Genomic DNA, 54609 nt, shown 5'->3' with positions numbered 1-54609 from the left:
GACACTTCCTTGCACTTTCCGGCTCGCTGTTTTCAGCTTCTCTGAGTTCGCCAGCATTCGCTAAGACCTGGCCGACAACAGCCGAAAAAGCAGCTTGGGATGCGCAGGTCACGCCCGCCAACTATGACCCGGCAACAACCAACCCATGGGGGCTGCATCCCAGGCTGCTGCCGCAACGCGTTTTGGCGAATGACGGTTTGCGCCCGGGTGACATTCACGTCGATGCGATCGCGCGCTATCTGTACCATATCGAGGAAGATGGCACCGCGATGCGCTACGGGGTCGCGATTGCCAAGGGCGATCTCTATGAACCCGGCACCTATACGATCCGCCGAAAGGTCGAATGGCCGCACTGGACGCCAACACAGTCAATGATCGAACGCGATCCGGAGGCTTACGAGCGGTTTGCCGACGGTATGGAGCCCGGCCCCAACAATGCCTTGGGCAGCAGGGCTTTGTATCTATTCGTCGGAGATCGGGATACGTACCTTCGAATTCACGGAACGCCGAGCCCTCGCAGCATTGGCGGCCGGGCCAGTTCGGGATGCGTGCGCATGGTGATGGCCCATATCAATGATCTCTATCCGAATGTCGCTGTCGGATCGACGGCGTTCCTTTACTCGGCCGAAGACAGCGTTACCGCTCGAAGCTGACCTATTCGTAGGACAGAGAATCTTTGGCTCACACGCCGAGTACCGCGTCGTGCAGGGACAACTTGCAACGAATTGTTGGACGAACACTCAAGGCCGCGTCGCAAGTGAATTTTCGAACTGTGCGATCGCTACGGATTTGTCGTCCTCATCGTTCTCGAACAGCTTTGTGGTTCGCACGCCCGGCAACTTGCCAAAATCCGCCATCAGGCGCTTTGGAAAAAATGTGCGTCCAATGGATTCAAATCCTGGTAATTGCCTTAGGATCGCAGAAGTACTGACGCTACAAAAGCCTGAAGCAGCCGGACCGTTTGCCAATGCAAGTTGCAAGGCGCGCTCCGCGACTTCGGGGGACACATCGATCTCTTGTATGACGACATGGTAGGTCTCCCGTGCATGAGCCCGTGCGTAAAAATCGGCCACTTGTGGAGTAATGCCATAAAGCACATCTCCCCGTTCCGGTACCGCGCTCAGCCGGACCGTTCCTGCCGGATCGAAGATAACGCGCTGCGACCCATTGATCATGACGCTGGTATGCGCACCCGCCCCGGACCTGTTATTGATCATAGTGTACAGCGTCAACGCGGCCGGTCCGTCGTGACTGTAGGATGCACTACTGATGACTTCGGCTGAAGCATCAGGGCGCATGTCGTTTCCTGCACCGCACCCCGCCAAAATCACCAAGGCAAGCACCAAGAAAATGCGGTTCAAAAAGAGCAACTTGCAGCCTCCTGCCATGGGTTGAATGACTGAATTTTCGGGAACATCAGGGCCTCTGCCACTCTCGACACCAACTCTTCCGAATTTCACTTCCACCGAAACATGGTTTCGGTGTCAGTTGGTACACGACTCCTCGACAGGTTTTTCTCTGGATATCGCATGTCTTAGATGAAGAGGAGCGTTCGCCCCGAATTGATTTGTCGCAGTTTGTAACAGACCCCGCCTTTGTGACCTCGCGATACAAAACACCGGCTCGCGTGTTATTCCGCATCTGCAGGTGCATCCCATATAGTGGGTATCGCAACACTGACACGAGGTGATCGAAATGAAACGCAACACTTTACTCGCTGCAATGACCCTGGCTGCAACCGCCTTTGGTGGCGCGGCCTTCGCGGATGCCAACCATGGGCACGGTGGGCAGCTTGGTGCCCAAGGTGGGGCAGGCATGATGCAGAACGGTGGTCCGGGCATGATGGCGAACATGGGCGGAATGATGGTGGATCGTTTCCAACACCTCGATGCCGATGGCGACGGCGCGGTGACGCCGGAAGAGATGGCCGCTCCTGCCGATAGGATGGAGCGGATGCAGATGATGCGGTCGAATATGGCAGATGCGCCTGCGCGGCCCGGCAACGGTCAGGGCATGGGCAACGGCTCCATGATGCAGGACAACTGAGCCAATGGGTGCCGGTTTATTTTCCGGCACCCGTCCTCACAACGCCAAAACCATTCGCGGTCGGGACATTGAACCGAACCGCGACCTGAACCGTTTAGCCTCGGTATGCCAACAAATAGAGACACTGAAAGGAAAATTCCCATGGCCTATACCTATGATCGCGTCCTGAAAGACACCAAAATCGATGACGCAGAGATGCGTGTTCGGGATGCTTTGGCAGACAAGGGCTTCGGCGTTTTGACTGAGATTGACGTCAAAGCGACGATGAAAAAGAAACTTGATGCGGACATGCCGCCTTACCGCATCTTGGGGGCCTGTAATCCGGGCATGGCGCACAAAGCCATCGAGATCGAGCCTCGCATCGGTGCGATGCTTCCCTGCAATGTTATCCTGCGGCAAGTGGACGGCGACACCGAGGTCAGCGCGGTCGATCCTGTCGCTTCGATGCAGGCGGTGCAGAACCAAGACCTGGACGCGGTCGCCGGCGAAGTCCGCGATCTCCTGCGGGACGCCCTCGACACCGCGTGATTGCGGGATGGGCGTTGGATGCCCTGTCGCAGAGCCAGCGCCATTGGCGGTGCTCGATTAATGCCATCTAATCCCCACGTAAATTCCTGATGAGGAACTGACCCAGTGCTGCCAGCGGGATTGCCATTTCCGGATATTGGAACCGACCTCTTCTCCTTCGACATCGGGGGGGTCACATTCGCACTCCGCTGGTACGCGCTAGCCTATATCTTCGGTATCCTGATTGGCTGGCGCATTTGTTTGAGTGCCATAAGCCGTCCCGCGCTCTGGACATCAGTTGGACCGCCGCTTGACCGGACGCAGATCGAAGATCTTCTGACGTGGATCATCATCGGCGTGATTGCTGGTGGTCGCCTGGGCTTTGTACTGTTCTACCAGCCCGCATATTATCTCGCCAATCCCTTGGAGATTCTGATGGTCTGGCAAGGCGGCATGTCTTTCCACGGGGGCTTCGCGGGCGTTGTCATCGCGGCCTTGTTGTTCTGCCTTCGACAAAACGCGTCATTGCTCAGCACTGGCGACTTGCTGGCTTTGACAACACCACCAGGCTTGTTTCTTGGGAGGCTGGCGAACTTCACCAACAACGAGCTGTGGGGGCGGCCGACGGACGTTCCCTGGGCGGTGATCTTTCCCGGCGAAGTCGCGCAGGCCTGCCCAGGGATTAGCGGCCTCTGCGCCCGACACCCGTCCCAGCTGTACGAGGCGCTATTGGAGGGGCTCATTCTTGGAATGCTGCTCATTTATCTCGCTTGGGGCCGGGGCTGGCTGAAAATGCCCGGTGCCTTGGCTGGCGTGTTTCTGACCGGCTATGGTCTTGCCCGAAGTTTCGTCGAGATGTTCCGGCAACCGGACCAACAGTTTGTGACGGCGGACAACCCGATTGGCCATGCGCTCCATTTTGGTGAGTGGGGTTTGACGATGGGCCAGTTGCTCTCCATGCCGATGGTGTTGGTCGGGCTGGCGTTGATCGTGCTCGCCCGACGGGAACGGGGCCGGACAGCGCCACCCCGCAGATCCGCAATGTAATCACCATACTGATCTCTCTTGACCCTCCTGTGGATGGAAGCCTTAGGCAAGAGAAGCATTCTCGGAAAGGACCGCAAAATGAGCACCCCCGACAGTTCTGAAACCACAGCAGCTTCTTCGGTATTCGTTTGCCCAATGCACCCTGAGGTGCGGCAGGTTGAGCCCGGCAATTGTCCGAAATGCGGGATGCATCTCGTGCCGGAATCGGAGCTCGAGGTCCATTCAGCACATGATCATCACGACCACCAAGCAGGTGCCGCGCCGGCGGATGGACGATATGATCTGGTTCCCCAAGGGCATGATGGTCCCATTTACACTTGCCCGATGCACCCTCAGGTGCGGCAGCCTGATCCGGGCGCGTGCCCGATCTGTGGCATGGGGTTGGAACTGGAATCCGGTGTGCCGGGCGATGAAGGTCCAAATCCCGAACTGGTGGATTTCACACGGCGGTTCTGGGTCGGCACAGTCCTGACGATCCCGCTCCTTGTCCTCACGATGGGGCCATTCGTCGGTTTCCCCGCAGTCCGGACTTTTTTTGGCGAAGGCACCACACAATGGATCGAATTGATCCTGGCAACGCCAGTGGTCTTGTGGTGCGGCTGGCCGTTTCTGGAACGCGGATGGATTTCGTTCCGCACATTGAACCTCAACATGTTCTCCCTGATCGGCATGGGCGTTCTTGCCGCCTGGCTCTTCAGCGTCGTTGCCGTTCTCGCACCGGACATATTCCCTGATGGGTTCCGAGACTCCGAAGGCCATGTCGGCGTCTACTTCGAGGCGGCGGCGGTGATCGTGACGCTCGTGCTGCTCGGTCAGGTGATGGAATTGCGCGCACGTGAAGGAACCGGCAAGGCGATCCGTGCGCTACTCGATATGGCCGCCAAGACCGCGCGGGTCATGCGGGACGATGGCTCCGAAGAGGAGATCCCGCTGGAGGACGTACAGGTCGGCGACCGGCTGCGCGTACGGCCCGGTGACAAGGTTCCTGTCGATGGCGTGGTTCTGGACGGCCGGTCCTCGATCGACGAAAGCATGATCTCCGGTGAACCTGTGCCGGTCGAGAAGACCGAAGGCGACCCGGTAACTGGTGCGACGATCAACGGCACTGGCAGTCTGGTGATGGAGGCGACGCGTGTCGGGTCCGACACGATGCTGGCTCAAATTGTCGAGATGGTGTCGAACGCGCAGCGCTCGCGCGCCCCGATCCAGAAATATGCCGACAAGGTGGCGGGATATTTCGTTCCGGCCGTCATCGGTATCGCGGTCCTGTCCTTCATCGCCTGGGCGATCTGGGGGCCCGCGCCTGCGCTTTCCTACGCATTGATTTCGGCAGTGGCGGTTCTGATCATCGCTTGTCCTTGTGCGCTTGGCCTGGCGACACCGATGTCGATCATGACGGCGACAGGACGGGGCGCTCAGGCAGGGGTCCTAATCAAGAACGCCGAGGCGCTGGAGCGGTTCGAGAAAGTCGATACCCTGATCGTCGACAAGACCGGCACGTTGACCGAAGGCAAGCCGCGGCTTGTCGACGTACTCCCGCAACCCGGCCACGACGAAGCCGAGGTCTTGCGTCTCGCCGCATCGCTTGAGCGCGGATCGGAGCACCCCTTGGCCGAAGCGATCGTCAGGGGTGCGGAGGAGCGAGATGTCAAAATGGACAATGCTCGGGACTTCGAGGCGATCACTGGCAAGGGCGTCAAGGGTGTTGTGGGCGGCAAAGCGGTGGCGCTCGGCAATCTGGCGATGATCCGCGAACTAGGGCTCGAGGCAGGCGCGTTGACCGCCAAGGCCAATGCCCGCCGCGACGAAGGTGAGACGGTAATGTTCGTGGTGCTGGATGGCGACATTGCAGGTCTTGTCGCTGTCGCCGATCCGGTGAAGAAGAGCACACCTGCGGCCATCAAGGACCTGCATGAACTGGGGTTCCGCGTCATCATGGCGACCGGAGACAACGAACGCACTGCCAACGCCATCGGCGCACGGCTCGGCATCGATGAGATCCGGGCCGACGTGCTGCCGGAGGACAAGGCGCGGATCATCCGTGAATTGCAAGAGGCGGGTCACAGGGTCGCGATGGCCGGGGATGGCGTCAACGACGCGCCGGCCTTGGCACAAGCCGATGTCGGCATCGCCATGGGCACTGGCGCCGATGTGGCCATCGAAAGCGCGGGCATCACGCTGGTCAAGGGCAACCTCGACGGTATCGTGCGTGCGCGGCGGCTCGCCCGGGCCACTATGCGCAACATCCGCCAGAACCTGTTCTTCGCGCTGATCTACAACGCCTCCGGCGTGCCGGTCGCGGCGGGAGTTCTGTTTCCCTTCTTTGGCATCCTCATCAGTCCGATGTTTGCTGCCTTCGCCATGAGCGCGTCGTCAATCTCGGTGGTGCTCAATTCGCTGCGCCTTCGCGGCGTTCGTATCTAGAAGCGCGCAACAGCATTCGGACGAACCAAAATTAAAAGGGGACCATTTATGCAGAGCGAAAAAGAAACGTACCGCGAAGATTCCATCAGTCTGGGCGGAGCCATTGCGATGGGAACAGGCGTGATGATCGGCGCCGGAATCTTTGCGTTGACGGGGCAAATCGCGCAGCTCGCCGGCCCGCTTTTCCCGCTTGCATTCATCGCCGGCGCGGTCGTCACAAGCTTCAGCGCCTACAGCTACATCAGGATGTCGAACAAATGGCCGTCCTCGGGTGGCATCGCCATGATCCTGCAGAAGTGCTATGGCCCCGGAGCCATCGCGGGCGGTGCCGCGCTGCTGATGGCGCTCAGCATGGTGATCGCGGAAAGCCTCGTCGCGCGAACCTTCGCCACCTATGTCTTGCGCCCTTTCGATATCGAAGGCGGCCCACTGGTCCCCGCCCTGGCCGTGGCCGTGATCGTTTTCGCCTTTCTGGTGAACATCGCCGGAAATCGCTCGGTCGGGCTGTTCTCGCTGATCATGGCAGCGATCAAGATTGGAGGCATAGCTCTGTTTGGCATCGCGGCCCTGTGGTCTAGTGGTTTTGCGTTCGCCGCTGCGTCCGAGACCTCTCAATCCTACGGGCTCACGGGGTTCATCGCCTCTACGGCGCTGGCCATCCTCGCGTTCAAGGGGTTCACCACGATCACCAACAGCGGGGCCGAGATCACTGAACCAAATCGCAATGTTGGCCGAGCGATCATGTTCTCGATCGGAATCTGCGTCGTCGTCTACCTGTTGGTCGCCTACGGGGTCGGTTCGAGTCTCACGATCGAGGAGATCATCTCAGCGCGTGACTATTCGCTGGCACAGGCGGCGCAGCCCGCCCTTGGACAAACCGGCTTCATACTCACGGTGATCCTGGCCGCTGTCGCAACGGCGTCCGGCGTTCTGGCCAGCGTCTTCGCGGTGTCGCGTATGCTGGCGATGCTGACCGACATGGAAATGATCCCGCACAGCCACTTCGGTATGCCAGGTCCCATCCAACGCCACACCCTGGTCTATACTGTCGTCATCGCAGCGACGTTGGCCGTGCTCTTTGATTTAGGCCGGATCGCATCCCTCGGTGCCTTCTTTTACCTCGTCATGGACATGATCATACATTGGGGCGTGTTCCGCTATCGTCGAGCAGACGTCGGCGCCTTCGGTATCGTGCTTTTGACTGCCCTGGCGCTCGATGCGATAGTACTTGCAGCTTTCACCGTGATGAAGCTTCAAAGCGACCCGATGATCGTTCTCTACGCCGCTGTCGGGATGATCGCTGTGTTCGCCTTCGAGCGCGTTTACTTGTCGCAATGGGTGGCACCGCAAGTCGCCCACGCCCACGCCCACGCCCACGGTGATTAGCCTGCCATCACCTGGCCTGAAGAGATGCGACCTTGTGCGCCGATCGTGATCAGCCCGACCGACAAGGCAAACGCAGCCAGGGCAAGCAGCATCACGCCCGTGTTCATGGGCAAGCGACGAACAATCGGTCCAAGAAATTCCGACCCCCCGAGAGCCGAAACGTAGAGCGGCAACGCGCTTATCATGGTCGCATAGAGGTAAACGCCGGAGATGTTCTCGAAAAACGCTGAGCGCGCAAGAGTCGGGGACACAACCGCCAAGGCGGTTGAACGATTGCCGCCGAATGACCCGAACCAGTTGGCAGATAGAACGTATATAAGCGCGTGGAGACCTGGAAAGAGAAGGGCTCTGAGCAACACATCGACCAGCACGAAAAACGCCGTGTCTCTTAAGCCCGCCTTTGGTTGCTTTGTCATAGCGAAAAGGAAAAAACTGACATAGTTGACGGCAAAAACCACGGGCAAACCGTTGGTCGCAACCTGCCTTAGAAAGCGCATGAGTGCCGGTCCGCCGGCAGCAAGAGCCGGAGCAAAGCCCGGAGCCAGCAAGACATAGAGCAGCAGGACCGGCAGTAATGCAGCGAAGCTGAACAGCAGGACATTTCTAACAAACTGAGCCGCGGGCATACTGATAGAGAAAAATCTATCCATTGAAATAGCCTGCCATGTGGGCACCACTAGGTCGATGATACGTTATCGATCCCTCCCAAGCGGACGGAAGCGACAAGCCGGTTGCGGGCATTCCCAGAGATCGCTTACTCGGCCCGTTTGACGCAAATCGGGTTTCCCTCGATCGTCCTGAGCGGCAATCGCGTTGTTTCAACCGGACTCGCGTGCATGTACCAGTAGCAGTTGTCCTCGGGCCGCAGATAGGCGGTCGCGAGGTCTTGGTTCGGTGCTGCCAGTTCCAGGATATTTTCCGGTAACGGCGGGCGTGACGACGCGTTTTGTGAATTCGAGAAAGACTCCGAGCAAGCCCCAAGGGCCAAGACGGTTGTGAGAAGAAGGGCGCTTCGTGTGTACATAAATTGATGATCCTTTTGGCTGGTTTGTTTTGGCCGCTCTGGTATCGGCTTCCCTCTTTCACAGGTTTGCGAACCATCTTGATTAGACAGTCCCTCCGTCAAATCGCTAACGCTCAGAAATGTGTGGCCCAGCGAGGATGGCTTTCGTCGATCACCAGAGCATGGCTGTGCCTGCGATGCCCCTTCAAGTGGGGATGATCAAGTGGCAGGTTGTCGTGCGTGTGTTCAAGCTCCACGGGATCGCTCGCTGGCCAGAGTTTCAGAGCGGCGAGCATGCCAGTGGCCGCGAGAAGCGCCAGACCGATCAGCGCAGGAACGACACCGTAGAACGTCAGCAGCCAGCCCGACAGCGGATAGGTCACCAGCCAGCAAGCGTGCGACAGCGCGAATTGCGCCGCAAACAGAGCGGGGCGATCCCCGGCATGGGCGGACCGGCGCAGTAACCGGCCAGACGGGGTGAGAACGGCGGAATATCCCAGACCTACCAGCAGCCAGGCCCCCAATAGGATGAACCAACCAAGGCCGGCGGTCAGGACTGTTGCCCCCAACCCCAACAATGTCGCCACCATCAGGGCAGCACCGCCGAACATTACGGGCCGGTCTGGCAGCGTATCCAGTACGCGCGGAAGGAGCAGTGCGGCCGTCATGGAGCCAGCGCCGAAGGCGAACATCGTCCAGGCCAGCGCGCTTTCCGACAGGCCGAGCGATCCGCGTACCAAAACGACGGTATTGACCAGAACCATTGCCCCGGCCGCCGCTGCCGCAAGGTTCAGCGCCAGCAACCCGCGCAGGCGGGGCGTGGCCAGATAGATGCGGATACCGCGTGTCGTCCGATCATAGATGCCGCGCGGCTCGGACGATTTTGGGTTTGGCAGGAGGACAGAGACTACGAGCAGCGCCGAGCCGGCGAAACCCGCAACCGTGCCAACGAAGAGCGAATTGTAGGACATCACCGAGAGCAGAAGGGCCGCTAGCGTTGGGCTGACGATGTTTTCCAGATCGTAGGCCAGCCGCGACAGCGACAGAGCGCGGGTATAGCGCGCCTCTTCAGGCAAAACGTCCGGGATCGTCGCCTGAAAGGTCGGCGTGAAGGCGGCAGAGGCCGATTGCAGCAGGAAGATCAGCACATAGACCTGCCAGACCTCGGTCACGAAGGGCAGTGCAAGTGCCACGCCGGCACGCACGAGATCGAGCGTTACCAGCAGCGCGCGCCGCGGCAACCGGTCCGCGAAGGCCCCCGCAATGGGCGCGATGCCCACGTAGGCCACCATCTTGATGGTGAAAACTGTGCCGAGCACCATTGCCGCCCCGTCACCCGCGAGGTCGAAGGCAAGCAGGCCGAGTGCGACCGTCGCCAGCCCGGTTCCCAGAAGTGCTACGACCTGCGCCAGAAACAGATGGCGGTAAGTGCGGTCGGAGAGGATGTCGAGCATGGCAGCCCTCAGAGGTAACGCGCGATCGTCCGCAGCTCGGCGTGATCTGTCTCCGAGCCTTCGGCGTCGAGGCAATGGTCCATGTGGTCGTGGATCAGCGCCCGCTTGGCATTCGTGATAGCCTTTTCGACCGCCTGCATCTGCTGGGCGATCTCAAGGCACGGCTTGCCCGCCTCGATCATCTCGATCACCGCGCGCAGGTGTCCGTCAGCGCGTTTCAGCCGGGCGACGAGGGCGGGATGGGTTGCATGGACAGGGTGAGTTGTCATATAAACAGTTTATCCTCCCCAGGGGGATAGTACAAGATGGTGCCGCGACGCACCACGCGAGCGACGAGCAGACAGGCAGAGCTGATGACAACCTTACGGACAATCGGAAAGGCCGCGTTCGCGACGCTTCTCTGCGCGGCCGTGCTTATCTGGTCGGTGATGCCCACAACCTCGCATGCGCCCGCGATTTTCGACGTGCTTCAGGAGCACGCGGAAATGATTGCCGAGCACGGGCATTCGCACGGTCTGGATGATGACCTGGCTTGGGCCATGCATGGACACAGCCACGACAGCGTCGATCACGATCATAGCCAGGCGGTCGTGCCTGGCCGCGATCCGTCGCCGCATCCCATGGAAATCTACAGGACCGCCTGGCGGCTGGGTTCAGCCACCTCGAACCGTCTGCGGATATACCAGATCGAACGACCTCCGCGCGTCTGATCGACCGCGCGCCATTGGCGCGTTCCATGCGATCATCAAATACCTACGCGGAGTTCAATCCATGAATACAGTCCATCGGGGCTGGACCGATTCCGGCATGCGCCGGATCGCGATCCTGTCCTTATTTACGCTGTCGGCTCTCGTTCTGAGTGCAGGCTATGCGTTTGCCCACGCTGTCACCGAAGGTGACGCGGGCTACATCCAGGAAATCTGGGGAGTGAACATCATCCCCTTCATGTATCTCGGTGCCAAACACATGGTGACGGGATATGACCACATCCTGTTCCTGCTCGGTGTCGTTTTCTTCCTCTACAAGATGAAGGACGTGGGCATCTATGTCAGCCTCTTCGCCATTGGGCACTCGACCACGATGCTCGCGGGCGTCTGGTTCGGCTGGGGCATCAACGCCTACATCATCGACGCGATCATCGGGCTGTCGGTCGTCTACAAGGCGCTCGACAACCTTGGGGCCTACCAGAGATGGTTCGGATATCAGCCCAACACCAAGGCCGCGACGCTGATCTTCGGCTTCTTCCACGGCACGGGCCTGGCCACCAAGATCCTCGACTACGAGATCGCCTCAGAGGGGCTGCTGGCCAATCTTCTGGCGTTCAACGTGGGCGTCGAACTCGGCCAGATCATGGCGCTTGCTGTGATCCTCATCGTCATGGGTTATTGGCGGAAATCCCCGAACTTCTTTCGACAGGCCTACACCGCCAACGTCGTCATGATGTCCATGGGATTCATCCTCATGGGCCTGCAAATCACCGGCTACTTCGTAGCCACCTGAGAATTTAGGAGACCCAGATGTTCAACGCAGAAAAACCGAGCCTCGATGAGCTGCCAAGTTCCGCGCAGCTCATCCGTTCCACCGTTATTGCTGCGGCCAGCGCCGTTGTGATTCTCGTGACTGTCGTGCTTCCCGCCGAATACAACATCGACCCAACCGGGATTGGCGGCGTACTCGGTCTGGCAGAGATGGGTGAGATCAAGACCCAGCTCGCCGAAGAGGCGGAGGCCGACCGGTTGCTGGAGCTGGAGGTCACTGGCGGCGACCAGTCCAGCTTCCTAGACGGCATCTTCGGCCTGTTCGTCGGGGCGGCCCACGCTCAAGAAGCGGAGGTCTGGCGCGATGAGACCACCTTCACCCTGGCACCCGGAGACTCCGCCGAGTGGAAGCTCGTTATGACCGAGGGCCAGACCGCAGAATACCGGATGCTGGTCGAGGGCGGGCGCGTCAACTTTGACCTGCACGGCCATGGCGGCGGTCAGTCGGTGACCTATGAAAGGGGCCGCGGTTCGACGGGAGAAGAAGGCGAGATCGTTGCCGCCTTCGATGGCGAACATGGCTGGTTCTGGCGCAATCGCGACAGCGAGACCGCCACCGTGACCGTTCAAGTACGCGGCGAATACGCCGAGTTCAAAGACGCCAGTTGACAACTTAGTAACGGAGCCCTGGATGGGCTCCGTTATCTTCCCTTCTTCACTTCAACCAGGGAAGGACCCTAAAATGATTAGAAAACTGGCACTTGCGGCGGCCACGTAGGCGGCTCCTAGCCGCCGCTGGAAACGCCACAGACCATCTTAACCGCACGCCGTAACCCTTGTGGAAAATTAATTAACATAAACTTCATTATGCGAATTTATACTTAGCGTTGCGATAGTATATTATTGTATGTATGCTGAACTCCTATCCCGGAGGCTCCACAGCATGCGCCATTTACTCAAGAAGCTCCTCCCCTCGGTCGCAGTCGCTTTGACCGTGACAAGTTCTTCGCTGCCAATACCCGCCCGCGCGCAAACATACCCGATCGATTGCGCGATCCTCTTGTGCCTGTCTGGCGGCTGGCCTGCTTCCGTCCCTTGCGCCCGAGCCCGCGCCGAATTTATCCGGCGGATTACACCTTGGCCGGTCGAACCACCGCTGCAAATCTGGCGCTGTCCCATGGGCGCCTCCTACGAGAACGATCGGTTACAAAACAACGCTGGCCGCATCTTTGAAGCCTTGTACCGAACCGACACCCGTCGACCGCTTCAATCCTTGCCAGTAGATAATCTCGCTCCCACCGACCTCGCCCTGCGGCTCGTTCAGGACCGCGCGGACATCGATATCAGCGGGCCAGAGTTCAATTTCGTGCGGTCCATCCGCGTCTTCGATGTACGGTATGCACGACAGCACGAGTCCGGGCGCGATGGGGATTGTAACCGAAGCGCGACCGTGGTCCTCGGCACTTACGGGACCCAAGGCGATTTCTCATGGCAGCGATCTTCGATAACTGCCCTGCCCGAGGCCCATGTGGGACTTGAACGTTGGGGCGAGCATTGCCCTGGCATTTATCACCGATCCGTCTTCGTCGATTGGCGTGACTATGACGGCAACTACGGGTTCGAGCAGGTGAACTACTGACCTGCCGCCACGTAGATTTGTCATGGAAGACGGCTTCTTTGGCTTGCACGACCTCACCGCATACGCTTCGCGGTCCACATGCTGTTTGGCGTTTCGGCAAACACCGCGGGTTCGCTCTGTTCACCCGTCGTCGCTTCTTCCGATCCTCGTCAGCGCATCGAAGTCGATTTCTTGCTTCTGTTCGTCACTTATTTCCGGCCGGGTTTCCGATACCGGCTGGGGCCCTTGGACGTCCCACATCACCGCATGTGAGCCTGTACTCCAGCGATAAACCCAACCAACAACACTGCACCCATCGGTCCCGATCAGATTGGCGATCGCGACGCCCTCACCCTTATCTTCGTTCACTGTTTACTGGCTTCCTGCACTGTGGCGCTGCGAATTGCGGCGTGGGGTTGCAGAGCGTTCACTACGACCGCGCGCCGGGCTTCTTTGATGTTGGCTAACTGGTCCTCAAGGAGGGAATGATCATCAGACCGGGAAAATGGGTTTCCGTGTTCTCAACAATTCATTGGCTTCAAATCCTGTGGTCGGGCTCCGTGGCGGCTTCAACGATCGCCAGAAGCTGGAACGGATCAAAGCCGATGGCACGCGCCAAAACGACCAGTTCGACAACGTCGACCCGGCGCTGACCGCTTTCAAGACGGGCAATAAGGGATTGGTGGCATCTGAGCCTATCCGCCAAGTCTTTCTGGCCGAGGCCCGCTTTGATGCGCGCGTCGACCAACGCCTGGCAGAGTGCCACTTGCCCTTTGCTTCTGATTGTCTTTGCCACGCGTCACATACCTTTTGTGACGTCGCTAGCGGATGAAATCTGTTATCTAAAAAGTAGATATATGAGGGTGTTATCGGCGTCTGGTTTCCATGGGCTGCAAGTCTGATGCTCCCAAGGTTGCCCATCAATCCCCTACCAATTGCAGGAACCGGCCATAGTCCTCGCTGACTTCGCGCGCTTCTTCGAAAGCGCGGGCGCGCTCGCTGTCGAGGCAACGGAAGTAGCTCTGGATATCCTGGATGTAATCTTCGAAGTCGCCACGGATGATAGCCGCATAGTCCCGCGCTGCCTGCGAATCGCTTGGCATGAAAGGACGGGCCGGGGCGAAGCAGGATTCCGCCAAAACTGGTCCGGGAACGCAGATCAGAAGGACCATAGCTTGCAATGGGAGCAGGCCTGTCAACCTTGGGTTTCTCAAACCTGTTATCTCCTTGATCGCAGACACTGGCCGTGACTAGTGTTTGCGTGACCAAACTACAGCTAAAGCACGATATTACATCTTGCGGTTGATAGTATACTATCGTAACTCTGGGCTTCAAGTGGGAATGCCTGGGGTCGCGCCATTGGAGAAAGCGTGAGCCGGGCCATGAACTGGGACATCGAAGCACCAAATGTGGTTACGGAAGCCAGGTTCCGCGAGCTCGTGGAAAGCGGCTATAGCGCAGAAATCCTGTGCCAGGAGTCGGCACATAAGAAAGGCCCCAGCTATTACGGGGTCTGGATCATGCGCGTTGTCTCTGATGATGGCGTGGAAAAGCTCCTCGTCACCGCCCGCACGCGGACGACCTACAACGATATCAAGATCCGCGAGTTCAAGACGATCTCCGGCGTGGTGTCTTTCTTCATTGGCCTTGGCTTTGCGCATGTCGACCTGCCGCTTGAGGCGGGTACAAGCCGTACGCACAAACTTGCGCCGTCAGACAAAGCCCCATCAGCCAAGGGCGCTGACAACTAACCTCGTCTGCCTCTGGCTGGTCGCCGCGCCAGCCTCCGCGCAAATGGTGCTGGTCATGGAGAGCGACGGCTCCCTGATCCCGTCCCGCTCCCAAAGCAGCTTTGCTCGAAACTACAATGACGGGATTGGTCAGGGTTCGGCCTCCGATGGGATCGCGATCTTCGGCGAGGTAGAGGCCGAGCAAGAGGGCGTCCAAGTCGCGGCCCTTGCCCGCCCGCCTCCCCTGCCCCGCGCCGATGTCCTCTCCGGGATTCAGACCACGGCCTTGCGCTATGCCGGCCATCCTGGCCTGCGTCGCGCGGGGCTTTCCGTGACGGATTGGCTGGCTCTCTATCGGGCCAACATCGAGGTTGAGAGCGCCTACCGGCAGGATGCGATTTCAAGTGCAGGTGCCATTGGCCTTGGTCAATTGATGCCAGCGACGGCGCGTGATCTGGGCGTCGACCCGCGTGATCCGCTGCAGAACCTCGACGGCTCCGCCCGCTACCTCGCGATGATGCTGGAGACGTTCGGCGATCCGCATCTGGCGCTGGCGGCCTACAACGCGGGGCCGGACGCCGTGCGCCAACACGGTGGCATTCCCCCTTACCGAGAAACCCAGAACCACGTGGCCCGCGTCATGGCCGTCGTGGCCCGATTGGAAGGATCAAATTCATGAAACAGATTTCAAACCTCTTTGTCGCCTCGCTGGCGCTATTCCTGCTGATTGCCGAACCCGCCCTCGCCCAGAGCATTGATCTCTCCCCGATCCAGAGCCTGTTGCAGGGCATCGTCGATGCGCTGACCGGCCCACTTGGCGTTGTCATCGCGACGCTTGCCGTTCTCGGGGTCTTTCTCAGCTGGTTCTTCAACATCATCGATCTGCGCCAGGCGCTTTGGGTGCTTGTCGGCATCGCCGGTGTTGCGGCAGCCCCCACGATTGTTGCTGCGGTCTTTGCCGGTGGCTGAACGCTCGCCCCTCTTTCTTGGGCTCGTGCGCCCGCCGAAGCTTCTGGGCCTGCCCATCATGTACGCGATGGTCTGGCTCTTTGGCTCGGTGCTCCTGTTCGTCTGGGTCCAGCATATCGCGGTGCTGGCTGTCGCGGCCCTGCTCTATCCGGTGCTTTGGAAGGCCGCCGATTGGGACCCGCGCTTCATCGACGTGATGATGACGGCGCTGCAGGAGACACCGCCCACGCGCAACCGGTCCATCCACGGCGGGGACAGCTATGCCCCGTGATGACGCCCGTGATGCTGCGCTCGATGCCCGCACAATGACGCCAGACTGGTATGCGCGCGAGACCCGCCTCGCGCATATGCTGCCCTATGTGAGCCTCGTTGACGACCAGACCGTGCGGACCCGGGTCAACGAACTCTTCCGCTGCATCCGGCTCGAGGGGATCAACAGCTACACGACCGACGATGCCTATCTCGACAAGGTGACGTCACTTTTTGCCCGCATTATCGCGCAGCTTGGGCCGGAATTCAGCTATTACGTCCACAAGGTCTCCAAGGCCATCAAACCTGATCTCGACCCCATCCGTGAGGACAGCTTCGCGGGCGAGGTGGACCGGAGCTGGCGCGCGAAACTCGAGACCAGCGGGCTGCGCGACAAAACACTGACGCTCACTGTCATTCACCGCCCACCCCCCAAAAGCCTCCTGCCGTTCCTGAGCCGCAGCGCACCGGACCGACTGAAGGAGGAGACCCGCAAACGCCTGCAGCGCCTCGGTGAGGCCGTGAACGTCTTCCTCTCGGGGCTTACCGAGCTCAAGCCGCGCTTGCTGTCGGCCGCATCGGGGGAATTGGTGGGGTTTCTGGGCGCGCTGAACACCGGAACCGAGCTGCCGCTCTACCCGGCGAACACCTTCGGCTTTCTGTCCTTCAACGTCGCCAATACCCGCGTGACGTTCCACGGAGACCATTTCGAGCTCTCGGAAGGCGTGGTGGGGCATCGCTACGGCAAGAGCTTCACCATCGGAGAGTATTCCGAAGGCACGTCCTGCACCATGTTCGACATGCTGAACCTGCCGGTCGACATGATCGTCACGCAGTCCTTCACGCCGATCAATTCGAACCTCATGGCGGGCCGCATCAAGCGGCAAAAGCGCCAGATGCAGGCCAGCCAGGACGCAGCCCTCTCGCTCCTAGAAGCCCTCGACATCGCCGCCGATGATCTCGAGGCCAAGCGCCAAAGCTTCGGCGAGCATCACATGGTCGTGACGCTCTTTTGCGACACGCTCGAAGAACTGCAAACCCTCAGCGCCGAGATCGTGAACGCCGCCGCAACCGAAGGCGTGAAGATGATTGGCGAGCGGGTCGCGGCCAAGGCGCATTACCTGAGCCAGCACCCCGGCAACCAGCCAAAGCGCGTCCGCGCCAGCGCGGTCACCAACCGCAACTTCGCGGATTTTGCGGCCTTCCACCGGACACAGCTCGGCAAACCTGCAGCACTTACCCCCTGGGGCCGGGTCGTCACATATTTGCCCACACCGGAGCAGAGCGCCTACCGGTTTTCCTATCACGAGCAGGGATCGCCCGACAAAGAACCGACCAGCGGGCATACCCTGATCATGGGGCGGCCCGGGTCGGGCAAATCGGTGCTGTCGGCCTTCCTGATGACCCAAGCCCGTCGAGCAGGGGCGCGGATCTTCGTCTTCGATTACCGTCTTGGTATGGAGATGGCGGTGCGCGCCAATGGCGGGCGCTACGCGTCCCTGAACGCCGGCGAGCCCACGGGTCTCAATCCGCTCTGGACCGAAACCGATGCGCGCGGCACCGCCTGGCTCTCGGACTGGCTCACAACGCTGCTCTACCGCGCCGACAAACCCCTGACCCCGGCGCAGACCAACCGCATCCAGGAAGTGGTGCGCCAGAATGCCCAGGCCACCAATCCGGCCCTGCGGAACTGGCGCGACTTCGCATCTCTTTTTGTGTCCACCGATGATGGCGGCGATCTGCACCAGCGCCTGCTCGAGTGGACCGAAGAGGGCCGCTACGGCTGGATCTTTGGCCAGACCCTGGAAGACACCTTCTCACTCGAGGGGGATGTGGTCGGCTTCGATCTCACTGGCATTCTCGACAGCGAGGCCGAGAAGGAGCGGATGGCGGTCCTCTCCTATCTCTTCCGCCGGGTCGAGCGCGAGATCGAGGACCGCCGCCCCACCATCATCGTCATCGACGAGGCCTGGAAGGCGCTCGACAACGCATATTTCGCCGAGCGGCTCTCGAACTGGCTCGTGACCGCACGCAAACAGAACACCGTCGCTGTGATGATGACGCAATACGCCAGCCAGCTCGAGCGCACCCGAACCGGCAAGACCATCGTCGAGGCGGTGCCGACGCAAATCCTGCTTCCGAACATCCGCGCCCATGCGGCCGACTACGCGATGCTGAACCTCTATGAGAAGGAACTCGACGTGCTTCTCAACACTGGCAGCGACAGCCGCTTGGCCCTCATCCGCGACGACCAGGGCTCGATCGTCATTGATGCCGATCTGAGCGCCCTCGGGCCCAATCTCACCATCCTCGGCGGCATGGAAAAAGGCGAGGCGCTCGTGGGCGCCGATTACCGCGACCGCCCAGACTTTTGGAGGCTTTCATGATTCGTACTCTGTTTCTTCTCACCGCGCTCGGCGCTTTGGCCTCCTGCGCCCAGTACCAGGAGCCGCAGGCCAATTGCTTCACCTTCCTGGCCTCGACGGCCCCCGTCGCGCCAGATTGCACCTTCAAGCCCCTCGGCGCGCCGGAGGGCGACATTGAAGTCTAGCCTGCCTCATATCGTGGCGCTTTGCCTGCTGCCCGGTCTGGCCTCGTCTCAAGGCGTGCCGACCAATGACAGTGGGCTGACCGCGCGTGATATCGTCGAAACAGGCGATCGCGAGGCTGACTTGGCCGTTCAGGCGGACAAGCTTGCCGTGCGCGAACTCATTGCCGAGATCGAACGCGACCAACTGGAAACCCTGCAACGCATCCTCGATGCCCAAACCAGCTTCGGCGGTCAGGGCCTACCCGCGATGGTTTCAGGGCTGGAAAACGGAAGCGGCGATCCAGCCCGTTCCGTCGAAGCGGTCTACGGCAATGCCGACATCGACCCCAATCCCGGCGGCGCACAGATGTTTGGCGATGCGGCGGAAAACATCGAGCAGCTCATCATCCGCGTCGCCCGGGAAACCAGCGGATTAGCGGGCGTGGGCCGCGCGGGCCTCTCCCCAGTCCAATGGCGAGCCCTGCTGCAGGCTCTCATCTGGCAGGAAAGCCGCTTCACCATCGGCGCCCGCTCGCCGGTCGGCGCTTTTGGCCTCACCCAGATCATGCCCGGCACCGCCAGCGATCTTGGTATCAACCCGGAATATTATGACAGCCCCTACCTGCAGGTGCATGGCGGCGCGCGGTATCTGGCGGCCCAGCTCAACACCTTTGACGGCAATATCATCAACGCCCTCGCGGCCTACAACGCCGGACCCGGTCGCGTGTTCGAATATGGGGGCGTGCCACCCTTCCGCGAGACCCAGCACTACGTTCAGGTCATCCCCGAACGCTACAATCTCTACCTGGGCCGCATCGGCGGGATCGAAGCGCTCGGTACGATCGACCCCGCGCTTCTGGCAAATGCAAACCTCTCCCTCACGGGTCATGGGGCGGCCTTTTATGGCAACAACTCACCCGCTGCGATCAGGCAGGCCGCCCTGCGCATTGCGGATATCGTCGAGCGGATTTCCGAGTCGGAAGACATGCAGGAAAGCGTCGCACTCAACACCTATGCCCGCGCCGAACTCGTGCGTCTCGTCGCCGCGCGTATTCGTCTTCAAGCGGCGCGGACCCGCGTGCTTTCGGCCGAGGAATTGGCACAGGCCAGCGCCCGCATGGCCGAGGGCGCCTTCATGGAATTCACGATCAGGGAGATAGACTGATGAGAGACTTACTCGTGAGGACGGCCTTGGCCACGACGCTTGGGATCGGTCTGCATCTCGGCACCCTGTCCCCGGCCCTTTCACAGGGCGTACCCGTCGTCGACACACAGAACATCGCGCAAAACATCCAGCAGCTCCGGCAGATGATCGAAGACGAGATCCTGCAAAACGAGCAGCTGACGCAGCTCCGCGAACAGCTTGCGACACTCACGGACCAACTCGCGGAGCTGCAAAGAACCTATGAAGCACTTACCCGCCTTGCCGAGCTTCCCGAGATTATCCGCACCGAGATGGAGGACGAGCTGAACGGCCTGCTCGATCAGGAATTCGGCGATATCCTCGCCACCATCGAGGCCATCAAGACGGGGGATTTCTCCGGTCTGTCCGGTTCCGATGCGGGCGAGATCGAAACCCAGATGGACCGGGTGTTAGCCGATCTGGGATTTGACGATGAGACCCTCTCGGAAATGGCCACCAGCGGAAATCCCGGGGCTAACCGCGTGGCGACGCAGGCCACAACCGGCGCGCTCGTCTCAGCCGCCGCCCAGAACAGCTATGAAGATGCCGGCCAATCGCTCGAGCGGGTCGACCGCCTTGTGGGGCTTATCGACGACATGGACGAACTCAAGGAAAGCATCGATCTCAACACGCGCGTGACCGCGGAGCTCGCCATTGCGCTGGTCGCCATGTGGCAACTCGAAGCCATCCAGACCGTGGGCGATGGCACCGGCGGCGTGATCGATGCCGCCACCATCGCCGAAGAACAGCGCTTCATGGATTTCACGTTACCGGACCTCCGGGCAGACTGATCGTGGGGGCATGACGAGTGGCGACTGAACAAGAAATCATCGAGGAAGAACTGGTCTACGGTGCCCTGCGCCGCGAACGGCTCTGGCAACGCCTTGGCCTGATGGGCCTTGTCTTCGGTGTCATCGGCTGTCTGAGCGCGGCGGCGGTCTCGATCCTCGATGTCGACCCGCCCCCCGTCGTTGTCCCCTATGATCCCGCCACCGGCTTTGCACTCCCCGAAGCCTCGGTCGGCGCCTCCTCGGTGACCGCCAACCAGGCGATCATCGAGGCGGAGGTGTTCCGCTATGTGACCGACCGGGAGGTCTATAACCAGCTCGACAACGATCTACGCATCCGCAGCGTCCTGCGCCGCTCCGACGGGGCTGCCGAGAGCGGGCTGCGCCAGATCTGGAACAGCGCCAACGAGAATTATCCGCCGACGGTCTATGGCCCCAATGCTCGGCTCGACGTGGAAATCCTCAGCATCAACCGGATCGGAACCAACCGCGCGACGGTCCGCCTGCGCAAGCGCCTGACGTCCATTAACGGCACCCAGACCGGCCTCTTCACCGCGACCCTTCTCTTCGAGTTCCGCCCGGAGACCCGTCGCTCCATCGATGAGGTCTGGACCAATCCATTCGGCTTCACCGTCCTCGAATATTCCATCCGCTCCGATAGATTGGAGAACTGACGTTGTTGTTTATAAGATCGCTTATTTTTGTCATTGCCCTGTTGCCCGGCCTCGCCTCTGCCGAAGCCATCCCGCGTGGCGGTCCCAACGACAGCCGGGTGCGCTTGGCCACCTACCAGGAGGGTCAGGTCTACCGTCTCAGCGTCTCGCTCACCCATGTGACCACCGTCGAGTTCGGCGAGGGCGAAAGCATCCGCTCGATTATCGCGGGCGACACGGAAGGGTTTGAGATCGATGGCGTGCCCGGTGGTCAGGCCTTCGCGATCAAGCCTGTGGCGCGCGGGGTGCATACCAATGTGACAGTCTATACGAACCGCCGGAGCTACTACTTCAACGTCCAGGAGGTCCGCAGCCCAACCTTCTACGTGGTGCAGTTCCGCTATCCGGAGGACGCTGCGCGCCCTACCCGGGCCATCGCCGCCCAAGCGCCGAACTACAATTACGGCGCCAGCGCACGCACCGAGTTCACCCCGGCCCGCGTCTGGGATGACGGGACCTTCACGTATTTCGCGTTTCCAAGAAACGCGCCTGTGCCCGCGATCTTCCGCTACGCGGGCGGCCGCGAGCGCACGGTCAACACGCAAACTCCTGAAGACGGCGTGATCCGCGTCAGCGGCGTGAACCGCCAATGGGTCCTGCGACTTGGCGAAGAGGTGGTCTGCATCGAGGCGATCCCGCCCGCGGAGGCCACCTCATGAGCGATACCGAGAACACCGAGCTGGAAAGGCGCCTCGCCGCCCTGGAGAAAGGCAGTGCCCGCGCCCCCACGGCGGCGCAGCGCCGGTCGCCCCTTCTCGCGCTGATCGTGGTCCTCGTCATCGGCGCAGGTGGTGCCCTGCTTTATCTCCTCTCACAGCCCGAAGAAGAGGAAGCCTTGCCGACGGCTACCCCGGACGTCTTCCAAAACGAGGGGGACGGCTTTGGCGCTATCGAGACCTTGCCCCCGCCCGAGCCCGAGGTTGTGTTCGTCGGACCAGACCCCGTCGAACCCAACGCGGAGCTTCTGGCGCAGATCACCGCCCTGCAGGCCCAGATCGAGGAGTTGCGCAACGCCCCTGAACCAGTTGTCGAGGAAGACACCGCCGCCGCAGAGGCAATTGACGCGCTGACTGCTCAGATTGCGGCGCTGCAAGCCGCCTCGGAAGCCGCACAGCAACGATTTCAGGACGAACTGACGGCGCGGGATCGCAGCCTTGAGCAACTCCGCATGGATCTGGAACTGGCCCAACTCGAGGCCAGCCGACCCCAACCCGCCCCAGCGGGCCCTACGGAGGATGAGCTGCGCGCACGCGAGCAAGAGCGACTGCGCCGCGAGGAAGAAGCCCGGCGCATGGCCGAGCTGGAGCGCCGCGCCGCGGAGGAACGCGCCTTCCAGGAGCGGCGCATCACCTCGCCCACCATCGCTTTTGGCGGTGCCTCCGGAGCGAATGAAACGGCTCTGACCGAACGCACTTTTGGGGAAGTGACGGATTTTGTGCTGAATGGTGCGCTGCCCACTTCGGTGACGCAAGCTGAGGTCATCGCCAACCCCTCCAACACGATCATCCAGGGCACGATGATCCAGGCCGTCATGGAAACCGCCCTCGACAGCTCTCTGCCCGGCCAGACCCGGGCCGTTGTTTCCGAGGATGTCTACAGCGTCGATGGCGTGCGCCTCTTGATCCCCCGCGGATCCCGTCTCGTCGGGCGCTACCGCGCTGGCGTCGATATCGCGCAGCGCCGCGTCACGATCGCCTGGGACCGGATCATCCTGCCCGACAACCAGACCGTCCAGATCAGCTCCTTCGGAGGTGATGAACTGGGCCGTTCTGGCGTCACCGGCCTCATAGACACGCGCTTTGCCGAGCGTTTCGGGTCGGCAGCCCTGATCTCGCTGATTTCCGCCGCACCAAGTGCCGCCGCATCCGAGGTCCAGGATGAGACTGCCGCCGACGTTCTCGAAGACGTGGGCGATGATCTGTCAGATGCGACGGACAGCGTCATCGGCGACTATCTCTCAATCGGCCCCGTCATCTATGTCGACCAGGGCGCCCGGGTCACGGTCATGGTCGACCGCGATCTGGAGATATTCTGAGCCCATGTCGCTGAGCTATCTCGAAACCTCGCTCGACCGGATCGACGCCGCCGCCCGCGACGATGTCATCGAGATCTGCATCAACCCAGACGGGACCTGCTGGGGCGAATTCCAGGGCGATCACTTCATGCGTGCGCTGGACCAGAGGCTGACGGGCGTTCAGGTCAGGGACCTCGGCAACCAGATCGCCTCCTCGGCCAACACGACGATGAGCAAGGACCGCCCCATCGTCTCGGTCTCGATCACCTATAAGGGGCGCCCGATCCGCGCACAGGTCATCACCCCGCCCGCCGTGCTCTCGGCCATGTCAATCAGCCTGCGGTTCTTCTCCAGCCTGCCACTCGAGGGCATCGCACTCGATTTTCTATACGGAAAAGAGCGCAAGCTCGAAGACCTGCGCATCGAAAAAAAGCGCGCCTTGCGCGCAGTGGTGGCCGCGGGTTTGATCGATGATGCGCTGGCCTTCTGCGTCGAGAACAAACTCAACATGATCGTCTCGGGTGGCACCTCCACCGGCAAGACCGTCGCCGCGCGCAAGATCCTCTCTCACGTACCGGCCGAGGAACGCATCGTGACCATCGAAGAAGCGGCCGAGCTTTTACCGACCCAGCCAAATGCCGTGACCCTCATCGCCAATCGCGACGCGGAATTCCAGACCGCCGATGTGCTTCTCACCGCCACGCTGCGCATGCGCCCCGACCGGATCATCCTGGGCGAGGTGCGCGGCAAGGAGGCCATGACCTTTCTGGAAGCCATCAACACCGGCCATGGCGGGTCCATGACCACACTGCATGCCGAAACCCCGCAATTGGCCGTGCAGCGGCTCGCGATCGCGGCACTCAAGACCGAAATCCCGATGACCTATGGCGACATGATCCAGTACATCGAGAACTCCATCGATGTGATCATTCAAGCCGGTCGCCATGACGGCAAACGCGGCATCACCGAATTCTACCTCCCCGGCGCAACCGAGATTGGAGCTTCCCCATGAAGACCTTTGAATATGACATCCTGTCTTTTCAGGTGAAGAAACAAAAGGACTACGACGCGATGCGAAGTGCCTTGAATGAGCGTGGCGCAGAAGGTTGGGAGGTGATCACCGCCGAGGTCGGTGACTACGGCTACACCACGTTCTTGAAGCGTGAAACTGTTGCGACGAAGGCGGCTTCAGAATGATGCGGGTCGTTGCAACGGCAGGCCTGCTCGTCGCTCTCTGCCCAACCGCTGGCGTGGCCGAGCGGAACCTGGTCCCAACGCTCGAACATCAGCCTGATGTCTGTCCTGACCAGCCTCCAGAGCCACAGTGGATGCAAGACATCGATATACGCGAGTCCCACAAACGGCTGCTGATCCAACAAATCTATCGGGCGCAGAGTATGCAACGCATCGTTGAAGCCCAAAGCTGTGAATGTCCCACGCGGTATCCATCTTGGGTGGCAGCCGAACGCGTATACGTCGAGCGTTTCGCCTCGTCCGAATACTGGGACATCGTGGAAGCGACTTCAGATTACCGACGGCAGGCAAATGAGCTTCGGCGCGAAGCCATGCCAATCTGCCAAGCCGCTGGAAACTGGTAGGGTTCCATGAGCGTCGTCACCTACTTCGTGGAAACGGCTGAAGGATATCTCAATACCGCTGCCGAGACTCAATTTGGCGCGGTTGCCGCAACAGTCGGAACGATGCTCGTACTCGGCACGACACTCGTTGTCATCCTCGTTTTCATCAACACGATCTACCAATATCGGGCGATGGACGGGCGCACGGCCTTTTGGCTCGCCGTGAAAGTGGGGTTGATAGGTGTCTTCGCGACAAACTGGGTCCAGTTCAACATCCTTGCTGCAGCGATCTTGAATGGAATCGACAGCATTGCAGGATCGCTTGTGGCGTCTGTCGGCGGCGGATCACCCGGTCCGTCCGGTACCTTTGCTGAGGAGTTCGACGACCTGATTGCAGCGCTCGGCGATTATCTGAATGCCGCGGGGTCTGAACTGAACTGGATGGCCGGTGCCCTGTTGGACACCCTTGGCGTTCTGCTGCTCTCGATCCTCGGTGGTTTGGCGGCATTCATTGTCGTTGCGTCTCGGCTCATGATCGCTCTTCTGATCGGGATTGCGCCGGTCATGATCTTCCTGACCCTCTTTGAAGTGACCAAGGATTATTTCGCGCGCTGGCTTTCGGCGCTGATTTCCTTTGCGATGTACCCGATTGTCGTTGCCGGTGTGTTCGCAACGATCACGGGTGTCTCGCGCGCCCTACTTGCCGAGCTGGGCGACCCGGAAGGCGCCTCCAACATCGGCGCGCTCATCCCGTTCTTCATGATGGTGCTGATGGCGAAGGGGTTCATCATAGCAACGCCCTTTCTGGTTCGAGCCATTTCTGGGAACATCATGATGCCAGCGCTCTCAGCTGGATTCGGCGGTAGCTATGCCTTTGCCCGAGGGCTTGCAGGAAGCCAGCAAGTCTACAACCGATACGCCATCGGAGGTGCGACTGGCGCGGAGTACGCAGCTCTGCGCGCGCGGCAATTCTTTGGCGTGCAAGCGTTGCCAAGCCGACCAAATACTGCTGGAGGGCCAACTGCGGCTCGTCCGGGTGACGCAACCGGAACAGGCGCTCGAATGCTGGCACAGCTTTCGAGACTTGGTAGGTTGGGCAGGCGGTGACAGCCAGGTGCCAAAAACTTGCCAAAACTGCAAAGGTTTCGCCGCGGGTTTTTGTCATTGCTAAACGGTTGATCCCTCGCGACACAAGGCACGTGGCCAAACACGACCGTTTCTGCCACAGGCGGAATCGACAATTTTAGCACCGTGCCACGGCCCTGCGCATCGCCCGATTGCCAACTGGCTCAGGCTCTTCGCCGGGGTGTTGCCCTTCACCTTTCCAGTCGTCTGACCAAAGCCAATCTTCGAAATAATAGAGCCAAAGGTAAGTCCACGGAATGATGGTTTGGTCGATCCGCTTCCGCGCGTCCCATTCCCTGGCACCTGGAAGATAAAGACAAAGGCGCAGCGGATCTCTGTAGACGTGAGGCAAAGGACGCCCTGCCGCCAGCAACTCCAGATCCGGGTCGTCTATCTGAACACCGGGCGTTTGACCCGGCTGAAGCGTGATAGTGGCAAGGTAGGAGCGCGCCAAGGCGGTCGGTTGTATAGGCTCTTGCCATGTCAATTTGTTTGCGCGGACCTGCCCCACACCACTGATAGCCGGGCTTGCCTTCAGGAACAGCAGCTGCTGCGACAGGGTCAGGTCGTATTGCCCGCCTCGTCCTATCATCAATCACCGAAGAACGTATTTGTGGGCACGGTCGTTGATGCTGCGACCTTCGATGTCGTCAGCCCGACCACAGGTGCGACAGAAAGCAGACCCGATTTGCGACCATCCGACACCGCATTGACGCGGTTGCCGAGAACCCGTCCGGTGACACCGGAACCGAACGAACGCTCCATGTTCAATGACACGCGGTCCTGACCAACAGCATCGCGAAGGACTTCAAAGTCGGACAGAGCTTGTGCGTGCCACGCATAGAATGCTGGTGCTCGGCGTTCATCCTTGTTCCAATTGTCGGCGAAGTTTTCCCCGTTGGTTGTCTCGTTCAGGATGGCATAGCCCCGCCGTCCGTCCAGAATGGGGCGGTCGATGAAGTGCGGCATCATCCGGATCGTTTCGACCAACAGATCCATTTCGTCATGGAAGACGTGGTTGCGCACGCAATAGGCATAGGACTGCATCGCAAGGGTGGTAATGATAACGGAAATCGGGGCCACATCTTGCGTGTTGTTCTGATAAAAAAAGTCGCGGTGCCGTTTGAGCAATTGCACGATGCGGCGCAGGATGCCTTTCACTGCTTCTCGGGCGGGGAACGGCTCCACCGTCGCCTCGTCCCGCTGCATGGCGATAAACTTGCCCACAAAGGTAGGCCGGAGTGCGGCGCGCTCACCGAACAGGGTCTTGTAGGCCCGCGGGTTTGTCGGATGCCATTCCTTCAGAGCCCGGTCGGGCACCAATTCGCCCCGGTTGCCGCAGACCGGGTTTGCTATCGTCGGGGATAGGTCGAGGTGGAAGTCCCCCGCATAGTTGAGACGCCAACAACGCTTTTTTTCTTCGAGAAGGCGCACATAGGTGGCGTGTTCCTTGAGCCGGTTTCCAACCGCCGCCTTCAGGGTCGCTGGTGAGATGCCGGACGCGATACCTGCACAAAAGCAGATCAGATCGACATCGAATTCCCGCCGCCCGATTGGCTTCACGGCCGTTCCAAGCGCACTGGACCCTTGGAGATAGACCAGAACACTGACGAGTAGGGGATCAGTTGAACCGGACAGCCAGTCTCCGACGGCACCATAGCTCTGGCGCGCACGATCAAACTGGGTTTCGGTGAGGTCCAGATCCTCGCCTATCTCGTCCAGGATGGTGAATATCTGCGTGCGCCGCCGAATATCACTGTCGGTCAGCGGCTGTCGCAACATCTGATTCATGCCGCTTTCTCCTTGAGTTGATAGACCGGCACGAAGGTATCGGCAGGCTGGGTGAAAAAGATCGGGGTCAGGTGGGGCTTTGCTTTTCGGGCTTCTGACATACCGAGGCCCTTGAGGCGGCCGATCTTCGTGGTGTCATCCAAGGTAAAAAACCCGCTCGGGACAGACGGCGAAATGCGGTAGATGCGATCCCCATCGTAAGGGTGTCCCGTCAGAAGTTTTGCCATGCCGAGGGCGCCATGTGATTGCCCATCCGCGTAAAGGTTGAGGACTTTGAGGCCGAGTCCGGCAAACCCTGGACTTTCGGGCAGCATGTAGACTTCGTCCAGACACCCCAGGCTCAGAATGCGCAGGTCTGACGGATGCCACCCCAGAAGAGTGATGGCTTCGACGACAGCAATGGCTGTGGGATTGTTGGCCCATGTCCCGCCATCGGTCAGGCCAATATCATCAGCAGTGCGATGTCGCTTGAAATACGTAGGTGCCGCTGCCGTAGCCAGGGCGGCATCAAGCGCAGTCTTGCGATAATCGGTTTGCAGGCGTGTGTGATGCGCGGTCTTGTAGATATAAGGGCTGCGGAGATCGGCATCCCACGCCGGGATCACCAACCGGGTCTGTGATTGCCCGATCAGATCGTTGTTGAGAACGGCCTTGAGTTCACGGGCAAGAATTGCCGCATCGTGCTTTGGACCGACGACGTGCCGACCTGTGGCGGTGAGGGTGCGCCATGCCTGCCGTATCCTCCCCAGCGGTTCATCATCCGCATTGTCCTGACCGAAGATGACAGGCCCGCGACGCTCGTAAAGCTCGAGCAGTTCCTTTGCCGTGCGGCCGAGGCCAAGGCCGAGTGCGATGATGCCACCCGTCGATGTGCCCGCGATGAGATCGAAATAGCGCCCAATGGGCTGGCCCAGATCTTCCTCGAGCCCCGCGAGGAATGCAGCGGGCATCGTGCCCTTAATCCCGCCCCCGTCGATGGAGAGGATGCGACGTATCTGCCTGTTGTTCCCACCGTTGCTCATCCTGACATCCATTCCGCTTATGCCCTTCAGCCTTTCGGCGGATACGGGTCCTTGCCATAGGTGTTGCGCTCGCGGATGCGACCGTTCTCGCCGTGGATCAGCATCTCGCTGCCCTGACGAATGGCGGATTCCCGCGCGGCCGTGATGGCCTCGCGCTGCGTGCCGTGGACGGAAGACGCGCGGGAGTTACCCGCCCCCTTCACTGCCCAACCGCTTTCATGCGGCACAACATGCTGATTTTTCTTAGACATTTCAAGCCTCACGTGTCGATTTCGGTTGACGATGCGACAACCTTGTGTTTAAATATATAGGAAGAAATGGCGTTTATCAACCACAACAATAACCGCCGGGAGAGGATCATGTTCGGACAAAGACTCAGGCTTGCCCGCAAGAGGGCGGGTCTATCCATGCAAGCGCTCGCGGAGCGCGTAACCCCAAGCGTGTCAGCGCAGGCCATCAGCAAATACGAGGCGGACAAGATGATGCCGTCCTCGTCAGTGCTGGTCGGCCTCGGCAAGGCGCTCGGCGTGTCACTGGACTTCCTGCTCGGCGGTCAGGTCGAAGCTCTGGAAAGCGTCGAGTGGCGAAAGAACTCGACCGCCTCGGCGCAGGATCGCGCGATGGCGGAATCCATCGTCATCGAGAAGCTCGAAGACTATCTCGCCATCGAGGACATCCTCGATATGCACCCCGCTGAAGACCCCTTCGCCGCGCTGCGCGTGGACATGGTGGCCGATGAAGAGGCCATCGACGCCAAGGCGCGGGACGTGCGGCGCGAGTGGCAGCTTGGGATCGACCCGATCCCGAGTATGACCGCCCTGCTCGAAGACAAGGGACTCAAGGTCATCGAGGCCGATCTCCCGGAACGCATCAACGGGCTGGCCTGTCATGTCGAACGGGCGGAGGGCGCACCGACTGAGGTGATCGTCGTCTCGCGGCACACCAATGTCGAACGCAAGCGCTTCAACCTCGCCCACGAACTCGCGCACCGGATCATCACCGAAACCGGCAATGCCGCACTGAAAAAGGAGCCCTCGATGCACCGCTTCGCGGGGGCGTTCCTCATTCCGCGTGAGCATCTGGAAGAGGAAGCTGGCCGAAACCGTCACGGCATGACCTGGATAGAGATCATGCGGCTCAAGCGCACCTATGGCGTCTCCGCCGCCGCGATGCTCGTGCGGCTCGGCCAGGTGGGCATCCTGTCGAAGAGCGCTGTGGAATATGCGTTCAAGACCTATGCGCGAAGCTGGCGGCGCGAGGAGCCGGAGCCTATCGGTCCAGGCGAGGGCTTTGCGGCCTTCGAGAAGCCGCAGCGCTTCGAGCGCCTCGTCTGGCGCGCGCTCGGCGAGGAGATGATTTCCCCCGTGCGGGCGGCGCAGATGCTCGGGCTCCCCTTGAGCGTTGTCGAACGCGACATCAGGGGGCCTCGTGACCAGTGACCTGTGTTGTCGTCAATGATGCGTCCTGTCTGATCGACTTGAAGAAGGGAGAGTTGCTGCACGTGCTGCTGCGGCTGCCCTATCGCTTCATCGTGCCCCTGCCCATCCGTGAGGAGGAGCTGCTCGATTTCACGGCGCAGGAATGGCGGATGCTCGAAGACGGTGGCCTCGCCACCTACGATCTGCCGGGGGAAGAAGTCGCGCGGGTTTTCGCTCTAAAGCGGGAACATAGCCGCCTGTCGGCCAATGATTGCTTCGCCCTCGTGACGACAACCTGCCAGGAAAACGGCATCCTCCTGACCGGCGACAACCTTCTACGCAAGGTCGCCACCGCTCGCGCGGTGCGCGTTCATGGCATCCTCTGGATCATCGACGAGCTGCACGCCGCCGAAGCCTGCGATGTCGGGCTTCTTGTCTCCGCCCTGCAAATCTGGCGGGCGGATGAGGCGGTCTTCCTACCCCCCGCCGAGATCGACAAGCGGCTGCGCCGTCTCGGGGCATAATCTGAACAAGGTGGAGATGGCTGGACCCTGCCCACGACGTTCCGAGCGAAAGATCGAACGGTCATGCAAACCAGCCCCTTTTTTCGGCGTCAAAAAGCATCGTTTGTGACATTCAGCGTTACGGAGGCTACGCGCAGGTCGCCATGCCCGCCACCCTATCGCGCAACCAGCCTTTCACCATCCTCCTCTCGCAGCATCGCTTCCATGTCGTCCAAGCCATCGACTGCAGAGCGCATTTGCGCCTCATCAACGACGCTCGCAGCTTCAGCATCCACGACCTGGCTTCCAAAATCCATCTCCATCTGACGCTGTTTCTCGGCGATGACGGCTTGAACGATAGGCGCGGTCTTCTTTGGAGCGGCGTCGGCTTGGCCTGACGGTTGACCATCGCCAGCCAGGCTTGCCCTCTCCACATCGGCTTCTGTTCCCCCTGGCCCATCCGGCGGCGGCGCCATCGGCATGGCGCGCATACTCAGCGGCAGCGTGCCCTGCGACCCACCTCCCCCAGGCTCCGGAAACGGCAACTCCCCCGTTTGCGCCGCGTGGATCGCCTTGAACAGCCGATCGTCAAAATATTGGATCCGCTTTGCACGGACCGGCATCTGGGCATCGATGACCATGACAATCTCATCGAGCGGTAGACGGCGCGCCTCATCTTCGGGCAACAACGAGCTTTCTTCAGTCCGCGTGGACTGGCTACGGCCCTCGAAGGGGTTCTTGCCGATGGACTGGGAGCGCGTGATGACGGTCTTCGTGGTCTTGCCGACCGCCTTGCTCAGCTCCTCGACGGTTTTTTCATCCGAGGGCGTGAGATAGAGTTTCACGCCCGCGTTGCCCTGCAGGGCGCGGCGGGTGTTCTCGCCATAGATTTCATCGAGGGCGGGGATGGTTTGGGTGACCACGGCCAAATGGCCGCGATAGGTCCGCAGGGTCTCGATGCTCTCGACCACGATGGGCATCTTGCCGAGACGGTTGAACTCGTCGAGCATGATCATCACTGGCCACGGCTCGTCTGGCCCGGGATCCTTTTCCTGCATTGCCGAGAGAAGATCAGAGAAGAAGAGCCGGATCAGCGGCGCGAGCGGCTTCACCATCAGCGGCTGGACCACGAGATAGACCGAAAAGGGCTTCTTGCGGATCGTGCGGAAATCAAAGTCCGACACCGCCGTCGCCTCATCGATCGCGGGGTTCTGCCATTGATCGAGCCCCGAGGTCATCAGGAGCGAGACATAGGAGGTCAGCGTGTCATTGTTGGTCGACGCCAGCCGCGTGAAGATCAGCTTGGCCGCCCTGTTGTCGACCTCGTGGCCCCGCGCGAAATACTCCTTCTGCTTGTTCCCGCCCGAGGCCGCGATGCGGTAGATCTCGCCCAAGGTCGGACGCTTGCGCTGGAAGGCCAGCAGGCCTGCTGCCACAAAGAGATCGATCCCGCCTTTGAGCAGGCCCTGCACCCGGTCATTGTCGCTCTGCAGGAAGAGCGTCGCCAGGAGCTGCAATTCCATCTGCTGGCGCGCGGAATCTTTCAGTTGATAGATGCGCAGGAGCGGGTTGTAACGATGCGTGCGCTTGCCCTCCCAATCGGTGGGGGCAAAGCGATAGACCTTGTCGCCTTGGTCTGCGCGGTGCCGGGCCGTTGCCTCGAAACATTCCCCCTTCACATCGAGCGTCACGGCGGAGCCTTGCCAGGTCAGCAGGTTCGGAATGACAAAGCCCGTGGTCTTGCCGCGGCCCGTGGGCGCCACGATCAGCGCATGCGGGAAAACCTTCGAGCAAATGTAATTGGCGCGGGAGCCCGGCGGCCCCAGCTTGCCGAGGATGAACCCGGTGCCGGGCGCCCCGAAGAACCCGTTGGCCTTCATCTCGCGCGCGGTCTGCCAATGGGTCTGGCCAAAGCGTGTCAGGGCGGACCCCGAGAGGGCGAGGCTCAGCATCATGCCAGCGGCGGCGAAGCTGCCGACGATCAGGTGGATGAGCTGGGCATCTTCGGGGCGGCGATCGCGGATCGCCAGATAGTTCTGCGCGATATAGGCAAAGTCGATCTCGGCCCCGAAACCAAGGTCCTGGTAGGTCAGCACCGCCGAGGCGATGGTATAGCCCATCGCCCCGGTCACCAGCGTCACCAGCAAGACGCCGGTTGCGATCCGCGCTTTTCCCATGGAGGCGCTCAATGGACCTGACCCCGCTCGGTCTCGCCATCCACGTCTGTCGCGCGGTGTTTTTCATATTCGGTGTCGGCAAGATCATCGACCACCTGGCGCAAGGCCTCCGTGTTGGCCGTCGCTGCATCCGATTGCAGGTAAACCTTGGCGACATAGAGCCGGTCGAGACGGTCCTCGAGAACCTTCTCCAGCGCATCGGCATCGCCGGATGTGAGCCGCTCAAGTTGACGGTTATCAAGCACCCGCGCGATCTCGTCGCGGAAGGCGTCCCGCTCCGCCTCGGTCTCGAAGGGCGCGGACAACTCCCCCGCCCGCTCATGGTCCAGGACACCCGCAATATCGTCTGCGAGGCGGTCGGCACTGCCAGACTGCGGCGCAGTTTCACCACGGGCTGCGAGGAGTGCGTCGCGCATGCCAGACCCGAGCCCGTCGCGCATCTCGGTTTCGCGGCGGACCTGATTGATGACCTCCGTGTCGCGTATCTCGACGACGGCCGCATAGGTCGCGCCAAGCCCGCGGGCGAGGTGGGACGGCATGTCCGGATAGCGCGCGCGCAAATCATCCGTAACTGCATCTGCAACGGGCGTGCGGATGTCGCGTCCCTCCATGATCCGGTCGACCTCGCGGGTGATCTCGCTGGCGCGGGCCGCATCGGTGATGGTCTCCCTGTAGGGCTCAGACCGATCGATCACATCGCCAGGACGTGCGAGCAAGTCCGGGTGTGCCTCGAGATAAGCGCGCTGCTCCGTCTCGATCCGGCGCTCCGCCCGTGAGACAACCTCCCAGTCCCGGTCCTCGATCTGCTGCGCTGTCAGGCCGTCTGCGCGCATTTCCTGACGGATTGTCCCTTCCATCGCCCGGACCGCGCCCTCATGATAATGGAACCGCTCGCAAACCGCTTCTGCTTCCACGACGCCATCCCGGCGCAGCACGTTCTCGCGCTCCAACAGCGTACCAAGCTCGACATGCACATCGTTGAGAATGGCTCGCGCCTGTTCCAGATCGGCGCGGCGTTCGAGGTTCAGATCGCGCGTCTCGGCCACTTTGGAGAGATCATTGGCGATCCATTGATGCTCGAGCGCGGCGCTCGAGGCCCCGGTCTCGATCCGGGCCACCACTTCCGATGTGCTGATCCCGGTGCCCCGTAGTGCTACGTCAATGCGCGATCTCAGGTCGGGCTCGGCCAGTCGCTCGCGCTGGCTGGCATCGATATTGGCCTCGGAATAGATCCCGCCTTCCGAGGGGGTCTCTGACAGCGTGGATGATCGCAAACCGAGAGGCTGCATGTGCTGGACCTGCGTCTGGATCTCGATGAGGCGTTTTTCCAGCACGGGGCGTTCCGCGTCAGGCTTCTCGGCGATCATGCCCTGCACCCGCGCGAGCTTCTCGGCATAGAGGCTTCTCAGATCCTCGAAACTTTGATCCTCGGCCATATACACATCTCCTGTTCGGTCCACCTGCCCGCCGCGCGCCAGCACCTCGCCCGCGCGGAAGAGTGCCGCGGCGATGTCTTCCCGGGCCTCCCGGGAGGCCTCTGCGGCAAGCGAATGGTAGACGGTTCTGGTGTTGACGATCTCCGCCAGCGTCCGGGTCAGGTCCTGCCCCACGCGTTCGCGCTCGCGGGGCGCGCGACCCTCTTCTTTCGCCGCATAAACCTCGCTGGTGCGGGCCGGGTAATGCACGACGCCGCGCTCCACCCGCCGCGTGGCTTCCAGCCGCACGCCGTACTTCTCCGCCTCCTCGACCATGGCGAGGCGGAAGTCGTCATAGTTGAAGCGGTGGTTGCGCCCCAGAAAGAAGAACTCGCCTTCCTGCGAGCGGCGGTTCAGCACCAGATGCGCATGCGGGTGATCGCGGTCCTCATGCACCGCGATGATGTAGTCGAAATGCCCCTTATCGGTCTGGAAGAACCGCTCGGCCACGTCCGTCGCGATGTCGCGCACATCCTCCCCGCGCGTGCCGATGGGGAAGGACATGAGCATGTGGGTGGTCTGCCCAAGCTTGGGCTTGAAGCCCGCATCCCACCGCTTGGCAAAGCGCTCGGTCAGATCCTTGATGTCACCCGCCTCGAGCTTCGTCTTGCCATCCAGGAACCCGCTACTGTCCACGATATGGGTGGACTTGGTGGTGAGGTAATCGAGCTGGTTTGCGAGCTGCGATTTGGTATGCGTGCCGCCGCCCCGGATCGCCTTGAAGACCGCTGGCCGATGCCCTGCTGCCGCACGCGTAAGCTGGGTCTGCTTGGCCACGTGCAAACCTTGCATCGAGCCCCGGACGCGGCTCCAGCCATCCCGGAAGACCTCGCCCGTGACGGCATGGACGGCATCATTCAGCCGCATGGGCAAACTCCCTCAGCGCGGCCGTGGCCTGCAGCTGCATCGCATCACGACGGCGGCGCAGAAGCAGATCGATCTCGTCAGCAGAATCCAGGATGAACCGCGCCAGCCCGCGCATCTGCGCAAGGCGCAATTCGGTGAACTCGGCACGCGTGCCCCCCACGGCCCCCTGCCCCTGCCGGTTGGCCTGCGTCATCTGCTTGGCAATCTGCGCGACCCCATTGCCGACCTCGTGCAGAGAGGCGCGGTAGCGCGCCATCTCTGCTGCCATCTGCGCGTCCGGAACGAACACCCCGCCTGCCGCCTGAATGAGCCGCCTGAGCCCCTCGGCACGGCTCTCGATCCCGGCCTCGGCCAGCACCTCGTCGAGCGCCGCAAGCTCCGCAGCCGTGACCTTCACACTGACTGCTGAGACCGGAATAGCGGTATCGGTCTGGCGCTCGGCATCAGCTTTGAGCGTGTACTGGATCGCCCGCACCGACACGCCAAACCGTTCCGCCAGCACTGAAGTGGAAACGCCTTCCGCAGCTTCGCGAACGATCTCCATGCGCTCCGCATCGATGAGGCGTTTTGAGCGAGACATGCGAAGAAAGACCCCCTATTTCCTGCCACCTTCCACCAAGGCTGCCCCTACCTTACGATAATATACCAAGCTGTCAATTATATACTTACGTCGCAATCAGGCTCAGGCAGCCTTGGTGTCCGCTTCACGCCGCGGCCCGCAGGGACGCGGCTCTGCCGCCCTCACCACCGGGCGACCCACCTGTCCCAGGGGTCCCGTCCGCCAGCCCCGCCCGAGGGTCTGGCCGAACACCCATGTGTTCGGACGGAACCGCGGGCGGGCGCAAACCCCTCCGACAGGGCGGACAGGCAGGGTCAAGGAGGGCCAGATTTGGGCCCCCAAATCTCTGCCGCAAAAACCGGGAGGCCCTGGCCGATAGGTTTTTGTGGATGGCCCCCTTGAGGCTGACTGGCCGGTCTGTCGCGGCCTGTTCATTCCGGGCGGAGTGCGTCCGTTGAACGCGCAGGGACCGGCATCCCTGGAACAGGGATCGGGCCGCCCCAAGATCGTCCTGGGGCGGCCCATCCTCGTCAGAGGATTTAGTCCTGGGGATCTTTCGCGCTCGGTGGGAACATCACCAGCTCCGAGACCGCGACCGGGAAGTCGAGCTTGAGGCTGAAGAACTCCGAGCCGTCCCCGTTGCGGGTGTTGCGGAACATCGCGCCCACGCGCTGAAAACGGGTGCGCTCCTGGCCATCGGTATCGGTGAACTTGACGGGGACGGTGGCGATGTAGTGGTTGGTCATTTGGGTCTCTCCTTGTTGCGATGGGGATCACCCGGCACGGGGGCAAGAGGGCCGGTCGCAAGCGCAAATGCGGAGGGTCCGCGGCTAGCCGTGGAAGCCGTATTTGTGCTTGCCGAAGCGTGAGCTGAGGGCACGATTGGGCCGACCCCGTGCGATCCACATCTATGAGCAAAAAGGAGAGACCCGGATGACCCTTGCTATCACGCAGCCGCCACCATCCGCGTCCGCGTCCCGCCGAGCCTTGCCGGGGTGCTGACGGAGCCCGCCCGCGTGGATGCGATGTTCCGAAACATGCCCCGAGGGACGTGCAGGTCTTCAGCCTCATGTGCGACGTCTCGACCCCTCGCGTCTTGCGCTGCTGACGATGTGCGTGTGGTGCGCGCCATCCCCAGCTCGTACCGATGCGGATGGGCCGCACGCTGACGTAACGGGTAGAAGGATGACGGTGCTGGCTGCTGCGAGCTGCCGATTACGCGTGACCGACCGCACGCGCCATGAGACATGACGAAAGGGCCGCGCCAAGCGCGCCCCCCTCTCTTCAATCCTGCGACGCCTTCTTCGCCGGGTCCGCAACCCGCATGACCGTCAGACCTTTCGCTTCCGCCTTCTGCCCGAGGTTCAGCGCGACCCCGTTGCCGCCGAAGAGGACAACCCCCGTCGCCGCGAACTTGTCGTCGAGCATTTCGTCGTTGCATTTGAACGGTGCCGCCCGGCCATGCGCTGACCAGCGCGGATCGAAGCGCGCCTGCGCTACCCCGCGTGCCCGGGCCCACCGGGCCGCAATCATCTCCGCCCCGTGCTTGCCACCCTTGTGGCAGAGGAAGATCTCCTGATTGCGGTTCTGCTTGATCCGTTCGCGAACCTTGTCGAGCGTGTTGAAGACCACATCGACATCGGTCCAGTCGGTAGCGCCTGAGACGATCAGGGGAACCCCCGCGACTTTCGACTTCTCGGCGGTTTCGCGGTCGTGCTGCTCGAGGAGCTGCCGTGCCTCGAAGACCGCCCCGGTCTCTTGCGCGCGGACGCTTGCGCGCGACCCGGCTGCCGGGATGAAGGCGTGACCGGTCTCGATCTCGTAGCATTCCGCCGCCGCCTCGCTCATCACCTCGATGGCGCCGACGATCTCGCGCAGTTGCACAAAGCGCGCCTGCGCCTCCTCAATGGCGGTCTCGGCGATCTCCGATCCATCGTGGGATTTTGCCAGGGCGCCGATCTTGTCGGCGGTGCGGTCGACCTCCTTACCGAGCGCCACCTTGCGGCGCTGCAGGATCGTCGCGAGCCCGTGCGCGAGCGGTTCGATCTCCGCTTCGAGGCCGGTGTTGCGCAATTGCCCGAGCAAAGCCTCGAAGCTCTCGCGGATGATGCGGTCGGTCAGGACGTGATCCTCCGGGATCGGCAGCTGTGCGTCCTTCTCGGTCAGTCCGAAAAGCTCGATGGTCTCGTAGGTGTTTGCGGTGTCGTAAGCCATGTCTGGTCTCCAGTGTTCGGTTATAGAGCCACCACGTGAGTGTGGGGGCATGGCCGAATGTCTGGTTTCCGAATCTGCCCGGGTCAGGGACGGCGCAGCCGCCGGCTTGCCGGGCGCAAAAGTTTTCCGCGCGCAGCACCCGACACATGCGCGCGCTCACGCACGGGACCGCCCCGCACCACAAGCGCCGCCCTCGCCGAAAAGTTTTGCGATCCTTGACGCGGGCTGATTTGGGGGCCATCCGGAGGATATGCTTCCGCACTCATGTGTGTGTGTTTTGACGGTAGGTTTGGCCGACCCGAGCAGGCAAACGGCCCGACCGGACGCGGGAGACGGATGCAGTGGCGGGATCGTTTTGGCCTCGGGCCAAAACAGACCAGAGCGCAATCCGGCGGAGCGGCCGGGGTGGGACGTGCTCGCGAGGCGGGCAAACCGGGATGCCGGGTGCGACGCCGCGGTGAGGCCGCATGGCCGAATGCGCGACGGACCGAAGGGCCGTTCTCCCCTGCGACACGCGCAGCCGAGCGGGGAGGCCGCAAGGCTATTGACGCATTTCGCTCGGTCGGCCCGACCTGCTTGCCAGAAGCGGCAAAATTCGGTAGTCTATTGGAGCACCAAGGAGTTTGCCATGAGCGTTCAAAAGCAATCTGTCAGTTTCACCGACACGGCCTACACATTTGCCAAGGAACTGGTCGAAGCTGGAGAGTACCCAAATATGAGCGCGGCTGTTTCGGGTGAATTGGCGAAGGCCAAGGCAGAGCGAGATCGTGAACGGTCTTTGTTTGAGGCTGAATTGGAACGCCGCCTGTCTCTGCCACTCGACCAATGGGAACCCGTCGGCGAAGCGTCCGACGTCACGGCCAGCGCACGGGCCCATCTTGCGGCGATGGCCAAAAAGACCTGATGCGATTTATCAGGCATCCGTTCTTCGAACGGGACCTTATCGGTATCGTTGATCATATTGTCGACGTGACTGACGGTGACCTTGCAGCGGCGAGCCGTCGACTAGATGAAATCGATGCCCTTATCCAGAACATTGCCGCAAACCCAAAATCTGGTGCTCGCCTCAGCGGCAAGTTGGACGGATGGCTGGTGCGCCATGGCGGCACCGGTCAGCGACTGACCATCGTATTCAAACCGCATGTAGACGCCGCACAGATATATCTCGCTCTTGTCGCGTTCGGCGGCCGGGATTGGATGAGACTGGCGTCAGCGAGACAGGTCTTCACTGACTAGCCTTAGAGCCATGGAGTGGCCGGGAAGTTGTAGACCGGACCTTCGCTGCGCCGTGCGCGAACTGGTAGGATGCGGGACAAAGTGCCCTTTCGCTGCGGTTGCGCCAACGGCTGCTATGGGAAGGTTGCATTGAGGTTGGTGGGCACGGCAGCCTTCAAAATAGCACGATTTGGTAAGGTCATTGCCCCACATCCTATTGCAGGATTTCGACCATTTCGGCGTAGCCGCGCGACGTGGCGTGTTGCAGCGGTGTGACGCCATCGCGATCACCGATGGATTTATCTGCTCCTGCATCAACGAGGATTTGCAACGCCTTGATATGATCTGGGCCGCCGTCTCCTAAAACGACAGCCTCTATCAAAGCCGTCCACGCCAGATTGTTGATATGATCCAGTGGTGCGCCGCCATCCACCAAACGTGCAACAACGTCGTGATGCCCGAGGTGGGCGGCCGCGATAAGGGCTGTCCCGTCGTAGACACTGGTGATCAGGTCAGGGGCGTTCCCGAGTTCCATTGCAAGTGACACCATTTCAGGATCGTTCGCGACAGCGGCGATGGTCAGCACGTCATAGACGCGGTTTTCCAGCGCATTCATATCCGCGCCTCCGTTTGCAAGTGCCGTCAGCGCGTCATCGTGTGATGCGAACGCCGCGACATGAGCAGGCGTGCGCTGGGATCGATCTCGGATGTCCACATCGGCACCTGCTCCGATCAGTCGGTTAATTACATCCACGTCGCCTTCGTGGGCGGCAAGATGCAGACCTGTGTAGGACGCAATGTCTGATGCTGACGGGGCTGTCTGCGCATGGGCAGACCCAAAAGAACCAATTACCAAAGCGAGCAGCAGGAAACGAAACATGATGTTGCCTTTCAGAAAGAGGGGCCCGCCCCCCGAGGGACGGGCCATGTACTTTACTCAGCACCGATTGCGTCAAGACCTGCGCGGGCACATGTCTCGTCAATTGCGCCAGATGGTGCGCCACCGACACCGATGCCACCGACCAATGCGCCACCGATCCGGATGGGCAGGCCGCCAGCCTGGATCACCAGACGGCTGTCCATATCGCGCAGACCACCGTTTTCAGGGTTACCACCGATAAACCCCGCAAGACCTGCCGTGTCACGGCCCATACTGGCGGATGTGAACGCTTTGCCTGTGCTGGACCCAACGGTATGCGGGCCCGCGTTGTCGGCACGCAATAGCACTTTGGTCTCGCCGCTGCGCGCAACGATTGCGACGCTGACATTGTGACCTTCGGCAGAACATGCAGCGACGGCAGCCTGTGTTGCTGTGGTTGCCATATCGAGCGGCAAGTAAGGAGCTGTGGGCAGGTCTTGGGCGAAGGCTGCAGCGGGTGTCAGCAGAGCTGTGGCAAGTGCGATGGAACGGATCATTGTGTATTTCCTTTTGTTGAACTGATGCTCCAGTTCTAATTCGCCGCTGTGATCGGCGATATTCGTAGCATCCGCAAAGGTGTCCGTAGTTCTACTGATAAGTGTGTTAGTCTGCCTGTGCATCCAACCAATAACGGGTCAATTCCGCCGCCGAGGACGTGCCCGCTTTGGCCGCAATAGCCGCGCGGTGACTTTCAACTGTGCGGGGTGACAGGGTCAGCGCGTCAGCGATTTGCTTGGTCGTCAGACCCTTTGCGATCATCTCAAGAACCTGTTGTTCGCGTGTGGACAGATTGCGCACCAATGCCACCGCTTCTGCGCGTTCTTCCAAAGCCTGCTGGTTAGCTTCCAGCTCTGCATGACCCTTCTGGATTGCGTCGATCAGGTTTTGTTCGTCGACGGGCTTGCTCAGAAAATCAATCGCCCCATTGCGAAACGCGCGCCTGCACGCCTCGATATCGCCGTGTCCGCTGATAATGACGGTGGGCCATGACACGCCTTTCTCGGTTAGCTTTTCTTGCAGTTTCAGCCCCGAAATAGCAGGCATCCTGATGTCAAGGATCAGGCATCCCGGCGTCAAGTCTGCCACTTGGCTCAGGAATTTCTCGGGCGAGGCAAAACTGCACACATTCAGCCCGACGGTTTCCAACAAAAGGCTCAGCGCGTTGCGAACAGCCTCATCATCATCAACGAGGTAAACATGGTTGGTCATGGTCTCACCGTCTTGATTGAGCGCGGCAGGGACAAACGGAACGTGGTCTGGTCGGTGTCGTCGAGCAGCTTGATATCACCGCCCATTTCCTCAATCAGCCTTTGACACAGCGCAAGGCCAAGCCCCGTTCCATCCGGTTTGCCTGTCACGAAAGGCTCAAAGACGCGAGGCCTAAGGTCGTCAGACACCCCCGGCCCGGTATCGCTGACATCCAAAATGACCGACGGGCCATCGACATACGTGCGGATCGTGACCTGTGCCTCGTCCGAGGCATCAAGCGCGTTGCGCATCAGATTAAACACAACCTGTTCCAACTCGACCGGATCGGCGTCAATGAAAAGTGGGTGATCATACAGCGACAGGGTAATGCCAGCCCCCTTCGTCTTGGCCTCCAATGCCAACAGATTTTTAACGCTTTGCGCGGCTTCATGGACGGAACAGGCCTCAGACGGGGCACGGTTCGGTTTGCTCCACCTTCGCAGGCGATCAAGGAGATTTGCCGCGCGCTGTGCTTGGGATACCGTGTCGTCCAACACAGTGCCAAGACGTGCGACCTCACCACGCCGCGCCAAATGGCGGCCAGCCTGCGCTTGACTCAGGATTGCGGTCAGAGGTTGCGCCAGTTCATGCGCCATGCCGCTGGCCATTTCGCCCATTGCATTCACGCGGGAGGCGTGGGCTAGCCGCGTTTCCTGCGCGCTCAGCTTGGCGCGGTCTTCTGCATCTTTGGTGCGCGCGCGTTGCTTTAGACCGAAGGCTGACAGCAAAAAGAGGGCCGTGACCAGTGCGATAACAAAGACCACTGTCTCGACCGGCAACAGGTCAGACAGCCCAATTGTCAAAGAGGTCTCAAACACCAAAGGCTGAGACGCACTGCCGAGCGGTTTGGAAAACCCAGTCTCACCCGATGAAACCTCACCGACCAATGCCGTTTGACCATCAGGCGTCGACAGACGCAAAGAAGCTGATGGCGTGTCCCAAAACGGATCATCTGTGGCAATCAGCGCGCGGGCGTCAATCACCAGCGCTAAACCGTGCCGTGCCGCATCAGAATTAGGGGTGCGTTTCACTAGCAGATAGTGATCCGGCAGGTCCGGCATTGGCCCAATTTGCAAAGCCCCGGTCGAGCGGCGGGCCAATTCAATGACGCGTTCCCTCGCCTGTAACGAAAGACCGGGCTGCGTTTCTATGGCGGTTTGGGACGGAACGTATGGGACAACATTCACCGACGTAATACGTGGGTAAAACCGCCTGATCGTCGCGGCCACGTCTAACAGTAAGTCCTGCCGCTCCATCCCACCAGCCACAAAAATTGCAGACAACGATGTCAGATGCGCATCGTGCTGATCAGCCCGCTGTGAGGCCAGACGATGCAGCGTTTCACTTTTGATCGTCAGTTCACGCACCAAGTTCTGTCGTTCAAAAAACGCCACCCCGCCGAGAGCGAGCATGACGGCAAGCGCCCATAGCAAAGTGTTCCGCCAGAAGTTTGTTGGATATGAGACGGCCATTTGCATTCATCGCAGGTGTCGGCGCAAACACCAATCCGTATTTCTACGGGCAAAAAGCTTTGCGTCAATGCCAACCGGCTTGAGATTCCTTAACAAAAAGACCTACATTTTCATCTGCGCAAAAGAGCGGACATTGATGCAACGTGCAGCATTGGATCTTCTGGGCTCTTCGGTAGCATTAGCTGCGGGCGACACGAACGTCAGCAATGTACGCCGGGTTCATTCAACCACACCAGTACAGAAAAAGGGGAACCGTGGTCCCACGGCTCCCCTTTCGGTTCAGATCGTCTCCCCCTCGCGCGCCGATTAGGCAACCAGCGACAGCCCCGCGCCTGCGTCCTGCGGTTGCTCACCGCTGTCGATGAACGGGATGATCGAGAAGGTCTGCCCGCCGCGCTGTTTTTCGTTCTGCACGGCGTTGACGCGCAGATCGCCATCGGGCGTGTTGATCAGCAGCGACAGGTAGTCATTGCCCGTGCGGCTGCTTTTGGCCATCCACGCCGATCCGACGCGGATCGGTGTGCCCCGGGGCGAGCTGACCTCGACGCGGTAATCCGGGTGGGTCTCCTCGGATTTGTAGCTGTTCTCGATCAGCATGAACTCCAGATCGAACATCATGTTGGCGATGTAGCCGGTGAAGGCGTTGTCAGCGTCCATGGCGGTCAACTCGCCCGAGATCGAGCCGGACTTCATCAGGCCGTTCGAGACCAGCGGGATGATCTCGAAGTCGCCGCTTTGGGTCGCGCGCGCCTCTTTCGTCTGCACCGCGTTGACCCGGAACGGGCCCAAGCCGACATCGATCTGCATCGAGACGTAGGGGTTGCCGCTGGTATTGCCGGTCTCGTTCCAGGCCGTGCCGATGCGCACCTTGCGACCGGATTTGTTGACTGCCGTCACGTCAAAATCCGGGCTGCGTTCGGACATCTTGGCCCGCGCCTCCAACTGGATGGCGATGTCAAAGCGCGTCGAGTGGATCATGCCGGTGTACTGAGCGGCTGCGGTCTCGACATTGCGGGTGAGGGTTCCTGCGAACATGGGATGGTTCCTTTTCAGATTGTTCGGTGCCTGACGTTCTTGCCAGCGCATCCGGGATTGCTTTCTCGACCCCTTGAGGGATCACAAACCAGAAAGCTCGCTTTCCTTTCTTCCCAACCTTCAGTTTAGCGCTGACGCCTGAAAGACTGTGCCACCTTCCCGCCGGGTACGACGCCCCTCCCCTGCCCGTCTGGCCTCGGATGGCTGTCCTGGGTATTCTCGTCGCCCTCCTCCGATCCCGCAATGAAGAACTCTGCTTCCTCCCCGTTCAACCGCTGCCCGCTCCGGTCGGTCAGCCCGATGGTGCTACCGTTCGGCTCAAACGTGATCAGGTATTGGCCGAGGCTGTCCTTGTGCACGCGGTAGCCGGTGTTGGCCCAATGTACGGTCTGACCTGCATCGATGGCGGCTTTGATCTCTCCGAGAGTCATGATCGTCCCCTCGCCTATTCTGCTGCCACTGAAGTTACGTCCCAAGTGGCGTCTGGTCCGGTTCCAACAATCCGGGAGAGGATGCCCGCTGTGTCGATCCCGTCCCCGTGCGGCAGAAACACCCGCAACTGAAAGGCGATGATCTCCGTGAAGCAGCCGAGGGCCTTGAGGCCGTCGATCATGCCCCGATCCGCACCGCCCAACTCAAGGCGCATCTCGCCTGCGACACGACGACGGGTCAGAGTCAGACCCCGGCCCAGATCGACCGGCGCGGTGGTGCCGAGGGCGGCGGTCAGCATCTCCTGCGGTGTTTGCGGATTGGAGACGAGGAAGCGGGCGCGCAGCGCGGCCGCCCCTTCTTCGCTCAGCGTCCGCCCGATCATCGCGGTCGCCCCGTCGGGCGTGACCCGGTAGATGCGCTCATTGGTGGTCGGAATGTCCTTCCAGATAGGCAACAAGAGCCCGGTCAGCAGGTAGAGCTTGATCGTGGTGGTTTTTGGCAGGGACGCAGCCTCGGCATCCCAAAGCCTTGCAAACTCAGGCCTTCCGATGTCTTCCCAGGCCGAGGACTCGAACCGCGTCTCCTCCAGATAGCTGGACCCGTTTGGCCGCACCGCCTTGCGCATCAGCGTGACAATGTCCTCGTCATACATCTGCATGGGGCGCGCCGAGATGAGCGCTGCGCGTCCCGAAGCACGGTTAACCATCGGTAGCTTGTCGGGATTGCGCGACAGGGCGTCATCCGCCGACAGCACGTGGACCGGGTCCGTCACCTCAAGTCCGATGATCCGCGTCACCGCCCCGGATTTCGGGCAGGTCCAGAGATCCTCGGTGGAGACCTGCTCGATCTTTTCGCCGCGCAGGGTTTCCACGCCGAGATCGAGCGTGCCCGCCGCGCGCGCCCGTTCCGTCTGATCAGCGATCCGACGCATGAACTCGGCAAAGAGCGCGTTCTGCATGTGGATGGGAAGGGCAAGCACCCGGTTGAGAAACCGCTGGATCGGCGGCAGCTCCTCGAGCAGCACCCCGTCCTTGTCGATCAGCCGCAGGGCCGTCCAGTCGGTGAAGCTCTCGTAGCTCATCGCCTCAGCGCGTCCGGCGGCAAGATCGGCGAAATACCCACGTAGTGCGGCCCGCGCGATCGGGCTTTCGAGATTGTCCTCTTCGCGGAACATGCCATGCGAGCCGGTCTCGCGCTGACCCTTGGTCAAAGCCCCCAGCTGGTCGAGGCGTTTGGCGATCGTCGAGGTGAAACGTTTTTCGCCATGCACATCGGAGGTGCAGACCCGGAAGAAGGGCGCGCTGACCTGCGCCGAGCGATGCGTGCGGCCCAGCCCCTGGATGGCCGCATCGGCGCGCCAGCCGGGCTCCAGCAGGTAGTGCCGCCGCCGTTTCTGGTTCTTCGCCGTTTGCGCCGCATGATACGACCGGCCCGTACCGCCCGCATCGGAGAAGATAAGGATATCCTTATCACCGTCCATGAAGGCTTGGGTTTCGGATGAATTGCTGCTGGCGGCGCGCTTTTCGATGAAGAGATGACCATACTCGGCCTTGAGGGGTCGGATGGACCGCCCCGTGACTTCTGCCACGGCCTCGTCGCCAAAGGCCCAGAGGATCTGATCCAGCGCCGAAGGGATCGGGGCGAGCGTCATCAACTCCATCATGGCCGCATCTCGCAGGGCGAGCGCCTCGCGCGAGACAACGAGCGCGCCGGTCTCATCCCGCAAAGGTTCGGCCACCATGTTGCCGTCGATCTCGACCAGCTTTTGCGCATGAATCGGGAAGGCCTGTTCGAGGTAGCCCAGAACATAGTCGCGCGGCGTCAAGGCCCCCTCAACGAGTTCATCCTCCGGGTCCATTGTCTCAAGTCGACGTTTCAGCAGGCTCTCACCTGTCGAAACCACCTGGATGACGCAAGCCTTGCCCGTTGCCAGATCGTCCTTGATGGCGTGGATGATGCTTGGAGCCTTCATGCCCATCAGGAGATGGTTGAAGAAGCGCTGCTTCGTGCTCTCGAAGCGAGATTTGGCCGAGGCGCGTGCTGCCGACGCATTGGTCTCGCCCGAGGCATCGTTGACGCCGGTCGCAGTCAACGCCGCTTCGAGATTGTGGTGGATCGTCCGAAACGCACCCGCGTATGCGTCGTAGATCTCGATCTGGGCCGGGGTGAGCGCGTGTTCGAGCACGTCATACTCCACGCCATCAAAGCTGAGGGCGCGCGCCGTGTAGAGGCCGAGCGTCTTAAGATCACGCGCGACCACCTCCATGGCAGCCACGCCGCCGGCTTCCATCGCAGAAACGAAACTCTCGCGGCTTGGGAAGGGGTATTCGGGGCCCTGCCCCCAGAGCCCCAGCCGCGCGGCATAGGCGAGATTGTGCACGCTCGTGGCACCCGTGGCCGAGATGTAGAAGACGCGGGCGCGGGGTGCTGCCAGTTGCAGCCGCAGGCCAGCAAGGCCCTGCTGGGAGGGTTTGACCCCCCTGCCCTGCTCGGACCCTGCTGCGTTCTGCATGGCATGGGCCTCATCAAAGGCCAGCACGCCTTCGAACTCCGCGCCCATCCATTCGAGGATCTGGCTCAGTCGCGTGGTGCCGCATTTGCCCGCGGACCGCAGCGTGGCGTAGGTGACGAAGAGGATACCGTCGCCCATCGGGACCGGCTGGTCCGATTTCCATTTGGAAAGCGGCTGAATGTCGGCAGGCGAGCCGCCGAGATCGGTCCAGTCGCGGATCGCGTCCTCAATAAGCGTGGCGGATTTGGAGACCCAGATCGCCTTTCTGCGCCCGGCCAGCCAGTTGACAAGGATGAGCCCCGCGCATTCGCGGCCCTTGCCGCAACCGGTGCCGTCGCCGAGGAAATAGCCAAGGCGATAGGCACGTGCATCCTGGTCATCATCGGCGCGCGTCAGCTTGGTCTGGTCGTAATCGATAGTGAACCGACCGGGCAGGTCGCGCCCATGGGCGTCATGCGCCATGATGATGGTTTCCAGCTGCGCCTCGGAGAGGTGACCCTCCTCGATCAGCTTCGCGGGCAGTCGCAAGTCATCACTGCCCGTGTTTGAGGGCATGGGCGGGGCAACCGAGGCCATTGCGATGCTTTCAACGAGCGGCGTGGGATGTTCCTGCGCACTCGCAATCTCGATCCGTTGCGGACGGTAGCGCGCATAGATGTCCGAGATGGGCGTGTTGTCGCGCGGGGTCTGAAGGCTTGTGAAGCTGAGCGGGACAACGGCCTTGGCCCGGGGTTTGGAGGGGGCGACAGGCGCAGCGGCGGCCTTGCGCGGGGCAGATGATGGAACGCTCGACCGAGTATGAGGGATCGCTGCCGCCCGTTGGACTGGGCGCATCTCGGTCCGGGTCGCGGCCACGGCGTCAACGAAAGGAAGGACTTCCTCCAGATCCTGAACCGCGGCGCGGATCATTTCGCCGTCCTCCTGCACCTTGTCGAAGACCATCAGCTGGGTTTCGACAGAGGTGCCGAGCTTGCGGTAGACCTGCCCCGGCATCGTCAGCGCCAAGCGTGGCGTCAGGAGACCGCAGGCGCGGGACCAATGCGCGGCATCGCGTTCGGGCGTGAATCCCGGCGGCATGATCGCCACCAGCCGCCCGCCGGGCGCGAGACGCTTTGCAGCCCCGATGAGATGTTTTGCAGCGATGTGCTTGTCGCGGGAACGATCGACCGAGGAGGCGAAGGGCGGGTTCATCACCACGACGTCGGGTAGAACCGGCGTCTGCAGCAGATCGTCGATATGCTCACCGTCATGGCCCGTCACATCGCCACCGAAGAGGGCCCGCAGGAGGCACTGGCGAAAGGGGTCGATGTCGTTGAGCAAAAGCGTGGCACCAGCCCGGGCGGCGAAAGCTGCCAGGGCACCGGTGCCAGCCGAGGGCTCCAGAACGGTCTCGCCCTTGCGGATCGCCGCGGCCCGCAAGACCAGCGCCGCAAATGGCAGCGGCGTGGAAAACTGCTGCAGCCGGATCTGCTGCTCGGAGCGGCGGGTTTCCGTCAGCAGCCGTGAGGCAAGCAGCTTTGCAGCAGCGAAGTCACCTGCCGCGCCGTCCCCACGCAGCACAACCTGGATGGCTGCGGCCTGCATCAGGTCATAGGCTATGCGCCAGTCCCAGGCGCCCCCGGCATCGCTGCCATGAAACGTCTCGCGCATGATGCGCGCCAGCGCTGAACTGCGCAGGGGTTGATGGTCGATCTCCGCGCCGATCTGCGCCAGCGCAGAGGTGAAATCAGCGTCGGAGGTTGAGAGAGCCGGGCTTGCCGGATTGGGCTTGGACATGGGATTTTCCTTTGGATCAGGGTCTGAGTTCCAAAGGACAAAAAGCCCGCTTTCGCTTTTCATGGTGACGGGGGTCAGACCGCGCTGACCTCCAAGGCTTGGTCAGGACTTGGCTTCGACCTCCCGTTTCGCATCAATCAATGCCTGTGCGGCCTGCATCACCTGAACCTGAGATGTTCCCGAGCGTGCATCCTCCAGCGCGGCCTGCACCTGCGCGCAAAACCAGGCGTCATAAGAATTCGCTTCAGCGGCCATGGAAATGCTCCTCGAGAGCTTTATCCAGAAGCTTGCCAAGGCCATGGGGCATGTCTGCAACGTGCACCGCGACTGGCAAACGGCCCCGCTTCATCTGGGACGCGCATTGCTCATCGAGACCAAGAAGTGGCCCTTCCTTTCCCGTTTCGTCCATTGCGTTTTCTCCAACCGTGTTAAGGCGTGAGGTTACATCACCTTGCGTGATACCGTAAACGGCGGTGCCGTTAGGGTCGCAGAAAATCATCCTAGGCCACTTACCGATCGGGCGCCGCTTCAAGGGAAGTTTCGAACCGCTTGTCCGCCGCCGCGGCTTCTTTCAGGAGCGCGTCAAAATTGTCAGGTGGGTTGCCATCTTCCAGCATCCCTTTGAACGTCGCATAGGTATCCGTCTTGCTGCCATAGGCGCGCAGGGTCTTGTCGTCGTTCACCCAGGCCACCACGATGACCTTCGCATCGCTGTTGAACCGATAGAACAACCGATACTGTTGGAAGAATTTCGCCCGGAACCAGTGCTTGCGGTGATCGCCGAGTGTGCCGCCTTGCCGGAAGGCGGCGGCACCCGGATCTGCCGGTATGGCCTCGGTGACCAGCTTGAAGATGGCGGCCAGCCGTTTCGTGGAATTCTTCTTGCGCCAGGTCTTGGGATCGCGTGCCTTACGCGCCTCGACCTCCAGGGTCAGCCCTTCGAGCTGGTCCAGAAAGAGCGGATGCGCATAAATCGACCATCCGTTTACGACAAGGGGCGCTTGAGCGGGCACGCTATCGCCGCTCATTCATCCTCGAGCGATAGCGGCGCATCGAGATCGACGTCAACGTCTCCGACCAGTGCTGCAAGACGGTCATGCAAAGCCCCATCGAACGCCCGAATGCGGTCCGGATGCGCCTTGATATCGGCCTCGACAAAATCGAGAAAGGCGCCGAGCACAGGATCTTCCTCGTCGCTGCGCACGGGCTCAATATAGACCCTGCCACTCGGCTCGGTGCAGTAGCGAATCTGGTCGCCCTTGCCCAGCTTGAGCTGCTTGCGCACACCCGCCGGCACGGTCGTCTGATACCGATCCGTGAGTTTCGAGACATCTTGTGCGAGCGCTGTCATGGCAGTCTCCTGAAAGAATGGGGGTCTTTGCTGCCTGCGATAGGTAATGCATTTGCATTGCTCTGTCAAGATAAGCCGCAGGATCTGCTGTCGCCGGGCAGGTCGATGAACCGTCCGGCGCAGCACCTAGTCTCGCCCCGCGAGATACTCCGCCAGCACAGGACTGGCCGCACCCTTCGCGAAACTGAGCAGCTCCGAGCCCGCAAGCGAGGCCTTCGACAGGCGTACGAGCCCACCGGTTTCCTCGATGCGGTAGCAGCGGCGTTTTTGCCGCCCACGCCTGTAGTGCGTCGCGGTCACGATCTGGCAAGTGCTGCCATCGGTGAGCGTCACAGGGGTGGCGAGCCTGATCTTGTCGCCTTCCTCGTAGTCCGGGATCGCAGCCCAATCCCGGCAGCGCTGGCGCCAGTCCTGGGCGTAGCTGTCCGGGTCTTTCAGGTTGGAGAGGAGCCCGATCAACGCAAGGGGAGCACGAGACTCGTTCGGGCCAGCGCTTTCCTCCATGTCCTTGTAGCCCCAGCAGCCGTCATCATATCGGGTGAGGAAGACAGCCCCGAACGTGATGGAGCCATCCACATCGGTCACATAGGTCGCGTCTTCGACAGCGGTGCCGTCGAGATTGGTGACCCTTGCCGCCGCATACCAGGTGGAGCCGACCTTGCAGGCTTTGACCAGTTCGGTTTTGCGCGTGTCGCCATGAGAGGTGCAGAGCCGGGCGATTTCCGCTTTCTCATCCGCGTAGGTTTTGACGCGGCGGTCGGTGTAGAAGAGCCATCCCATCTCAGAGTCCTTTCTCTAATTGGGGGAATTGTTGTCGCCAATGTCCCGAGAAGGCCGCAGGCCTGGCAGGGTATTGGCGATGCTTGTTTGAGAAAGGGCGCGTTACGCCGCCCTCCGGTCATCGATTTCCATCAGCGCATCGAGCGGCACGCGGTAGGGCTGCATGGCGTCGAAATCCTCGCAATTGCCGCAGTTCTGCACGATCGCGAAGGTGTCGCAGGCATCCTCGAGGATGACCCGGAAGGTGCCGCCGAGGCCCGAGGGCACCTCGTAGGTCCCGCCGATGAGATAGTCCGAGGCCCGGCGCACGAAGACGCGGATGCTGTGGCCATCGGTGGCCAGCCGGATGGCCCCCCGCCCCCGGTCGATGAGCACCTGCACGTCATCCAGGGTGTCGGTGTAGAACTGGCCGGTCAGATCGCGAAACGCCATGCGGCGCTGCGCCATCCAGTCGGTGTCCCGAAACGGGTTCATGCCGTCGGCGAAGGCGAAGGACGGATCGGCCTGTTCGGTGGTGACGATACGGGTGGTCGTGCCATCGATGCCGTTTGAGCGCAGATGCACACCATTGCCGACGATCAGGATCAGGGCGGGCCTGTCCACGGGCCCGTTCCAGTTGGGCAGGAAGGTTTTGCAGGCGCGCGCATGGGCGATCTGCGCCGCAACTGCGGAGGCAGAGAACTTGAGAATAGCCATGGGGATGTCTTTCTGTTCGGTTTGGAAGGGTCGACCCGCGCGGGCGACGTGGTCCACGCGCGGGTCGCGTAATGGCTCAGGCCGCTTGCGCGACCTCGCTGTCAGGCTCCGGGGTTTCCGCAGTGGGCTCCGCCTCATCACAGGCGACACCGGCGGTCTGCATCATCGGCGGGCACCAGGCGGCCACGGCAGCGCGCTGCGCGTCGGTGAGCGTGGCGAAGGGTTCAGCGAAGAGTTTGTCGCAGAAGGCGACGATCTCCTTCTTGCTCGACGAGGCGAGCGTCACAGCCTCCTGGGCGAGACCCAGATCCTCACCGAGGATCTTCAGGAGCCAGGCCTTCTTGAAGCGGTTGAAGAGCGCCGCATTCGGCGTCCAGTGGGCGCGGATGTCGGGCATGATCTCGATCTCGAACGCATGCATCAGGCTGTCGCGCTGGCGGTCCCGCGCGAAGCAGGACTGCGTGGTGCTGGCCGTGGCATAGGCCACGAGCTTGGCCTTCTCCCCAGTCTTCAGCGCGCGAAACGCCGCGAACTGATCGGCGGGCGGGCGGGTATCATCGAGCCAGGAGAGGTCAAGCGCATCATGCGCCGCCGCCACCTGCTCAAGCGAGGTCTCGTCGATCTCGTCCATCTTGGCATGGCTGCGGTATTCCTTGCGGGCATCGATCTTGATCGCCTGTGTGACACTCATGCCGCTGGCCAGAACGTCACTGACCAGCTTGAAGAGCGTCAGATCGAGCGTGGCTTCCGGATGCAGCGCCATCGCGGCGCCAAGGGCCATGGCCCGCTCGGTCTTGAGGTCCTCTGCCAGCGAGGCTGGATAGGTGATTTCTCCGGCGTCTGGGGCCTCCTCCCCAGTCGGGTTAGCCGAGGAGCCGCGCGCACCCTCCTCTTTGACGGTGTCCTCCGGGCGCACGAGGCCAATATGGAGCGTGATCTGCCCACCCTGCCACGAGGCAATCACACCAGCGCGGGCGAGGTCCTCGGCGCTGTAGGCCTCCTGCAGATCGCGGGCTTCCTCTTCCAAGGCGTCCACGCGCTCGTAAAGGGCGTTGTAGGCACCGTCCTCGAGCCCCTCATCCTCCATCTCGAGCTGCAGTTTCTCAAGCTCGGCGGTGATTTCATCCACGCGCTTTTGCGCAGCCTCATCAGGCTCGATCGGGCCGGGATAGACGCGGCCGTAATCGGCCATGGTCGCGTAATCATAGCGGACCATCGCATCGGCCCAAGCAAAGCCCAGCCTCATACGGGCGTCCTCGGCGGCTGCACCAAGCTTCTCGAGCAAGATGGTCTCGACCAGAGCCGCATCCTCAAGCACGGAATGCTCATCCAGCAGATCGGCTGCGACGGCACCGCCACGCGCCTCGTAGTCCACGCGCACGAAAGCCCCGATATCGTCGCTGACCTGCACGCCGCGGGATTTGAGGGCCTGACGGACGGTATAGGCCTGCAGATAGCCGCCGTCCTTCGTGAGCGCCTCGAAGACCTCGCGCTGCGCCTCCTGGCTTGGATGCTCAGCAAAGGCCTTCATCGTGTCGAGCGTGATCACCTTGCCCCGGGCCGCGGCGCGGATGTCGGGGTGGATAAGGCCATAGCGCAACCGGCCTTTCACGGCGGCCACCGTGGTGCCGAAGGTCTTTGCGATCGTCTCGGGCGTTTGGCCATCGACCTCCATCATCCGGGCGAAAGCCTCGAACTCGTCAATGGCGTTCATCGGCGCCTGGGTGACGTTCTCGGCGAGCGACAGCGCCGTGGTGACGTCGCAGTCTTCTGGCACAAGGCGGCAGTCCACCTTGGTCTTCGCCGTGAAGCCCTTGATGGCCTTGTCAGCGACCAGCTCCTTCAGCGCGGCATGCCGCCGGCCACCGGCCAGCACGGCGTATTTGCCGTCGAACTTCTGGACCAGGATCGGCTGCAAGAGGCCCAGAACGGCGATGCTGGCCTTCAGATGCGCGATGTTCTCGGGATCATAGGTTTCCGGCGAGTTGCTGCGCACATTGGCGGGATGCGGGACCAGATCGCCGATGGCGACGGTGAGAGGGGCAAAGTTCGTGGTCATGGGGTATCCTTCCAGGTGGGTGAGGTGTGGCCCGCGCCTTCACCCGCGTGACCAATCCCCGGCTTCAGGGATCACCACGACAAAAGGCCCACTCTCCCTTTGAGGGGTCAGTGGGCCTTCATCGCCTGGGGTTTCAGCAGGGGGTGTCCCCTGCCCTACCAGTCGCGCGCCAGCATGATGGTCAGCACGCGCATGGTGGTGGCGGGATTGTCCGGGGTCTCAGCCCCGTAGCGGAAATCCGAGTCTGCTTCATAGAGATCGATTTTCCAGAACACGGTCTCGCCCCGGATCTCGACCGCGCCAAAATCGTGCCATCCCTCGGGATCATTCTCAGGCTCGAATGTATCGAACGCACCGGTGGCCTTCACCGCCTCGGCCATGAAGCCGTCACCGGCCTCCATAAGCGAGCGGGTGACATGCATTCGGCCCTGGGTGGGCTGCGCGGGCGCCACTCCAAGGCACGCGAGCTTGCGAAACGCGTCGTTTTGCGCCGCGATCACGGTCGGATCCGGACGGTCTGGCTGGGATTGAACGGTCATGGACATGGGATCTCCTTTGAGAAGTTGAAACACCCTTCCCAAAGCCCGCTTTCACTTTTCTGCTTGGCGGAAGGACCGAAGCAGAAGGCGCCTTACCCGAACAGCCCTCTGGCTCTGTAGTTCGGGTTGGGGATGGTTTCGATCCAGCCGCCCTGTTCCTTGATGCTCTCGAGTGCCGCCGAGAGCGGGTAAGCGCCCTCGGACGGGCTCCACCAATAGGCACCGCGTTTGAAGGTGATGATCTTGCGGCGGCCGTCTTCGAAGCAGGCCACCCGCAGCGTCTTGGGTTCCTTGCGTGACATGCGAGTCTCCGTTCTCCGTGTGGTCAGGCGGCCTCGGCACTGCGCCCTGCCCTACCCGCCTCAGATTGTGCGATCAGATAGTCACAGGCGCGCTGCGCATCCGCGGCGTGCTTGAAGATCGCACCCTTGTCCGACCGAAGAACGCGCAACCAGTTGTGGAGGTAGGCGGCATTCATCTCGAGCGTATGCGCCGTGAAGCCGAGCGTCTGACCCAGGAACACCGAGGTCAATTCCGCGACGATCTCCTCGCGCGCATAGGACGTGTTGCCAAACTTCGAGAACCCGAAATCACGGTTCAGCCGATGCGGGGCTTTCGTGGCATGGGCCTTATGCCGATGTCGGCATAAGGGCCATAATGCCGCGCTCCGGTTTATGCCGCGCCGACCCTTACAACCTGTTGCGTTGC

62 protein-coding genes (1 of these 62 only partly in view) are annotated in these 54609 nt (G+C 61.3%); 29 read left to right on the top strand and 33 right to left on the bottom strand.

Features of this window, described 5'->3' with window-relative positions; genetic code table 11:
- On the top strand, positions 1 to 653 hold the 3' portion of the coding sequence (locus tag THS5294_RS10275) for a L,D-transpeptidase (protein WP_024099381.1). The gene continues 13 nt to the left of window position 1, outside the view; only the last 653 of its 666 coding nucleotides appear in the window; its start codon lies beyond the left edge, outside the window; the stop codon is at positions 651 to 653.
- 87 nt (positions 654 to 740) lie between these two features.
- Here the strand turns inward: THS5294_RS10275 and THS5294_RS10270 are convergent, their stop codons facing one another.
- Positions 741 to 1298: a hypothetical protein gene (locus tag THS5294_RS10270; protein WP_233486466.1), complete on the bottom strand. Its 558-nt coding sequence runs from the start codon at positions 1296 to 1298 to the stop codon at positions 741 to 743.
- A 397-nt stretch (positions 1299 to 1695) separates the two neighbouring features.
- On the opposite strand from THS5294_RS10270, the gene THS5294_RS10265 reads away from it, so the two are divergent.
- The 5 genes from THS5294_RS10265 (at position 1696) to THS5294_RS10245 (ending at position 7410) form a co-directional block, all read left to right on the top strand.
- Positions 1696 to 2046: a hypothetical protein gene (locus tag THS5294_RS10265; protein WP_058123689.1), complete on the top strand. Its 351-nt coding sequence runs from the start codon at positions 1696 to 1698 to the stop codon at positions 2044 to 2046.
- Positions 2047 to 2187: 141 nt separating this feature from the next.
- Positions 2188 to 2574: a DUF302 domain-containing protein gene (locus THS5294_RS10260; RefSeq protein ID WP_046212135.1), complete on the top strand. Its 387-nt coding sequence runs from the start codon at positions 2188 to 2190 to the stop codon at positions 2572 to 2574.
- A 105-nt stretch (positions 2575 to 2679) separates the two neighbouring features.
- Positions 2680 to 3600 carry a prolipoprotein diacylglyceryl transferase gene (gene lgt / locus THS5294_RS10255; protein ID WP_058123688.1) on the top strand — a complete coding sequence of 307 codons (921 nt, stop codon included), beginning with the start codon at positions 2680 to 2682 and terminating at the stop codon, positions 3598 to 3600.
- A 135-nt stretch (positions 3601 to 3735) separates the two neighbouring features.
- Positions 3736 to 6024 (top strand): copper-transporting P-type ATPase, encoded by a 2289-nt coding sequence (locus THS5294_RS10250; protein ID WP_394379490.1) that lies wholly within the window; start codon positions 3736 to 3738, stop codon positions 6022 to 6024.
- A gap of 48 nt (positions 6025 to 6072) precedes the next feature.
- Positions 6073 to 7410: an APC family permease gene (locus THS5294_RS10245; protein ID WP_058123687.1), complete on the top strand. Its 1338-nt coding sequence runs from the start codon at positions 6073 to 6075 to the stop codon at positions 7408 to 7410.
- Here THS5294_RS10245 and THS5294_RS10240 read toward each other — a convergent pair.
- From THS5294_RS10240 to THS5294_RS10225, 4 genes are all read right to left on the bottom strand, one after another.
- Entirely contained in the window at positions 7407 to 8060 is a 654-nt protein-coding gene (locus tag THS5294_RS10240) for a hypothetical protein (protein ID WP_058123686.1), read from the bottom strand. The genes THS5294_RS10245 and THS5294_RS10240 overlap by 4 nt on opposite strands.
- A gap of 104 nt (positions 8061 to 8164) precedes the next feature.
- Positions 8165 to 8434: a hypothetical protein gene (locus tag THS5294_RS18835; protein WP_058123685.1), complete on the bottom strand. Its 270-nt coding sequence runs from the start codon at positions 8432 to 8434 to the stop codon at positions 8165 to 8167.
- Between the two features lie 113 nt (positions 8435 to 8547).
- Positions 8548 to 9867: an MFS transporter gene (locus tag THS5294_RS10230; protein ID WP_058123684.1), complete on the bottom strand. Its 1320-nt coding sequence runs from the start codon at positions 9865 to 9867 to the stop codon at positions 8548 to 8550.
- An 8-nt stretch (positions 9868 to 9875) separates the two neighbouring features.
- Positions 9876 to 10136 carry a metal-sensing transcriptional repressor gene (locus tag THS5294_RS10225; RefSeq protein ID WP_058123683.1) on the bottom strand — a complete coding sequence of 87 codons (261 nt, stop codon included), beginning with the start codon at positions 10134 to 10136 and terminating at the stop codon, positions 9876 to 9878.
- A gap of 84 nt (positions 10137 to 10220) precedes the next feature.
- Between THS5294_RS10225 and THS5294_RS10220 the strand changes: the two genes are divergently transcribed.
- The 4 genes from THS5294_RS10220 (at position 10221) to THS5294_RS10205 (ending at position 12984) form a co-directional block, all read left to right on the top strand.
- Complete coding sequence (locus THS5294_RS10220) at positions 10221 to 10577, top strand: hypothetical protein (protein ID WP_058123682.1); 357 nt, start codon at positions 10221 to 10223, stop codon at positions 10575 to 10577.
- 61 nt (positions 10578 to 10638) lie between these two features.
- Positions 10639 to 11367: a HupE/UreJ family protein gene (locus THS5294_RS10215; protein ID WP_058123681.1), complete on the top strand. Its 729-nt coding sequence runs from the start codon at positions 10639 to 10641 to the stop codon at positions 11365 to 11367.
- A 17-nt stretch (positions 11368 to 11384) separates the two neighbouring features.
- Entirely contained in the window at positions 11385 to 12014 is a 630-nt protein-coding gene (locus THS5294_RS10210; RefSeq protein ID WP_058123680.1) for a hypothetical protein, read from the top strand.
- Positions 12015 to 12288: 274 nt separating this feature from the next.
- Positions 12289 to 12984 carry a hypothetical protein gene (locus tag THS5294_RS10205; protein WP_233486459.1) on the top strand — a complete coding sequence of 232 codons (696 nt, stop codon included), beginning with the start codon at positions 12289 to 12291 and terminating at the stop codon, positions 12982 to 12984.
- 517 nt (positions 12985 to 13501) lie between these two features.
- Here the strand turns inward: THS5294_RS10205 and THS5294_RS18060 are convergent.
- Together THS5294_RS18060 and THS5294_RS10190 are read right to left on the bottom strand one after the other, a co-directional pair.
- A complete protein-coding gene (locus THS5294_RS18060; protein WP_040610014.1) occupies positions 13502 to 13759 on the bottom strand; it encodes a helix-turn-helix domain-containing protein in 258 nt (85 codons plus the stop codon).
- 124 nt (positions 13760 to 13883) lie between these two features.
- Positions 13884 to 14135: a hypothetical protein gene (locus THS5294_RS10190; protein ID WP_058123677.1), complete on the bottom strand. Its 252-nt coding sequence runs from the start codon at positions 14133 to 14135 to the stop codon at positions 13884 to 13886.
- 210 nt (positions 14136 to 14345) lie between these two features.
- Between THS5294_RS10190 and THS5294_RS10185 the strand changes: the two genes are divergently transcribed.
- The 15 genes from THS5294_RS10185 to THS5294_RS10120 are packed head-to-tail and all read left to right on the top strand — an operon-like array spanning position 14346 to position 25823.
- Positions 14346 to 14714: a hypothetical protein gene (locus THS5294_RS10185; protein ID WP_058123676.1), complete on the top strand. Its 369-nt coding sequence runs from the start codon at positions 14346 to 14348 to the stop codon at positions 14712 to 14714.
- Between the two features lie 43 nt (positions 14715 to 14757).
- The gene (locus THS5294_RS10180) at positions 14758 to 15372 is read left to right on the top strand and encodes a lytic transglycosylase domain-containing protein (protein ID WP_058123675.1); all 615 of its coding nucleotides are present in this window, start codon (positions 14758 to 14760) and stop codon (positions 15370 to 15372) included.
- Positions 15369 to 15662: a TrbC/VirB2 family protein gene (locus THS5294_RS10175; protein ID WP_009503803.1), complete on the top strand. Its 294-nt coding sequence runs from the start codon at positions 15369 to 15371 to the stop codon at positions 15660 to 15662. The genes THS5294_RS10180 and THS5294_RS10175 overlap by 4 nt, the downstream gene beginning before the upstream one ends.
- On the top strand, positions 15655 to 15933 hold the full coding sequence (locus THS5294_RS10170) for a VirB3 family type IV secretion system protein (RefSeq protein WP_009808059.1): 279 nt from the start codon (positions 15655 to 15657) through the stop codon (positions 15931 to 15933). The genes THS5294_RS10175 and THS5294_RS10170 overlap by 8 nt, the downstream gene beginning before the upstream one ends.
- On the top strand, positions 15923 to 18298 hold the full coding sequence (locus THS5294_RS10165) for a VirB4 family type IV secretion/conjugal transfer ATPase (RefSeq protein WP_058123674.1): 2376 nt from the start codon (positions 15923 to 15925) through the stop codon (positions 18296 to 18298). Before THS5294_RS10170 ends, THS5294_RS10165 begins: the two co-directional genes overlap by 11 nt.
- Positions 18295 to 18462: a hypothetical protein gene (locus THS5294_RS18450; protein ID WP_170863237.1), complete on the top strand. Its 168-nt coding sequence runs from the start codon at positions 18295 to 18297 to the stop codon at positions 18460 to 18462. Before THS5294_RS10165 ends, THS5294_RS18450 begins: the two co-directional genes overlap by 4 nt.
- A complete protein-coding gene (locus THS5294_RS10160; protein WP_170863236.1) occupies positions 18452 to 19606 on the top strand; it encodes a lytic transglycosylase domain-containing protein in 1155 nt (384 codons plus the stop codon). The genes THS5294_RS18450 and THS5294_RS10160 overlap by 11 nt, the downstream gene beginning before the upstream one ends.
- Complete coding sequence (locus THS5294_RS10155; protein ID WP_058123673.1) at positions 19606 to 20415, top strand: type IV secretion system protein; 810 nt, start codon at positions 19606 to 19608, stop codon at positions 20413 to 20415. Before THS5294_RS10160 ends, THS5294_RS10155 begins: the two co-directional genes overlap by 1 nt.
- 17 nt (positions 20416 to 20432) lie before the next feature.
- Positions 20433 to 21086 (top strand): VirB8 family type IV secretion system protein, encoded by a 654-nt coding sequence (locus THS5294_RS10150; RefSeq protein ID WP_058123672.1) that lies wholly within the window; start codon positions 20433 to 20435, stop codon positions 21084 to 21086.
- 2 nt (positions 21087 to 21088) lie between these two features.
- Positions 21089 to 21784 (top strand): TrbG/VirB9 family P-type conjugative transfer protein, encoded by a 696-nt coding sequence (locus THS5294_RS10145; RefSeq protein ID WP_058123671.1) that lies wholly within the window; start codon positions 21089 to 21091, stop codon positions 21782 to 21784.
- Entirely contained in the window at positions 21781 to 23160 is a 1380-nt protein-coding gene (locus THS5294_RS10140) for a TraB/TrbI/VirB10 family type IV secretion system protein (RefSeq protein WP_058123670.1), read from the top strand. Before THS5294_RS10145 ends, THS5294_RS10140 begins: the two co-directional genes overlap by 4 nt.
- Before the next feature lie 4 nt (positions 23161 to 23164).
- Positions 23165 to 24151, top strand: coding sequence for an ATPase, T2SS/T4P/T4SS family (locus THS5294_RS10135; protein WP_058123669.1), 987 nt, complete (start codon positions 23165 to 23167; stop codon positions 24149 to 24151).
- On the top strand, positions 24148 to 24336 hold the full coding sequence (locus THS5294_RS10130) for a hypothetical protein (protein ID WP_058123668.1): 189 nt from the start codon (positions 24148 to 24150) through the stop codon (positions 24334 to 24336). The genes THS5294_RS10135 and THS5294_RS10130 overlap by 4 nt, the downstream gene beginning before the upstream one ends.
- Complete coding sequence (locus THS5294_RS10125) at positions 24333 to 24737, top strand: hypothetical protein (protein ID WP_058123667.1); 405 nt, start codon at positions 24333 to 24335, stop codon at positions 24735 to 24737. Before THS5294_RS10130 ends, THS5294_RS10125 begins: the two co-directional genes overlap by 4 nt.
- Positions 24738 to 24743: 6 nt before the next feature.
- Positions 24744 to 25823, top strand: a complete 1080-nt coding sequence (locus tag THS5294_RS10120; protein ID WP_058123666.1) for a TrbL/VirB6 family protein — start codon at positions 24744 to 24746, stop codon at positions 25821 to 25823.
- Between the two features lie 136 nt (positions 25824 to 25959).
- Here the strand turns inward: THS5294_RS10120 and THS5294_RS10115 are convergent, their stop codons facing one another.
- From THS5294_RS10115 to THS5294_RS10100, 4 genes are read right to left on the bottom strand one after another with little or no spacing between them, the layout of a single operon-like run.
- Positions 25960 to 26433: a type II CBASS E2 protein gene (locus THS5294_RS10115; RefSeq protein WP_009820225.1), complete on the bottom strand. Its 474-nt coding sequence runs from the start codon at positions 26431 to 26433 to the stop codon at positions 25960 to 25962.
- A complete protein-coding gene (locus tag THS5294_RS10110) occupies positions 26433 to 27632 on the bottom strand; it encodes a nucleotidyltransferase domain-containing protein (protein ID WP_058123665.1) in 1200 nt (399 codons plus the stop codon). The genes THS5294_RS10115 and THS5294_RS10110 overlap by 1 nt, the downstream gene beginning before the upstream one ends.
- Positions 27629 to 28654: a CBASS cGAMP-activated phospholipase gene (locus THS5294_RS10105; RefSeq protein ID WP_233486458.1), complete on the bottom strand. Its 1026-nt coding sequence runs from the start codon at positions 28652 to 28654 to the stop codon at positions 27629 to 27631. The genes THS5294_RS10110 and THS5294_RS10105 overlap by 4 nt, the downstream gene beginning before the upstream one ends.
- Before the next feature lie 26 nt (positions 28655 to 28680).
- Positions 28681 to 28905 carry a DUF2188 domain-containing protein gene (locus THS5294_RS10100; RefSeq protein WP_009815559.1) on the bottom strand — a complete coding sequence of 75 codons (225 nt, stop codon included), beginning with the start codon at positions 28903 to 28905 and terminating at the stop codon, positions 28681 to 28683.
- 108 nt (positions 28906 to 29013) lie between these two features.
- Between THS5294_RS10100 and THS5294_RS10095 the strand changes: the two genes are divergently transcribed.
- On the top strand, positions 29014 to 30093 hold the full coding sequence (locus tag THS5294_RS10095; RefSeq protein ID WP_050754196.1) for an XRE family transcriptional regulator: 1080 nt from the start codon (positions 29014 to 29016) through the stop codon (positions 30091 to 30093).
- A complete protein-coding gene (locus THS5294_RS10090; RefSeq protein WP_058123663.1) occupies positions 30090 to 30596 on the top strand; it encodes a PIN domain-containing protein in 507 nt (168 codons plus the stop codon). Before THS5294_RS10095 ends, THS5294_RS10090 begins: the two co-directional genes overlap by 4 nt.
- 155 nt (positions 30597 to 30751) lie before the next feature.
- On the opposite strand, the gene THS5294_RS10085 is transcribed toward THS5294_RS10090, so the two are convergent.
- The 5 genes from THS5294_RS10085 to THS5294_RS10065 form a co-directional block, all read right to left on the bottom strand.
- Positions 30752 to 32752 (bottom strand): type IV secretory system conjugative DNA transfer family protein, encoded by a 2001-nt coding sequence (locus tag THS5294_RS10085; protein ID WP_058123662.1) that lies wholly within the window; start codon positions 32750 to 32752, stop codon positions 30752 to 30754.
- Between the two features lie 8 nt (positions 32753 to 32760).
- On the bottom strand, positions 32761 to 35094 hold the full coding sequence (locus THS5294_RS10080; protein ID WP_058123661.1) for a relaxase/mobilization nuclease domain-containing protein: 2334 nt from the start codon (positions 35092 to 35094) through the stop codon (positions 32761 to 32763).
- Positions 35081 to 35674 carry a helix-turn-helix domain-containing protein gene (locus tag THS5294_RS10075; protein ID WP_058123660.1) on the bottom strand — a complete coding sequence of 198 codons (594 nt, stop codon included), beginning with the start codon at positions 35672 to 35674 and terminating at the stop codon, positions 35081 to 35083. The genes THS5294_RS10080 and THS5294_RS10075 overlap by 14 nt, the downstream gene beginning before the upstream one ends.
- Positions 35675 to 36192: 518 nt before the next feature.
- Complete coding sequence (locus tag THS5294_RS10070; protein ID WP_027238616.1) at positions 36193 to 36399, bottom strand: hypothetical protein; 207 nt, start codon at positions 36397 to 36399, stop codon at positions 36193 to 36195.
- 538 nt (positions 36400 to 36937) lie between these two features.
- Complete coding sequence (locus THS5294_RS10065) at positions 36938 to 37867, bottom strand: DUF2493 domain-containing protein (protein ID WP_058123659.1); 930 nt, start codon at positions 37865 to 37867, stop codon at positions 36938 to 36940.
- A gap of 628 nt (positions 37868 to 38495) precedes the next feature.
- Here THS5294_RS10065 and THS5294_RS10055 point away from each other — a divergent pair.
- Together THS5294_RS10055 and THS5294_RS10050 are read left to right on the top strand one after the other, a co-directional pair.
- On the top strand, positions 38496 to 38771 hold the full coding sequence (locus tag THS5294_RS10055) for a hypothetical protein (protein WP_009807941.1): 276 nt from the start codon (positions 38496 to 38498) through the stop codon (positions 38769 to 38771).
- Positions 38771 to 39103, top strand: a complete 333-nt coding sequence (locus THS5294_RS10050; RefSeq protein WP_009807942.1) for a type II toxin-antitoxin system RelE/ParE family toxin — start codon at positions 38771 to 38773, stop codon at positions 39101 to 39103. Before THS5294_RS10055 ends, THS5294_RS10050 begins: the two co-directional genes overlap by 1 nt.
- A 193-nt stretch (positions 39104 to 39296) precedes the next feature.
- Here THS5294_RS10050 and THS5294_RS10045 read toward each other — a convergent pair whose 3' ends face one another.
- The 17 genes from THS5294_RS10045 to THS5294_RS09960 form a co-directional block, all read right to left on the bottom strand.
- Complete coding sequence (locus THS5294_RS10045) at positions 39297 to 39962, bottom strand: ankyrin repeat domain-containing protein (RefSeq protein WP_027238618.1); 666 nt, start codon at positions 39960 to 39962, stop codon at positions 39297 to 39299.
- Between the two features lie 53 nt (positions 39963 to 40015).
- Positions 40016 to 40498 carry a GlcG/HbpS family heme-binding protein gene (locus THS5294_RS10040; RefSeq protein ID WP_009807944.1) on the bottom strand — a complete coding sequence of 161 codons (483 nt, stop codon included), beginning with the start codon at positions 40496 to 40498 and terminating at the stop codon, positions 40016 to 40018.
- Between the two features lie 106 nt (positions 40499 to 40604).
- Entirely contained in the window at positions 40605 to 41210 is a 606-nt protein-coding gene (locus tag THS5294_RS10035; RefSeq protein ID WP_009807945.1) for a response regulator transcription factor, read from the bottom strand.
- On the bottom strand, positions 41207 to 42661 hold the full coding sequence (locus THS5294_RS10030; RefSeq protein WP_009807946.1) for a sensor histidine kinase: 1455 nt from the start codon (positions 42659 to 42661) through the stop codon (positions 41207 to 41209). Before THS5294_RS10030 ends, THS5294_RS10035 begins: the two co-directional genes overlap by 4 nt.
- Before the next feature lie 366 nt (positions 42662 to 43027).
- Positions 43028 to 43756: a DUF736 family protein gene (locus THS5294_RS10020; protein WP_027238619.1), complete on the bottom strand. Its 729-nt coding sequence runs from the start codon at positions 43754 to 43756 to the stop codon at positions 43028 to 43030.
- A 125-nt stretch (positions 43757 to 43881) separates the two neighbouring features.
- On the bottom strand, positions 43882 to 44187 hold the full coding sequence (locus THS5294_RS10015) for a hypothetical protein (protein ID WP_009807948.1): 306 nt from the start codon (positions 44185 to 44187) through the stop codon (positions 43882 to 43884).
- 14 nt (positions 44188 to 44201) lie between these two features.
- The gene (locus THS5294_RS10010; RefSeq protein WP_058123656.1) at positions 44202 to 48476 is read right to left on the bottom strand and encodes a strawberry notch-like NTP hydrolase domain-containing protein; all 4275 of its coding nucleotides are present in this window, start codon (positions 48474 to 48476) and stop codon (positions 44202 to 44204) included.
- A gap of 102 nt (positions 48477 to 48578) precedes the next feature.
- Positions 48579 to 48731 carry an antitoxin PaaA2 family protein gene (locus tag THS5294_RS10005; RefSeq protein ID WP_009807951.1) on the bottom strand — a complete coding sequence of 51 codons (153 nt, stop codon included), beginning with the start codon at positions 48729 to 48731 and terminating at the stop codon, positions 48579 to 48581.
- On the bottom strand, positions 48721 to 48885 hold the full coding sequence (locus tag THS5294_RS18445) for a hypothetical protein (protein ID WP_169730253.1): 165 nt from the start codon (positions 48883 to 48885) through the stop codon (positions 48721 to 48723). The genes THS5294_RS10005 and THS5294_RS18445 overlap by 11 nt, the downstream gene beginning before the upstream one ends.
- A 100-nt stretch (positions 48886 to 48985) precedes the next feature.
- Positions 48986 to 49504 carry a type II toxin-antitoxin system YhaV family toxin gene (locus THS5294_RS09995; protein WP_009807953.1) on the bottom strand — a complete coding sequence of 173 codons (519 nt, stop codon included), beginning with the start codon at positions 49502 to 49504 and terminating at the stop codon, positions 48986 to 48988.
- Positions 49501 to 49827, bottom strand: a complete 327-nt coding sequence (locus THS5294_RS09990) for a type II toxin-antitoxin system PrlF family antitoxin (protein WP_005668772.1) — start codon at positions 49825 to 49827, stop codon at positions 49501 to 49503. Before THS5294_RS09990 ends, THS5294_RS09995 begins: the two co-directional genes overlap by 4 nt.
- 126 nt (positions 49828 to 49953) lie before the next feature.
- On the bottom strand, positions 49954 to 50607 hold the full coding sequence (locus THS5294_RS09985) for a DUF6927 domain-containing protein (RefSeq protein WP_009807954.1): 654 nt from the start codon (positions 50605 to 50607) through the stop codon (positions 49954 to 49956).
- A 102-nt stretch (positions 50608 to 50709) separates the two neighbouring features.
- On the bottom strand, positions 50710 to 51303 hold the full coding sequence (locus THS5294_RS09980) for a hypothetical protein (protein WP_009807955.1): 594 nt from the start codon (positions 51301 to 51303) through the stop codon (positions 50710 to 50712).
- Between the two features lie 76 nt (positions 51304 to 51379).
- Complete coding sequence (locus tag THS5294_RS09975; RefSeq protein ID WP_009807956.1) at positions 51380 to 53362, bottom strand: ParB/RepB/Spo0J family partition protein; 1983 nt, start codon at positions 53360 to 53362, stop codon at positions 51380 to 51382.
- 155 nt (positions 53363 to 53517) lie between these two features.
- The gene (locus tag THS5294_RS09970) at positions 53518 to 53907 is read right to left on the bottom strand and encodes a DUF3768 domain-containing protein (RefSeq protein ID WP_024099302.1); all 390 of its coding nucleotides are present in this window, start codon (positions 53905 to 53907) and stop codon (positions 53518 to 53520) included.
- 86 nt (positions 53908 to 53993) lie between these two features.
- Positions 53994 to 54203 carry a DUF6330 family protein gene (locus THS5294_RS09965; RefSeq protein ID WP_040182663.1) on the bottom strand — a complete coding sequence of 70 codons (210 nt, stop codon included), beginning with the start codon at positions 54201 to 54203 and terminating at the stop codon, positions 53994 to 53996.
- Between the two features lie 23 nt (positions 54204 to 54226).
- Positions 54227 to 54609: zincin-like metallopeptidase domain-containing protein (locus THS5294_RS09960; protein WP_268873759.1), on the bottom strand; the 383-nt coding region annotated here is incomplete at its 5' end.

The organism is Thalassobacter stenotrophicus (genome assembly GCF_001458315.1).
Taxonomy (GTDB): Bacteria; Pseudomonadota; Alphaproteobacteria; order Rhodobacterales; family Rhodobacteraceae; genus Thalassobacter; species Thalassobacter stenotrophicus.
Note: the sequence above shows the minus strand (reverse complement) of the source record. Positions and strands in the feature narration are given on the sequence as shown.

Coding starts and splice junctions, on each gene's coding strand:
- THS5294_RS10095 (WP_050754196.1), top strand. CDS start 29,014: ATGTTCGGACAAAGACTCAGGCTTGCCCGCAAGAGGGCGGGTCTATCC.
- THS5294_RS09990 (WP_005668772.1), bottom strand. CDS start 49,827: ATGACAGCGCTCGCACAAGATGTCTCGAAACTCACGGATCGGTATCAG.
- THS5294_RS10140 (WP_058123670.1), top strand. CDS start 21,781: ATGAGCGATACCGAGAACACCGAGCTGGAAAGGCGCCTCGCCGCCCTG.
- THS5294_RS10085 (WP_058123662.1), bottom strand. CDS start 32,752: ATGGGAAAAGCGCGGATCGCAACCGGCGTCTTGCTGGTGACGCTGGTG.
- THS5294_RS10250 (WP_394379490.1), top strand. CDS start 3,736: ATGCACCCTGAGGTGCGGCAGGTTGAGCCCGGCAATTGTCCGAAATGC.
- THS5294_RS10265 (WP_058123689.1), top strand. CDS start 1,696: ATGAAACGCAACACTTTACTCGCTGCAATGACCCTGGCTGCAACCGCC.
- THS5294_RS09975 (WP_009807956.1), bottom strand. CDS start 53,362: ATGACCACGAACTTTGCCCCTCTCACCGTCGCCATCGGCGATCTGGTC.
- THS5294_RS09965 (WP_040182663.1), bottom strand. CDS start 54,203: ATGTCACGCAAGGAACCCAAGACGCTGCGGGTGGCCTGCTTCGAAGAC.
- THS5294_RS18835 (WP_058123685.1), bottom strand. CDS start 8,434: ATGTACACACGAAGCGCCCTTCTTCTCACAACCGTCTTGGCCCTTGGG.
- THS5294_RS18450 (WP_170863237.1), top strand. CDS start 18,295: ATGATTCGTACTCTGTTTCTTCTCACCGCGCTCGGCGCTTTGGCCTCC.
- THS5294_RS10190 (WP_058123677.1), bottom strand. CDS start 14,135: ATGGTCCTTCTGATCTGCGTTCCCGGACCAGTTTTGGCGGAATCCTGC.
- THS5294_RS10180 (WP_058123675.1), top strand. CDS start 14,758: ATGGTGCTGGTCATGGAGAGCGACGGCTCCCTGATCCCGTCCCGCTCC.
- THS5294_RS10125 (WP_058123667.1), top strand. CDS start 24,333: ATGATGCGGGTCGTTGCAACGGCAGGCCTGCTCGTCGCTCTCTGCCCA.
- THS5294_RS10020 (WP_027238619.1), bottom strand. CDS start 43,756: ATGTTCGCAGGAACCCTCACCCGCAATGTCGAGACCGCAGCCGCTCAG.
- THS5294_RS10075 (WP_058123660.1), bottom strand. CDS start 35,674: ATGTCTCGCTCAAAACGCCTCATCGATGCGGAGCGCATGGAGATCGTT.
- THS5294_RS10045 (WP_027238618.1), bottom strand. CDS start 39,962: ATGTTTCGTTTCCTGCTGCTCGCTTTGGTAATTGGTTCTTTTGGGTCT.
- THS5294_RS10115 (WP_009820225.1), bottom strand. CDS start 26,433: ATGATAGGACGAGGCGGGCAATACGACCTGACCCTGTCGCAGCAGCTG.
- THS5294_RS10100 (WP_009815559.1), bottom strand. CDS start 28,905: ATGTCTAAGAAAAATCAGCATGTTGTGCCGCATGAAAGCGGTTGGGCA.
- THS5294_RS10220 (WP_058123682.1), top strand. CDS start 10,221: ATGACAACCTTACGGACAATCGGAAAGGCCGCGTTCGCGACGCTTCTC.
- THS5294_RS10035 (WP_009807945.1), bottom strand. CDS start 41,210: ATGACCAACCATGTTTACCTCGTTGATGATGATGAGGCTGTTCGCAAC.
- THS5294_RS10130 (WP_058123668.1), top strand. CDS start 24,148: ATGAAGACCTTTGAATATGACATCCTGTCTTTTCAGGTGAAGAAACAA.
- THS5294_RS10105 (WP_233486458.1), bottom strand. CDS start 28,654: ATGAGCAACGGTGGGAACAACAGGCAGATACGTCGCATCCTCTCCATC.
- THS5294_RS10205 (WP_233486459.1), top strand. CDS start 12,289: ATGCGCCATTTACTCAAGAAGCTCCTCCCCTCGGTCGCAGTCGCTTTG.
- THS5294_RS10015 (WP_009807948.1), bottom strand. CDS start 44,187: ATGACTCTCGGAGAGATCAAAGCCGCCATCGATGCAGGTCAGACCGTA.
- THS5294_RS10230 (WP_058123684.1), bottom strand. CDS start 9,867: ATGCTCGACATCCTCTCCGACCGCACTTACCGCCATCTGTTTCTGGCG.
- THS5294_RS10210 (WP_058123680.1), top strand. CDS start 11,385: ATGTTCAACGCAGAAAAACCGAGCCTCGATGAGCTGCCAAGTTCCGCG.
- THS5294_RS10070 (WP_027238616.1), bottom strand. CDS start 36,399: ATGACCAACCACTACATCGCCACCGTCCCCGTCAAGTTCACCGATACC.
- THS5294_RS10215 (WP_058123681.1), top strand. CDS start 10,639: ATGAATACAGTCCATCGGGGCTGGACCGATTCCGGCATGCGCCGGATC.
- THS5294_RS09970 (WP_024099302.1), bottom strand. CDS start 53,907: ATGTCCATGACCGTTCAATCCCAGCCAGACCGTCCGGATCCGACCGTG.
- THS5294_RS10040 (WP_009807944.1), bottom strand. CDS start 40,498: ATGATCCGTTCCATCGCACTTGCCACAGCTCTGCTGACACCCGCTGCA.
- THS5294_RS10010 (WP_058123656.1), bottom strand. CDS start 48,476: ATGTCCAAGCCCAATCCGGCAAGCCCGGCTCTCTCAACCTCCGACGCT.
- THS5294_RS10005 (WP_009807951.1), bottom strand. CDS start 48,731: ATGGCCGCTGAAGCGAATTCTTATGACGCCTGGTTTTGCGCGCAGGTG.
- THS5294_RS10050 (WP_009807942.1), top strand. CDS start 38,771: ATGCGATTTATCAGGCATCCGTTCTTCGAACGGGACCTTATCGGTATC.
- THS5294_RS10120 (WP_058123666.1), top strand. CDS start 24,744: ATGAGCGTCGTCACCTACTTCGTGGAAACGGCTGAAGGATATCTCAAT.
- THS5294_RS10135 (WP_058123669.1), top strand. CDS start 23,165: ATGTCGCTGAGCTATCTCGAAACCTCGCTCGACCGGATCGACGCCGCC.
- THS5294_RS10080 (WP_058123661.1), bottom strand. CDS start 35,094: ATGCGGCTGAATGATGCCGTCCATGCCGTCACGGGCGAGGTCTTCCGG.
- THS5294_RS10270 (WP_233486466.1), bottom strand. CDS start 1,298: ATGCGCCCTGATGCTTCAGCCGAAGTCATCAGTAGTGCATCCTACAGT.
- THS5294_RS10055 (WP_009807941.1), top strand. CDS start 38,496: ATGAGCGTTCAAAAGCAATCTGTCAGTTTCACCGACACGGCCTACACA.
- THS5294_RS09980 (WP_009807955.1), bottom strand. CDS start 51,303: ATGGCTATTCTCAAGTTCTCTGCCTCCGCAGTTGCGGCGCAGATCGCC.
- THS5294_RS10260 (WP_046212135.1), top strand. CDS start 2,188: ATGGCCTATACCTATGATCGCGTCCTGAAAGACACCAAAATCGATGAC.
- THS5294_RS10175 (WP_009503803.1), top strand. CDS start 15,369: ATGAAACAGATTTCAAACCTCTTTGTCGCCTCGCTGGCGCTATTCCTG.
- THS5294_RS10165 (WP_058123674.1), top strand. CDS start 15,923: ATGCCCCGTGATGACGCCCGTGATGCTGCGCTCGATGCCCGCACAATG.
- THS5294_RS10225 (WP_058123683.1), bottom strand. CDS start 10,136: ATGACAACTCACCCTGTCCATGCAACCCATCCCGCCCTCGTCGCCCGG.
- THS5294_RS10240 (WP_058123686.1), bottom strand. CDS start 8,060: ATGGATAGATTTTTCTCTATCAGTATGCCCGCGGCTCAGTTTGTTAGA.
- THS5294_RS10185 (WP_058123676.1), top strand. CDS start 14,346: ATGAACTGGGACATCGAAGCACCAAATGTGGTTACGGAAGCCAGGTTC.
- THS5294_RS18445 (WP_169730253.1), bottom strand. CDS start 48,885: ATGGACGAAACGGGAAAGGAAGGGCCACTTCTTGGTCTCGATGAGCAA.
- THS5294_RS09985 (WP_009807954.1), bottom strand. CDS start 50,607: ATGGGATGGCTCTTCTACACCGACCGCCGCGTCAAAACCTACGCGGAT.
- THS5294_RS10110 (WP_058123665.1), bottom strand. CDS start 27,632: ATGAATCAGATGTTGCGACAGCCGCTGACCGACAGTGATATTCGGCGG.
- THS5294_RS10030 (WP_009807946.1), bottom strand. CDS start 42,661: ATGCTCGCTCTCGGCGGGGTGGCGTTTTTTGAACGACAGAACTTGGTG.
- THS5294_RS10155 (WP_058123673.1), top strand. CDS start 19,606: ATGAGAGACTTACTCGTGAGGACGGCCTTGGCCACGACGCTTGGGATC.
- THS5294_RS09995 (WP_009807953.1), bottom strand. CDS start 49,504: ATGAGCGGCGATAGCGTGCCCGCTCAAGCGCCCCTTGTCGTAAACGGA.
- THS5294_RS10065 (WP_058123659.1), bottom strand. CDS start 37,867: ATGGCTTACGACACCGCAAACACCTACGAGACCATCGAGCTTTTCGGA.
- THS5294_RS10245 (WP_058123687.1), top strand. CDS start 6,073: ATGCAGAGCGAAAAAGAAACGTACCGCGAAGATTCCATCAGTCTGGGC.